This is a genomic window from Kitasatospora sp. NPDC085464 (genome assembly GCF_044541955.1).
GTDB lineage: Bacteria > Actinomycetota > Actinomycetes > Streptomycetales > Streptomycetaceae > Kitasatospora.
In genome coordinates this window covers 1-54,377 of sequence record NZ_JBITTM010000060.1, presented here as the reverse complement: position 1 = coordinate 54,377, position 54,377 = coordinate 1, and the positions used below count along the sequence as shown (strand labels likewise).

General features: G+C 73.6%; 39 protein-coding genes and 2 pseudogenes. 17 read left to right on the top strand and 24 right to left on the bottom strand.

The annotated features are described in order from the left end of the window. Positions 1–64: 64 nt before the first annotated feature. The 16 genes from ACIGG8_RS36905 to ACIGG8_RS36830 all read right to left on the bottom strand — a co-directional run bounded on the left by ACIGG8_RS36905 (position 65) and on the right by ACIGG8_RS36830 (position 30,333). Positions 65–1,093 carry a hypothetical protein gene (locus ACIGG8_RS36905; RefSeq protein WP_396552981.1) on the bottom strand — a complete coding sequence of 343 codons (1,029 nt, stop codon included), beginning with the start codon at positions 1,091–1,093 and terminating at the stop codon, positions 65–67. Positions 1,094–1,096: 3 nt separating this feature from the next. Continuing rightward, positions 1,097–1,402, bottom strand: coding sequence for a DUF1490 family protein (locus ACIGG8_RS36900; protein ID WP_396552980.1), 306 nt, complete (start codon positions 1,400–1,402; stop codon positions 1,097–1,099). 15 nt (positions 1,403–1,417) lie between these two features. Then, a complete protein-coding gene (locus ACIGG8_RS36895; protein ID WP_396552979.1) occupies positions 1,418–2,317 on the bottom strand; it encodes a metal ABC transporter permease in 900 nt (299 codons plus the stop codon). Next, on the bottom strand, positions 2,314–3,228 hold the full coding sequence (locus ACIGG8_RS36890) for a metal ABC transporter permease (protein WP_396552978.1): 915 nt from the start codon (positions 3,226–3,228) through the stop codon (positions 2,314–2,316). Before ACIGG8_RS36890 ends, ACIGG8_RS36895 begins: the two co-directional genes overlap by 4 nt. Beyond that, positions 3,215–4,051 (bottom strand): metal ABC transporter ATP-binding protein, encoded by an 837-nt coding sequence (locus ACIGG8_RS36885; protein WP_396552977.1) that lies wholly within the window; start codon positions 4,049–4,051, stop codon positions 3,215–3,217. Before ACIGG8_RS36885 ends, ACIGG8_RS36890 begins: the two co-directional genes overlap by 14 nt. Positions 4,052–4,136: 85 nt before the next feature. Next, positions 4,137–5,099: a metal ABC transporter solute-binding protein, Zn/Mn family gene (locus ACIGG8_RS36880; RefSeq protein WP_396552976.1), complete on the bottom strand. Its 963-nt coding sequence runs from the start codon at positions 5,097–5,099 to the stop codon at positions 4,137–4,139. A 249-nt stretch (positions 5,100–5,348) separates the two neighbouring features. Beyond that, the gene (locus ACIGG8_RS36875; protein WP_396552975.1) at positions 5,349–7,142 is read right to left on the bottom strand and encodes an ABC transporter ATP-binding protein; all 1,794 of its coding nucleotides are present in this window, start codon (positions 7,140–7,142) and stop codon (positions 5,349–5,351) included. Next, entirely contained in the window at positions 7,139–8,977 is a 1,839-nt protein-coding gene (locus tag ACIGG8_RS36870; protein ID WP_396552974.1) for an ABC transporter ATP-binding protein, read from the bottom strand. The genes ACIGG8_RS36875 and ACIGG8_RS36870 overlap by 4 nt, the downstream gene beginning before the upstream one ends. After that, positions 8,970–10,577 (bottom strand): (2,3-dihydroxybenzoyl)adenylate synthase, encoded by a 1,608-nt coding sequence (locus ACIGG8_RS36865; protein WP_396552973.1) that lies wholly within the window; start codon positions 10,575–10,577, stop codon positions 8,970–8,972. The genes ACIGG8_RS36870 and ACIGG8_RS36865 overlap by 8 nt, the downstream gene beginning before the upstream one ends. Positions 10,578–10,603: 26 nt before the next feature. Further along, on the bottom strand, positions 10,604–11,899 hold the full coding sequence (locus tag ACIGG8_RS36860) for a salicylate synthase (RefSeq protein ID WP_396552972.1): 1,296 nt from the start codon (positions 11,897–11,899) through the stop codon (positions 10,604–10,606). Between the two features lie 11 nt (positions 11,900–11,910). Next, positions 11,911–17,274 carry an amino acid adenylation domain-containing protein gene (locus ACIGG8_RS36855; RefSeq protein WP_396552971.1) on the bottom strand — a complete coding sequence of 1,788 codons (5,364 nt, stop codon included), beginning with the start codon at positions 17,272–17,274 and terminating at the stop codon, positions 11,911–11,913. Beyond that, positions 17,271–18,626: an FAD-binding oxidoreductase gene (locus tag ACIGG8_RS36850; RefSeq protein ID WP_396552970.1), complete on the bottom strand. Its 1,356-nt coding sequence runs from the start codon at positions 18,624–18,626 to the stop codon at positions 17,271–17,273. Before ACIGG8_RS36850 ends, ACIGG8_RS36855 begins: the two co-directional genes overlap by 4 nt. Further along, positions 18,617–19,336 (bottom strand): VOC family protein, encoded by a 720-nt coding sequence (locus ACIGG8_RS36845; protein ID WP_396552969.1) that lies wholly within the window; start codon positions 19,334–19,336, stop codon positions 18,617–18,619. Before ACIGG8_RS36845 ends, ACIGG8_RS36850 begins: the two co-directional genes overlap by 10 nt. Further along, the gene (locus ACIGG8_RS36840; protein WP_396552968.1) at positions 19,333–21,591 is read right to left on the bottom strand and encodes a Gfo/Idh/MocA family oxidoreductase; all 2,259 of its coding nucleotides are present in this window, start codon (positions 21,589–21,591) and stop codon (positions 19,333–19,335) included. The genes ACIGG8_RS36845 and ACIGG8_RS36840 overlap by 4 nt, the downstream gene beginning before the upstream one ends. Next, positions 21,588–22,673, bottom strand: a complete 1,086-nt coding sequence (locus ACIGG8_RS36835; RefSeq protein WP_396552967.1) for a saccharopine dehydrogenase NADP-binding domain-containing protein — start codon at positions 22,671–22,673, stop codon at positions 21,588–21,590. Before ACIGG8_RS36835 ends, ACIGG8_RS36840 begins: the two co-directional genes overlap by 4 nt. 61 nt (positions 22,674–22,734) lie before the next feature. Next, positions 22,735–30,333, bottom strand: a complete 7,599-nt coding sequence (locus tag ACIGG8_RS36830; RefSeq protein ID WP_396552966.1) for an amino acid adenylation domain-containing protein — start codon at positions 30,331–30,333, stop codon at positions 22,735–22,737. A 198-nt stretch (positions 30,334–30,531) separates the two neighbouring features. Here ACIGG8_RS36830 and ACIGG8_RS36825 point away from each other — a divergent pair, with 198 nt between their 5' ends. Then, a complete protein-coding gene (locus ACIGG8_RS36825; protein WP_396552965.1) occupies positions 30,532–32,055 on the top strand; it encodes a DHA2 family efflux MFS transporter permease subunit in 1,524 nt (507 codons plus the stop codon). Positions 32,056–32,147: 92 nt separating this feature from the next. Here the strand turns inward: ACIGG8_RS36825 and ACIGG8_RS36820 are convergent, their stop codons facing one another. From ACIGG8_RS36820 to ACIGG8_RS36800, 5 genes are all read right to left on the bottom strand, one after another. Continuing rightward, positions 32,148–32,885, bottom strand: coding sequence for a thioesterase II family protein (locus tag ACIGG8_RS36820; protein ID WP_396552964.1), 738 nt, complete (start codon positions 32,883–32,885; stop codon positions 32,148–32,150). Between the two features lie 11 nt (positions 32,886–32,896). Continuing rightward, positions 32,897–35,341, bottom strand: coding sequence for an ATP-binding cassette domain-containing protein (locus ACIGG8_RS36815; RefSeq protein ID WP_396552963.1), 2,445 nt, complete (start codon positions 35,339–35,341; stop codon positions 32,897–32,899). Beyond that, positions 35,338–36,282 carry an ABC transporter permease gene (locus ACIGG8_RS36810; RefSeq protein WP_396552962.1) on the bottom strand — a complete coding sequence of 315 codons (945 nt, stop codon included), beginning with the start codon at positions 36,280–36,282 and terminating at the stop codon, positions 35,338–35,340. Before ACIGG8_RS36810 ends, ACIGG8_RS36815 begins: the two co-directional genes overlap by 4 nt. After that, the gene (locus ACIGG8_RS36805) at positions 36,279–37,874 is read right to left on the bottom strand and encodes an ABC transporter substrate-binding protein (protein WP_396552961.1); all 1,596 of its coding nucleotides are present in this window, start codon (positions 37,872–37,874) and stop codon (positions 36,279–36,281) included. The genes ACIGG8_RS36810 and ACIGG8_RS36805 overlap by 4 nt, the downstream gene beginning before the upstream one ends. Before the next feature lie 433 nt (positions 37,875–38,307). Further along, positions 38,308–39,048, bottom strand: coding sequence for a YcnI family protein (locus ACIGG8_RS36800; RefSeq protein ID WP_396552960.1), 741 nt, complete (start codon positions 39,046–39,048; stop codon positions 38,308–38,310). 711 nt (positions 39,049–39,759) lie between these two features. Here ACIGG8_RS36800 and ACIGG8_RS36795 point away from each other — a divergent pair. The 7 genes from ACIGG8_RS36795 to ACIGG8_RS36765 all read left to right on the top strand — a co-directional run bounded on the left by ACIGG8_RS36795 (position 39,760) and on the right by ACIGG8_RS36765 (position 42,660). Then, a complete protein-coding gene (locus ACIGG8_RS36795) occupies positions 39,760–39,996 on the top strand; it encodes a hypothetical protein (protein WP_396552959.1) in 237 nt (78 codons plus the stop codon). 302 nt (positions 39,997–40,298) lie between these two features. Continuing rightward, entirely contained in the window at positions 40,299–40,535 is a 237-nt protein-coding gene (rpmB, locus tag ACIGG8_RS36790) for a 50S ribosomal protein L28 (protein WP_396552958.1), read from the top strand. Continuing rightward, a complete protein-coding gene (gene rpsN, locus ACIGG8_RS36785) occupies positions 40,535–40,840 on the top strand; it encodes a 30S ribosomal protein S14 (protein ID WP_396552957.1) in 306 nt (101 codons plus the stop codon). The genes rpmB and rpsN overlap by 1 nt, the downstream gene beginning before the upstream one ends. Continuing rightward, positions 40,837–42,009 (top strand): CobW family GTP-binding protein, encoded by a 1,173-nt coding sequence (locus ACIGG8_RS36780; protein WP_396552956.1) that lies wholly within the window; start codon positions 40,837–40,839, stop codon positions 42,007–42,009. Before rpsN ends, ACIGG8_RS36780 begins: the two co-directional genes overlap by 4 nt. Positions 42,010–42,025: 16 nt before the next feature. Further along, positions 42,026–42,268, top strand: a complete 243-nt coding sequence (gene rpsR / locus ACIGG8_RS36775) for a 30S ribosomal protein S18 (RefSeq protein WP_396552955.1) — start codon at positions 42,026–42,028, stop codon at positions 42,266–42,268. Between the two features lie 9 nt (positions 42,269–42,277). Next, complete coding sequence (gene rpmF, locus ACIGG8_RS36770; RefSeq protein WP_396552954.1) at positions 42,278–42,442, top strand: 50S ribosomal protein L32; 165 nt, start codon at positions 42,278–42,280, stop codon at positions 42,440–42,442. A 77-nt stretch (positions 42,443–42,519) separates the two neighbouring features. After that, positions 42,520–42,660 (top strand): hypothetical protein, encoded by a 141-nt coding sequence (locus ACIGG8_RS36765; RefSeq protein ID WP_396552953.1) that lies wholly within the window; start codon positions 42,520–42,522, stop codon positions 42,658–42,660. A 98-nt stretch (positions 42,661–42,758) separates the two neighbouring features. Here the strand turns inward: ACIGG8_RS36765 and ACIGG8_RS36760 are convergent. Next, positions 42,759–42,950, bottom strand: a pseudogene (locus ACIGG8_RS36760) (hypothetical protein); the annotation flags it as partial. Positions 42,951–43,052: 102 nt separating this feature from the next. Beyond that, positions 43,053–44,777 (bottom strand): methyltransferase, encoded by a 1,725-nt coding sequence (locus tag ACIGG8_RS36755; RefSeq protein ID WP_396552952.1) that lies wholly within the window; start codon positions 44,775–44,777, stop codon positions 43,053–43,055. A gap of 341 nt (positions 44,778–45,118) precedes the next feature. Between ACIGG8_RS36755 and ACIGG8_RS36750 the strand changes: the two genes are divergently transcribed. From ACIGG8_RS36750 to ACIGG8_RS36710, 9 genes and pseudogenes are all read left to right on the top strand, one after another. Continuing rightward, complete coding sequence (locus tag ACIGG8_RS36750) at positions 45,119–46,054, top strand: metal ABC transporter solute-binding protein, Zn/Mn family (RefSeq protein ID WP_396552951.1); 936 nt, start codon at positions 45,119–45,121, stop codon at positions 46,052–46,054. Then, the gene (locus ACIGG8_RS36745; RefSeq protein WP_396552950.1) at positions 46,051–46,887 is read left to right on the top strand and encodes a metal ABC transporter ATP-binding protein; all 837 of its coding nucleotides are present in this window, start codon (positions 46,051–46,053) and stop codon (positions 46,885–46,887) included. Before ACIGG8_RS36750 ends, ACIGG8_RS36745 begins: the two co-directional genes overlap by 4 nt. Then, a complete protein-coding gene (locus tag ACIGG8_RS36740; protein WP_396552949.1) occupies positions 46,878–47,789 on the top strand; it encodes a metal ABC transporter permease in 912 nt (303 codons plus the stop codon). The genes ACIGG8_RS36745 and ACIGG8_RS36740 overlap by 10 nt, the downstream gene beginning before the upstream one ends. Next, entirely contained in the window at positions 47,786–48,616 is an 831-nt protein-coding gene (locus ACIGG8_RS36735; protein ID WP_396552948.1) for a metal ABC transporter permease, read from the top strand. The genes ACIGG8_RS36740 and ACIGG8_RS36735 overlap by 4 nt, the downstream gene beginning before the upstream one ends. Positions 48,617–48,639: 23 nt before the next feature. After that, the gene (locus ACIGG8_RS36730; RefSeq protein WP_396552947.1) at positions 48,640–49,074 is read left to right on the top strand and encodes a Fur family transcriptional regulator; all 435 of its coding nucleotides are present in this window, start codon (positions 48,640–48,642) and stop codon (positions 49,072–49,074) included. A gap of 625 nt (positions 49,075–49,699) precedes the next feature. Beyond that, positions 49,700–50,113: a carboxymuconolactone decarboxylase family protein gene (locus ACIGG8_RS36725; RefSeq protein ID WP_396552946.1), complete on the top strand. Its 414-nt coding sequence runs from the start codon at positions 49,700–49,702 to the stop codon at positions 50,111–50,113. Then, a complete protein-coding gene (locus ACIGG8_RS36720; RefSeq protein WP_396552945.1) occupies positions 50,113–50,322 on the top strand; it encodes a hypothetical protein in 210 nt (69 codons plus the stop codon). Before ACIGG8_RS36725 ends, ACIGG8_RS36720 begins: the two co-directional genes overlap by 1 nt. Positions 50,323–50,501: 179 nt before the next feature. Continuing rightward, positions 50,502–50,960: pseudogene (locus ACIGG8_RS36715) on the top strand (transposase); the annotation flags it as partial. Between the two features lie 66 nt (positions 50,961–51,026). After that, positions 51,027–51,170 carry a hypothetical protein gene (locus ACIGG8_RS36710; protein ID WP_396552944.1) on the top strand — a complete coding sequence of 48 codons (144 nt, stop codon included), beginning with the start codon at positions 51,027–51,029 and terminating at the stop codon, positions 51,168–51,170. 240 nt (positions 51,171–51,410) lie between these two features. Here ACIGG8_RS36710 and ACIGG8_RS36705 read toward each other — a convergent pair whose 3' ends face one another. Next, positions 51,411–53,615, bottom strand: coding sequence for an RICIN domain-containing protein (locus ACIGG8_RS36705; protein ID WP_396552943.1), 2,205 nt, complete (start codon positions 53,613–53,615; stop codon positions 51,411–51,413). Positions 53,616–54,377: the final 762 nt, after the last annotated feature.

The window sequence follows — 54,377 nt, the reverse complement described above, 5'->3', positions numbered from 1 at the left end:
TACTTGCGGGGTGCTGGCACTGCTCGTGGTTCTCCTTACGCCTGGATCGTAACAAACCCAGACATCAGGGACTCCATGAAAGCCGGAGCAGCTCAAAGGAGATCGGGACGAAGCGGCGGGTGAAGCGGGTGGCGACGGTCTGGATCGGGGCGCGGTCGGCCTGGGCCTCCTCGACGCGGCTGATGATCCGGCCGACGGTGGTGTCCCGTCCCACCGAGGTGGCCCGTACGGTCACCGACCCGGAGGTGGCGATGGTGCCTGCGTAGACGTCGGAGCCCTCGCGGACGTAGACCGGTAGCGCCTCGCCGGTGATGGCTGCCTGGTCGATGAGTGCCTCGCCGGTGAGTACGGTGCCGTCGACCGGGATCCTGTGGTGCTCGTAGACGGCCACGACGTCGCCGACGGCGACCTGCTCCAGCGCGACCTCGACCTCGACGCCCTCCTCGCGGACCAACCAGACCCGCTCCTCGCCGATCGCGAGCAGGTCCTCGATCGCCCGGCGGGTGCGGCGCAGGGTAAGGGTCTGCAGGAACTCGCCGATGTTGAGCAGCCAGAGCACGGTGAGGGCGACCACGTTCTCCCGCAGCAGCAGGGAGATCACGGTGGCGGCGGTGACCAGTGAGTCCGTCCCGGGGCTGCGACGGCCGAGCAGGGTGCGCAGCGCGCCCCGGAAGAACGGCAGGCCGGTGAAGACCGTCACCGCTCCCAGGAAGCCCGTGGCCCGGCCGGTCACCAGCGGTGGGCGGCGCAGCAGCAGGCGGCGCAACGCCGCGAAGACCAGGACCGCCCCGCCGACGGCCAGCCGGGCGACCTCGCCGGTGGTGGAGTCGGGAATCGAGCGGCTGGGCAAGGCCGGTGCGGATGGGGGCGGCGGCTCTTCCAGGCGGGCGACCAGGCGCTCCATGCCGATGTGGTCGGGTCCCAGCCAGATCACCACGCTGCCGGTGCGCGGGAAGACCCGCAGAGCCCGGAACCCGTCCAGGCCGGCCAGCCGGTCGTCGACGAGCCCCGCGCAGCCGGGCCGGGCCCGCAGCCAGGGCACGGTCAGGCGAACCCGGCCCGCGGCGACGGACCGTACGATCACCCCGGACATGGCTCAGTGCCCGTGATCGTGGGCGTGCGCCTCGGCCGCCGAGGGCGGCGGGGCCTCCTCGCCCAGCGAGGAGCGGGCCTCGGCGAGCACGTCGCCGGCCTTGAGCCGGGCCTCCTCGGCGGCGCCGGAGAGCCACCGGGCTGCCACGATGCCGCCGGCGATGCCGTTGACCAGCAGTCTGCGGGCCGCGGGTTTCGCCGCTGGTGCGGCCTGTGCCGCTCCGCGCAGGACCAGCCCGCCGACGACGCCCGAGACGGTGTAGTGGAGCAGACGGCCGGCTGCGGTGCCGGCGATGGCGGCGGGGTGCATGGAAACCCCCTTCGCTCAGGGCTCCCGAGGGGCCTGGCGAGCACGTCTCTCCTCCCAGTGTGCGCGCTCGGGGCGGAGCCGGATGATCTTGTGACGGTGGCCGGGCCGTACGGCGAAGGCGGTCGCGTAGACGGCGGTGGCAGTGGCCAGGACGGCGAAGCTCGGAGGCACGCCCGGGACGGCGTACGAAAGGGCGAGGCCGGCCCACATCTCGGCGACCGCGAGGCCGCAGGACAGCGCCAGGGCACCGTACGGGCCACTGGTGAGCCGCTGGGCCGCGCCCGCCGGTGCGGCGAGCAGGCCGAGCAGCAGCAGAGCGCCGACCGCCTGGGTCGCCTCGGCGGCGGCCGCGCCCACCAGGGCGAGGAAGGCGAAGCCGAGCAGGCGGACGGGCACGCCGCGGGCCGCCGCGACCGCCTCGTCGAGCGAGGCGAACAGCAGGGGGCGGGCGATGGCGAGCAGGAGCAGGCAGATGCCTGCCGCGATCAGGGCGGCCGCGCCGGCCTGCCCTGCGGAGAGGCCGAAGATCGACCCGAAGAGCACGCTCACCCCGGCGTTGCCGTGTGTGCTGCGCGACGTGGTGTAGAGGGTGAGGAAGAAGACGCCGAGGCCCAGGACCCAGGAGAAGACACTGCCGATGACGACGTCGTCGGCCCGCCCGGTCCGGCCGAGCGCGCCGAGGAGCAGCGCGCCCGCGATGGTCGCGCCGAACAGGCCGAGCCGCAGGTCGTAGCCGAGGGCGAGCGCGGCCAGCGCCCCGGTGAAGGCGACATGGCTGAGCGCGTCGGCGGTGAACACCTGGGCGCGCAGCACCAGGAAGTAGCCGACCAGCCCGCAGGCCGCGGCGATCGCCGTCCCGGCCAGCAGGGCGTTCACCAGGAACGGCTGGGAGAAGGGGTCGGCGAGCCCGGTCATGGGGTGCCGACCGCCGGCTGCGCGGCCGGGGCCGCGCGCGAGTGCCGCCGCAGGGCGAGGACGGCGGCGCGGCCCGCCCGCGCCAGCACGTATCCGCCGAAGGCGAAGGTGGTGAGGAAGAACCCGATCGGGTAGGGCGAGTAGAAGGCGACGAGCAGCGCCAGCCAGGTCACCACGACGGCGAGCAGCACGGCCAGGGCGAGGCCGATCCCGGGGTGGGCGGTGAGCGCCTGCGCGGTCGCGGCCGGCATCACCAGCAACGCGAACACCAGCAGCGTGCCGGTGATCTGGCTGGTCGCCGCCGTTGCCGTCGCGAGCAGCAGCAGGAACAGCACCGACAGCCGGCGGACCCGTACGCCCCGCCCGGCGGCGACGTCCGGGTCGACGGACGCGAAGAGCAGGCGGCGACCGACCGCTGCGAGTGCGACGAGGACGACCAGCGCGACCACGACCAGCACGGTGACCTGGGTCGCCGTGATCCCCAGGAAACTGCCGAAGAGCAGGGCGTTCACCCCGCCCAGAGACCCCCGGTACAGCGCCACGAAGAGGTAGCCGCACGCCAGCAGGAAGGCTTGGACCGTGCCGGTCAGCGCCGACTCCTCTGCGCCGGCGAAACCGCTCCGGCGCGGGACGGCGGCGATGACCAGAGCCGCGGTGAGGCAGAACGCGAAGTACCCGGCGAGCGCCGAGACACCCAACAGCGTCGCCCCGGCCGCTCCGGGGAAGCCCACCAGCGCCAACGTGTGTCCGACGAAGCTCTGCCGCCGCAACACCATGAACCAGCCCAGCGCAGCGGCCAGCACCGCCACGACGGTGCCCGCCCAGAAGGCGTTGACCATGAACGGGTACGACCAGATCCGCGCCAGATCGGCGAAAACGTTCCAAGACCAGCCCGACTCAGCCGCGGCCATGGCCGGACTCCCCGGATCCGTGCCGATCCGCGTGCACGGCCGGCGCCTCGGGCTGTCCGACCACCACCAGCCGCCCGTCCGAGGTCCGCAGCACCTCGATCGGCGTCCCGTACAGGCGAGTCAGCGTCTCGGAGGTGATCACCTCCCTGGGGCGACCGGCAACCGCGCCGCCCGGCGCGAGATACACCAACTGGTCCAGATAGCCGAGGATCGGGTTGACGTCATGGGCCACCAGCACGACGCTCACGCCCCCCTCCCGGCACACCCGGCCGATCAGCGCCGCCACCGACGCCTGGTTGGGCAGGTCCAGGCTGTCCAACGGCTCGTCCAGCAGGAGCAGTTCGGGGTCGCGCACCAGGGCCTGGGCGATCAGCAGTCGCTGCTGCTCACCGCCCGAGCACTCGCCGATCGGGCGCCGGGCGTACTCGGACGCACCGACCAGCTCGATCACCTCGGCCAGCCGAGCCCGTTGCTCGCGTCGCCGGGCGCTCAGCCGGCCCGGTACCGGTAGTGGTGCGCCCCAGCGATCGCCGTCCAGGCCGAGGCGGACGACGTCGATCCCGCGCACCCGAAGCGAGGTGTCGAAGCTGCGCCGCTGCGGCAGGTAACCGATCCGGCGGTTGGCGTGTCCCGGCGGCCGGCCCAGCACCCGGACCTCTCCCGCGCCGGCCGGTACCAGCCCGAGGAGCACCTTCACCAGGGTGGATTTGCCCACCCCGTTCGGCCCGAGCACCGCGACGAACTGCCCGGCGGCGACGGTCAGATCGACGCCAGACCAGAGCGTCCGCCCGCCCATCCGCGCGGCCGCCTCTTGCAGCGACACCACGGGATCGGACCGCGCGGCGGCGGGGGCCGACGGGACGGTCTGGCGGACCGCCTCCCGGAACCGCGCCACCGGGTTCACCGCGTTACCTCCCGGTCGCTGTGGCCAGCGCCTGCTCCAGCGACCGGAGCTGGCCGACCTGCCAGTCCTGGAAGGACGCGCCGGGTGGATCCGGGGTCTCGGTGACCGTGGTGACCGGGATGCCCTGCGCCTCGGCGGCCTTCACCTGTGCCTGGACGTCGGGAGTGGAGTTCTGGCGGTTGTAGACGTAGACCTTGATCTGCCGGCCGCCGATCTGCTGGTCGACGGTGGCCTTGTCCTGGGCAGTCGGGTCGGTGCCCTCGCTGACGGCGTCGAGGAAGGACTCGGGCGTCAGCAGCTTCAGCTTCAGATCCTCGGCCAGCGGGGTCACGATCGATTCGGATGCGCCGATCGGAGTGTCGGCGTACCTGGTCCGGATGTCGGAGATCAGTTGGTTGTACCGGCCGAGTGCCTGCGACTCGAAGGCGGTCTTCTGCCGGTCGAAGTACGCGGCGTCGGCCGGGTCGATCCGCTTGTAGTCGGCGGTGATCTGCTCGATGACCCGGTGGACGTCGGAGGGGGAGTACCAGCGGTGCGGGTTGCCGCCCTCCTTGACGCCGACCAGCTCGCCGACGGTCAGCATGGTACGGCCGGACACCGGGTTGGCGGCGAGGAGCTTGGTCGCCCACGCGTCGTAGCCGACCCCGTTGACGACCACGTACCGGGCGCCGGCGACCGTGCGTGCGTCGCCGGCGGTCGGCTCGTAGTCGTGCGGGTCGGCGTCCGGGTTGCTGATGATGTTCGTGACCTTCACGTGTTCACCACCGAGCTGGCCGGCGATGCTGCCCCAGAAGTTCTCCGCAGCCACCACCTGGATCGCCCCCACGCCCGGCGCGGCCGGAGAGGAACCGCCTCCGCCGGAGGAGCCGGAGCAGGCCGCGACCAGGGCGAGTGCGCCCGCGGCCGCACTGCGCAGAGCCAGCCGTAACCGCCGGCGTGCCGGCGGGCGCGGCGCGGAAGCAGCCATGGTGCCTGCGCCTCTCTCGCACTGGGGACCTTGGGCTCCTTCCACGGTAATGGAGATCATGTCCAGCGGCTCGGTGGCCGGTCGCTCTGTGCGTGCGGCCGTGGCGGCCGGCCAGCGCGGGGTGGTTCCCCGGCCGGCGTCCCGAGGGGACCGTTGGCCGGCCTGGGTGTCGCCGGGTTGATCAGGCCGTTCCCCGACTGCGGCGGAGCGTGCCGAACACCGGAAGCGGGCCGGAACGCCGCATTCGGATCACGGTCGGACCGACTCGTTCGGGCGCTGGACGGCTCCTTGGGCGGATGACGCCGGCAGCTGCCAGCGGCGGGCGGTCTGCTGGGCCGCCCACATCCGGGCGTAGCGGCCGTCGGGTTCGGCGAGCAGTTCGGTGTGGGTGCCGCGCTGGGTGACCCGGCCCTCTTCGACGACCGCGATCTGGTCCGCGCCGACCACCGTGGACAGCCGGTGGGCGATCACCACCACCGTCCGGCCGGCCACCAGGCGTTCCACCGCCTGTTGGACCACCAGTTCCGACTCGCTGTCGAGGGCGGCCGTGGGCTCGTCGAGCAGGACCACGGGCGCGTCCTTGAGGATCGCCCGGGCGATCGAGATGCGCTGGCGCTCGCCGCCGGACAGGGCCGAGCCGATCTCGCCGACCCTGGTCCCGTACCGCTGCGGCAGCCGGTCCACGAACTCGTGCACGTTGGCGGCGCGGGCCGCCGCCTCGATCTCCTCGTCGGTGGCGTCCGGCCTCGCCATGGCGATGTTGGCCCGGATGGTGTCGTCGAAGAGGTAGACGTCCTGGAAGACCACGGCGATGTGGCGCAGTAGTTCGTCGGGTTCGAGGGTCCGCAGGTCCGTCCCTCCGAGCCGGACGGTGCCGTGCTGCGGGTCGGCGTAGCGGGCCATGAGCCGGGTGACGGTGGTCTTGCCCGAGCCGGACGGCCCGACAAGCGCGGTCAGGCTGCGTTCGGGCACGGTGAGGTCGAACTCCCGCAGGGTGGGGCGCTCCTGCCCGTCGTAGCCGAAGGTGACCTGCTCGAACCGGAGCTCGAAGCCCTTGGGTTCGGTGCCGCCGGGTTCGACCGGCAGGGACGGCAGTCGGAGGACCTCGTCCACCCGGGCCAGCGCGGCCTCGGACATCTCGAACAGCTTGGTCATCACGGCCGCCATGCTCAGCGGCTCCGCGAACCGCGCGGCGGTGACCACCACGGCGACCAACAGCCCGGGTGAGAGCCGGGCGTCCAGGACCAGCGCGGCGCCGACCGCGACCAGCGCCACCAGGGCCAGCCGGACCAGGAGTTGGGCCGCGGCGAGGGGCACGGCGGCCGAGCGGTTCGCGGCCGACTGGGCGTGGTGCTGGTGGGCGAGCACCTCCTTCAGCCGGGGCGAGCCGGCGCCGGACTGCCCGGTGGCCCGGAACACCGGCTGGCCCTGCACGTACTCGACGATCCGGCTCGCCGTCCGCGCGTCGGCCTCGTCCACCGCGTGGAAGCCGGCGTTGGACGATCGCTGCACCCGGCGGACCAGCGGCAGTGCCGCGCCCACCGCCGCCGCGAGCACCAGTCCGAGCCGCCAGTCCAGCAGGACGACCACCAGGCCGAGCACCGCCGGGACGGTCACCAGCTGGACGAACAGGGTGGACAGCGTGGACACGGCGGTGGCCGCGGCGGTCGCGTTGGCGCCGACCACCGAGGTCAGGTCGCCGGCCGCCCGGCGGGCCAGCTCCTGCTGCGGGATCGCCCGTAGCCGCTCGCCCAGTCGCAGTCTGGTGGCCTCGGTGACCAGGTGCCAGTAGCCGTAGGTGAAGCCCAGCTCCCGGACCCGCAGCGCCCCTTCGAGCACCACCAGGACGGCCAGCACCCCCGTCCAGAGCCAGGCCCGGCCGGTGTCCACCGGCTCGTGGGTGAGCTCGGCGAGCAGCGGTACGAAGCTCGCGTACGCCGCCGCCTGGACCAGGCTCGCCGCGACCGAGATCCGCAGGGTGCGGCGGAACTGCGGCGCGTACGGGCCGGCCGCGGTGAGCATCAGGCGCAGGATCCGGCTCATCGGACGGCCTCCTTTCCGGTGGTGTCCTGGGCGCCGGTGGCGTCCTGGGCGTTCGAACCGTGGCCGGACAGCCCCCAGCCGGCCGCCCGGTCGTGGCGGGCCCAGAGCCGGGCGTAGCGGCCGTCGGCGGCGAGCAGGTCGGCGTGCCGGCCGCGTTCGACGATCCGTCCGCGGTCGAGCACGGCGATCTGGTCGGCGTCGGCGATGGTGCCGAGCCGGTGGGCGATGACCAGGACGGTCCGGCCGCGGGTGAGCCGGGCCACCGCCTCCTGGATGGCGGCCTCGCTCTCCGGGTCGGCGAAGGCGGTGGCCTCGTCGAGGACGACGACCGGCGCGTCGGAGAGGATCGCGCGGGCGATGGTGATCCGCTGGCGCTGCCCGCCGGAGAGCCGGGAGCCGCGTTCCCCGACCTGGGAGCGGTAGCCGTCCGGCAGTTCTTCGACGATGAAGTCGTGGGCGGCGGCGGCCAGGGCCGCGGCGCGGACCTCGGCGTCGGTGGCCTGCGGCCGGGCGAGGCGGATGTTCTCCTCGACGGTTCCGGCGACCAGGAAGGGCTCCTGGAACACCAGGGCGACGTGCCTCAGCAGCAGGTCCCCGGCGATGTCGCGGACGTCCACCCCGCCGACGCGCACCGAGCCTGCCTCGACGTCGAAGAAGCGCGGGATCAGCCGGGCCACCGTCGACTTGCCGGAACCGGACGGGCCGACCAGCGCGCACACCGTACCGGCCGGGATGTCCAGGTCGACGCCGTCCAGGACGGGCTCGGTCCGGTCGGCGCCCGGGTAGCGGAAGGTGACGCCCTCCAGGGTGACCGCGGAGCCCTCCGGCACGCGCGGATGAGCCGGGGCGGGCAGGGGCTCGGCGGCCAGCAGCTCGGCGACCCGCACCGCGCCCGCCTTGGCGTCGTTGAGGTGGTTGGCCAGGTGCATCAGCGGCGCCACCGCCTCGACCGGCATCGCCCCGGTCATCAGGGCGAGCAGCAGCTCGGTGGTGGAGATCCAGCCGGCCGCGCGCATCGGCACCGAGGCGGCGGCCACCACCAGCAGCGTCGGCAGCGGCACCACGAACAGCTGGTTGACCACGCCGGAGGCCCGCGAGGTGGCGATCCACGCGGCCACCGCCGTGGTGAACTCCCGTACCGAGGCGGTGAACCGGCCGACCGACGAGCGGCCGTCGTCGAAGGTGGTCCGCACCACCGGCATGCCCTGGACGAACTCCACCACGGCCGCGTTGACCCGCTCGTTGGCGGCGTTGTACCGGGCCCGCTGCTCGGCGTGGTCCCGGGTCAGCAGCGACATGCAGACGATCGCCACCGGGACCACCACCAGCACCGCGAGCAGCAGTCGCCACTGGACGACGCCGAGGGCGAGCAGCGCGGCCAGCGGCTGGGCGATCCCGGAGCCGACGAACGGCAGGGCATCGGCCACCGCGTTGTGCAGGGCCTTGACGTCGTCCTGGACGATCTTCTTGATCCGCCCGGAGCCCAGCCGCTGCACCTCGCCGAGCGGCATCCGGGCCAGCGCGTCGGCCAGTCGGCGGCGCAGCGCGACCTCGAAGTCGTAGCTGGCCTCGTGCGCCAGATGGTCGGCCAGCCGGCGGGCGGCGAAGGACAGCACCAGCGCCGCGAGCGCACCGACGGTCCAGCCGACCGGGAAGGACGGATCGGCGTTGAACAGCCCGCCCGTGGCGTAGGCGGCGCAGACGAAGCCCGCGACCGCCCCGGCCCCGGCCATGACGCCGAGCAGGGCGGCCGACCGCAGCCGGGCGCGGATGCCCGGCTCGGTGGCCACCAGGGCGGACAGCGTGCGCAGTCCGCCTTCCGTGTGCTCAGCCATGGTCCGACTCCCGTATCAGGGCGGCGAGTTCGCGCCGGTTCACCTTGCCGAGGGCGGTCCGGGGGAAGGCGTCCAGCACGACCAGGCGGTCCGGAAGTTTGAACGCGGCGAGGCCGCGGCCGGTGAGGTGGGCGTTCAGCTCGGCACGGGTGGGTGCGGCGCCCTGGGCGATCACGCAGGCGCAGCTGCGCTCACCGAGCACGTCGTCCGGCACCCCGACCAGCGCCGCGTCGTGCACGGCCGGGTGGGCGACCAGCAGGTTCTCCACCTCCTCCACCGGGACCTTGTCGCCGCCCCGGTTGATCACGTCCTTGATCCGGCCCTCGACGATCAGGTGGCCGCTGGGCAGTCGGCGCACCAGGTCGCCGCTGCGGTAGAAGCCGTCCGGGGTGAACGCGGCGCGGTTGGCCTCAGGCGCGCGGTAGTAGCCGCGGATCGTGTACGGGCCGCGCACCAGCAGCTCGCCGGTCTCGCCCGGAGCCACTTCGCGGTCGTCCGGACCGACGATCCGCAGCTCGTCGTGCTCGGCCAGCGGGCGGCCCTGGGTCTCCAGCAGCAACTCCTCGAAATCGTCCGCGCGGGTGTAGTTGAGCAGGCCCTCGGCCATCCCGAACACCTGCTGGAGGGCACACCCGAGTACCGGGCCGACCCGCCGGGCGGCCTCGGCCTTGAGCCGGGCCCCGCCGACCTGGAGCAGTTCCAGGCTGCCGAGGTCCGCAGGCGTCCACTCGGCGGCCTCCAGCCAGAGCAGGGCGAGCGGCGGCACCAGCGCGGTGGCGGTGACCCGCTCCCGCTCGATCAGCGGGAAGGCGTCGTCGGGGCTTGGGGTCGGGGTGAGCACCACCGTGCCGCCCACGCTCAGCGTGCCCAGCAGGCCCGGGCAGGCCAGCGGGAAGTTGTGCGCGACCGGCAGCGCGGCCAGGTAGCGGGTGGAGGCGTCGAAGCCGCACACCTCGGCGCCGGCCGTGGCGTTGTAGACGTAGTCGTCGTGCGTGCGCGGGATGAGCTTGGGCGCGCCGGTGGTTCCGCCGGACAGCAGCAGCAGCGCCACGTCCGACGGGTCCGGCCCGGCCAGCGGCAGCGGGTCGGCGGTCACCTCGGCCAGCGCCGTGAACTCCTGCGCCTCGCCGGCCACCAGCACCTCGCGCAGCTGTGGCGCCTCGGCCAGCAGGGTGCGGGCGAGCGCCCGGTGGTCGTGGCCGAGGTGGACGTCCGGGATCACGTACGCCCGCGCCCCTGACAGCTGGGCCAGGTGGACGAGTTCGGTCTCGCGGTGCGCGGGCAGGGCGAGCACCGGGACCGCGCCGAGCCGGAACAGCGCGAACAGCAGGGGTACGAACTCCGCGATGTTCGGCAGTTGGACCAGCACCCGGTCACCGGCGGTGAACCCGCGTCGGTGCAGTCCGGCGGCCAGCCGGTCGGCGAGGTCGTCGACCTCGCGGTAGGTCCAGCGGTGGCCGCCGTCCACCACGGCGGTGTGCTCGGGCGTGGCGAGCGCCTGTTCGCGCAGCAGCGAGCCGAGGGTGCGGCCCCGCCAGTAGCCGAGTTCGCGGTAGCGGTCCGCGAACTCCGTCGGCCAGGCGGTGAATCCGTCGAGCATGTGGCCCTTCCAGGGGGATCGGTGGGTCAGTGGTCGGCGGGCACGACGTACGGGGCGACGGCGGCGAGCTTCTCGCAGGTCTCCTCGTACTCCCGGGCCGGCCGCGAGCCGGCGACGACGCCCGCGCCGGCGCGCAGCCAGGCCCGGCCGTCGCGCTGGTAGACGGCGCGCAGCACGAGCGCGGCGTCGAGCGAGCCGTCGGCGTCGGCCATCAGCACCGTTCCGGCGTACAGGCCGCGCGGCTGGTCCTCCAGTTCGGCGATCAGCCGGTAGGCGGCGGCCTTGGGGATGCCGGAGGCGGTGACGGGCGGGAACACCGCGCCGAGCGCGTCCCAGCCGGTGCGGCCCTCGGCCAGGGTGGTGGCGACGCGGGAGGCCAGGTGCTGGACGCTGCCGCGCCGCTTGACCGTCATGAACTCGGTGACGTGGGTGGACCCGGGCCGGCCGACGGAGGTGAGCTCCTCGACCGCGAGGCGGACCGAGGCGGCGTGTTCGTAGACCTCCTTCGGGTCGGTCAGCAGCTCGGCGCGCAGCGCCTCGTCGGTGCCGGGGTCGCCGGTGAGCGCCCGGGTGCCGGCCAGCGGCTGGGTGGAGACGCGGCCCGACGTGTCCGTCTCGACCACCGTCTCGGGGCTGAACCCGGCGGCCTGCCAGCCGCCGAGGTCCAGCAGGAAGGACCGGGCCGGGGTGTTGTGGCGGCGGCCGGTCAGGTAGGTGGCGCACAGGTCGACCCGGAACGGGACGGGCACCGGGCGGGACACGATGGCCTTCTCCAGCCGGCCGCGCCCTATCTCGGCGACCGTGTGGGAGACCCCGCAGTGGTATGTCGTGGGGTCGGCGCGTATGTCGACCGGGACCGGCTGGTGCCCGGGCCGGGCGCCGGGTTCGGCGACCAGCTTGAGCGCGGCGTCCAGCTCGCCCGGGTCCACCGCCCGGACCAGCACCCGGTCCGCCGTGATCTCGAACTCCAGCCGGGGGACGACGAGATGGGCGAGCACCTGGTCGTCGGCCGGCAGGTCCGGGGCAGCCAGCTCGAAGCAGGCCCAGCCGTAGGCGCGCCAGTCGGCGACCGGTGTGCGTTCCAGGGCCTCGGCGACCTGCCGCCACGGGGTGCCGGACCACTCCAGGGCCTCGCCGTCACCGGTGCGCACGTGCCGGGCGTCGACCCTGACCTCGGCCAGCGCGTCGCCGGCGACGCGCCAGCGCCCGCCGCGCTCGTACACGACGTACTCGCCGAGCATCCCCGAACCGGTCAGCTGGGCGACGACCGCGAGCGGGTCGAACGGCCCCTGGACGGTTGACTCCTGGTACTGCTGGATCAAGACGGTGCTCCTCACGGGGTGGTGCGCAGCGGGGCGGCGATCAGGTCGGCGACGGCGCGGGCGTTCTGCTCCTCGATGCAGCTGAAGTGGTTGCCCTCGATGTCGGTGACGGTCAGCTCGCCGAGGACCACGTCCTGCCAGAAGGCGAGCGTGGTCTCGTCCATGCCGGGGGCGAAACCGGAGGAGCCGCGCGGGCGCAGGAAGCGCACGTCACCGGCGTACGGGGGAGGGGTGAACCGGGCCGAGCGGAAGCTCTGGGCGAACACCCGGAACATGCCCTCGGCCATCTCGGCGGGCAGCTCCTGGCCGGTCTCGGCGGAGGCGGCGCGGGCGTAGCGGGCGAAGCGCTCGCTGCGGGTGTGCGCGGTGAGCAGGCGGAAGTACGCGGCGGCGGCGTCGAGTTCGGGATCGCCTCCGACGTCGAGCAGGGAGCCCTCCGGCACCTTGCCGCCGTGGCGCTCGATCACCTGCATGAAGGCCTTCAGGACGGCGTCGGGGTCGACCGGGCCGAAGCCGGCCTGCGGCAGCGCGATGTGCAGGTTGGGCAGGAACAGCAGCTCGATCATCAGGTCGTCGTCGACGTCGAAGACCACCGGGTGGCTGCTGGCCAGGACCAGGTCCTCGACCACGATGCCGCGCTCGTCCAGCCGGCGCGCCACCTCGGTGGCGTAGAGGCCGCCGAGGCAGTAGCCGACCAGCTGGACCCGGGTGTGGCCCTCGGCGATCAGCCGTTCGGCGTAGTCGTCGGCGGCCCGTTCGATCACCTCGGCCGGGTCGATCGCCAGGTACCGCTCGGTGTCGTCGATCACGATGCCGAGCACCGGCCCGAGGTTCTGGGCGACCAGTTCCTTGGCGAGCGGCCGGTAACAGTCCATGGTGCCCAGACCCGCGTGGAACAGGACACGCAGCGGGCCGTCGCCGCCGGTGCCGAACGGCACCAGCAGGGCGTTGCCCGACTCGCCGCGCCGGCCGACGAGTTCGGGTTCGGCGCCGTCGCGCCCGCCGGTGTCGCGCCCGCGCAGGAAGCGGGCGAGCGCCTCGACGGTCGGCTGGTTGAGCAGCCGGCGCAGCAGGGTGTCGAAGGGGAGGTCGGCGGCCTGCGGCAGCACCTCGCGGAGCCGACCGGCCATCCGCGCCATGATCAGCGAGTCGGCGCCGCGCTCGTAGAAGCTCTCGCTGCGGCCGATCCGGGCTACGGCGAGCGTGGATGCCCACAACTCGGCCAGCCTCGCCTCCAGTTCGTCGGCGGGCGCGTCGCCGGTGGCGGTCGGTTCGGCGGTACCGGCCGCCGGGCGCCAGGTGCGCAGGGTCTTCCGGTCGACCTTGGCGTTGCCGGTGAGCGGGAGGGCGTCGGCCACCTGGAGGTGCGAGGGCACCATGTGGGCCGGGAGCCGCTCGGAGAGGTGCTCGCGCAGCCCGGCCTCGGTCACCGGGGTGCGGTCGGTCTTCAGCCGCGCGGCGAACAGGTGGACGGCCTGCGGGGTGAGGGCGTGACCGTCCTCGGGCAGGGTCAGTACCCGCTCGGCGCCGGTGGCCTCGATGAGCCGCAGCCACTGGTCGCGGTCGAGGTAGGAGGGGCCGCCGTCGCGCAGTTCGTCGGCCGGCGGAGTCATCAGGAAGGCCTGCGAGGCGAGGATCCAGGGGTGCTCCCTGGTGGGCTCGGTGAGCACCAGCCGGCCTCCGGGGGCGACGAGTTCGGCGAGCCTGGCGAGCGCGGCAGGGATGTCCCGGGCGTTCTCCAGCACGCCGGCGGCCAGGACCACGTCGAAGGAGTTCGGGGCGAGGCCCTGCGCGCGGTGGTCCCGGTCGACGTCGAAGACGCCGAAGCGCACTCCGGTGTGCTCGCCGAACCGGGCCCGGGCCTCGGGCAGGAAGAACGGCGCCACGTCGGTGAACAGGTAGTCGACCGCGGTGCCGGCCAGTGCCTCCAGGACCGACTCGGTGGTGCCGCCGGTGCCGGCGCCGGCCTCCAGGACGCGCAGCGGCCGGCCGGCCCCGGCGGTTTCGGCGGCGATCCGCTGGAACAGGGTGGCCACCGCCCGGTTGAGGTAGCGGGCCATCGCGTTCTCCCGGTACAGCGCCCGGGTGGTGGCGAACCCGCCCTCGGGGTAGAGGAGTTCGAGCGGGTCCTGACGGCCGGCCAGCAGCTCGGTCAGGTGCTCGGCGTTGCGGCGCAGGTAGGCGGGGAACTCCGGGGTGCCCAGCTCGGCCGTCCAGGCCCGCTCGGCGCGTTCCCAGCGGGCGGCGGCCGTTGCCGCGTCGACCGGGCCGAGGTCGGTGCCGGCGAGGATCGACTCCCAGCGGCGCGCCAGCCAGCGGTGCCGCTCGGCGACGTCCTCGCCGGCCTGGGCCAGGGCGAGCGCCATCGAGGTCAGTACCGCGTGGTCGAGCCGTTCGACGGCGTCCGCGACGGTGGCCGGGTCGAGCCCGGGGACAGCCGCGTCGGCCTCGACCGAGGCCGACGCCAGCAGCGCGCTGTCGTCGGGCGTCTGCGCCCCGGTGCGAGCGGGTTCGACGATGCCGAGCAGGCCCTCGCCGTCCAGGACCACCCCGGCCGCGGCGACCGCCGGGTGGGCGAGCAGCGCGGCCTCGATCTCGCCGAGCTCGATCCGGTGCCCGCGCAGTTTGACCTGGGTGTCCTCGCGTCCCAGGAACTCGATCTCGCCGCCGGGCAGGTAGCGTCCGAAGTCGCCGGTGCGGTAAAGGCGTTGGCCGTCCATCGGATGGGTGAGGAAGTGGCGCGCGGTGGTGTCCGGGTCGCCGAGGTAGCCCTGGGCGAGGCCGTCGCCGGTGATGTACAGCTCGCCGGCCGTCCAGACCGGGCGGTCCCGCAGGGCCGCGTCGAGCACCCGGAAGCCCTGGTTGGCCAGCGGGCGTCCGTACGGGATGCTGCGCCAGCCGGGTTCGAGGCCGCGGTACCGGTGGGTGATGGACCAGATGGCGGCCTCGGTGGCGCCGCCGAGGGCGACCGCCTCCAGACCGGGCAGGCGGGTGGTGATCTCGTCGGGGAGGGTGAGCGGCACCCAGTCGCCGGAGAGCAGGGCGAGGCGCAGCGACGGCAGCGCCATGGTGGGCGCGGAGTCCAGGTAGGAGGCGAGCATCTGCATCATCGCGGGCACCGAGTCCCAGACGGTGACGCCGTGGTCGGCGACCAGGTCGGCCCAGTGCGAGGGGTCGGTGCGGCGCTCGTGGTCCGGCAGGACGAGCGCCCCGCCGACCGAGAGCGGGCCGAACACGTCGTAGACCGACAGGTCGAAGCCGAGGTTGGCCAGGCCGAGCACGCGGTCCTCGGCGGTGACCGCGTAGCGGCGGTTGACGTCCGCGACGGTGTTGGCCGCGGCGCGGTGGCTGACCACGACGCCCTTCGGCCGACCGGTCGACCCGGAGGTGTAGATCACGTAGGCGGGGCCGTCCGGGTCGCCACCGTCCGGCAGCGGCGGCTCCACGGGCGTGAGACCGTCCACCGCGATGGCACCGGGCGCGACCTCCGTCCAGGACTGGGTGAGCACGTGCCGCACGCCCGCGTCCGCCAGGATCGCCTCCCGGCGCAGCGCCGGCTGCACGGTGTCCACGGGCAGGTAGACCGCCTCGGCGAGGAGGGTGCCGAGCACGGCCGCGACCTGTTCGACGCCCTTGTCCATGACGATCGCCACCCGCTCGCCCGGCGTGCAGCCGGCCGCGCGCAGCGCCTCGGCCACCGCCGCGGCCCGGCCGGCGAGCTCGCCGTAGCTCACGGTGCCGTGCGGGCCGATCACGGCGGGCCGGTCCGGAGTGCGGGCGGCCTGGGCGAACACCGGGTGGTGCAGCGGGGCGTCCGGCAGCGGCGCGGCGGTGTCGTTGACCGCCCGCCGCTGCTCGGCCTGCCAGGCGGGCAGGGGGACGACGTCTTCGGCGTCCCAGGGTCGGTCATCGGCCGCGAGCTCGCGCAGCAGCGCCTCGAAGGCGTCGAACATGTCGTCCGCCAGGCCGTCGGGGAAGATCCCCTCGCGGATGTCCCAGTTGACCTGGAGGCCCTCGGCGTCGTCCATGGCCTGGCAGTCGATGAACACCTGCGGGGTCTGCGTGATGCCGAAGCCGTCCAGGCGGCCCTCGGCGCGACGCTCGGTGGCGTCCTCACCGAGGCCGATCGCGCTGGTGAAGACCACCGGCATCAGGGCGGCCTCGCGCCCGCGCCGGCGGGCGAGTTCGCGCAGCACCTCGACACCGGAGCAGAGCCGGTGGTCGAGGTCCTCGAAGAGCCGGCCGCCGAGCGCCCGGGCCCGCTCGGCGAAGGACGCGCCCTGCGCCCAGTCGACGGCGAGCAGGCTGACCGAGGTGAAGTCGCCCACCACCTGGCCGACCTGCGGGTGCAGCGGCAGCCGGTTGAGCACGGTGAGGTTGAGGGTGAACTCCGTTGTGCGGCTCCACCGTTCGAGTACGGCGGCGTACCCGGCGAGCACCACCGACGACGGGGTGAGGCCGTGCCGCCGGGCGCGCTCGCGCAGCGCGTCCCAGGCGGCGGTGTCCAGCTTGAGGAAGCGGCGGCGGAACCGGCCGGGGGTCTCCCGGTCGAGCACCGGCAGGTCGGGGGCGGGCGGAAGCCCGTCGATCCGCTCCCACCAGTAGGCGCGATCGCGCTCGTGCCGGGGCGACTCGCGCAGTGCCCGCTCGGCCAGCAGGTAGTCGCGGAACTCCAGCTCCAGCGCGGGGAGGTCGACGTCCGGTCGGGCGTGCAGGGTCTCGAACTCGGCGAGCAGCAGCCAGATGCTGGCCCAGTCGGCGATCAGGAAGTCCATCGACAGGTGGAGGACGGCCCGCTCGTCGGTCCGGGTGACCCGGAGGTCGAACAGCGGCCACTGGTCGGTCCGGTACACCCGGTGGCCGAAGTCCTCGCGGACCGCGTCGAGTTCGGTCTGGAGCAGGTCCTGCCCGGCACCCCGCAGGTCGGTGGCGGGCACGGTCAGGTGCGGGACCTCGGGCAGCACCCGCTGGTAGCCGTCGGCCTCGACCACGGCGCGCAGCATGCCGTGCCGCCGGACCAGTCGGTTCCACGCCCGCTCGGTGCGCTGCGGGTCGAGATCGGGGTAGTTGACCTCCAGGTAGACGTGGCAGGCGACCTTCCCGTGGCCGAAGGCGTCGCCCCGGCCGAGCAGGTAGGCGGCCTGCACGTCGGTGAGCGGGAAGGGCACGGCGCGGGACTGCGGATCGGGGACGATCGCGGGCCCGGCGTGCTCCTCGGCCAGGCGCGCGAGGACGGCCTCCTTGCCCGCCCTGAGCCGGGCGAGCAGGTCCGGGGTGAGGGCGCCCTTGGGCGCCCGGTACCGGAGTTGGCCCGCGTCCTCCCACAACTGCACTCCGGTGCGGCGGAGTTCGGCGATCAGCTCGGTGACGTTCATGCGTGCGTGGCCTCTTCGGGTCGCGGACGGATGTTGGCGTTGAACCGGAACACGTTGTCCGGGTCCCAGGCGGTCTTGAGCCGGACCAGGCGCTCGTAGGCCTCGGGCCCGTAGGCGGCGCGGACCCACTCCGGCTCGGGGTCGGGCAGCAGGTTGACGTACGGGCCCCGGGTGACCGGCTGGAGGGCGCGCCAGCCGTCCCGGGCCGGGCGCAGGTGGGCGGGGCTGTCCGGGTCGCCGTACCACTGGGCGCAGATCTCGGCGAACCAGGCGGCGTCCCGGTGGGTGAAGGCGGTCGGCCCGGCGGGGGCGCCGGCGATGGCGCCGCCGAGCGCGCCGAGCACCACCGAGAAGTTCGGCCCACCGGTCGCCCAGCGGGCGAGCAGGTCGTCGATGGTGGCGTCGGACAGTTCCGGCAGCAGCTCGCCGCGGTTGTAGACCTGCTGGCGGGTGACGTCGGGCGGGGACGGCAGCAGCCGCTGGTAGGCGGTGTACGCCATCGGGCGGATGCCGTCCGCGACCGGTGCGGGGTCGCCGTGGCGCAGCGGGCCGAGCACCTCGTCCGTGCGGTCCGGATCGCCGAACCAGGTCGGGATCAGCACCATCGAGCGTTCGAAGTGCAGCCGCTCGGGGACGAACGGCAGCGGGGGAGCGGTCCAGAGCAGCATGATCAGCGAGGCCTCGTCGGGGGCCTCGGCCAGCCAGTCCCGGGCGGTGCGCAGCACGGCCGGGGCGTGCGCGGCCGGGTGGACCAGCGGACCGGCCGTCACACCGGCCACCGGGTGCAGCCGGAAGCCGAACCGCACCACGACGCCGAAGTTGCCGCCGGCGCCGCGCAGGCCCCAGAAGAGTTCCGGGTGCTCGTTCGCACTCGCCCTGAGCTGTCGCCCGCCGGCCGTGACCAGGTCGAAGAACACGGCGTTGTCGCTGGTCAGCCCGTACTGGCGGGAGAGGTCGCCGATGCCGCCGTTCAGGGTGTGGCCGGCGATGCCGACGTCGGGGTTGCGCGGGCCGGGCAGGGCGAGGCCGTGGCGCTGGGTAGCGGCGTCGAACTCGCCCCAGGTGACGCCGGGTTCGGCGACGGCCAGGCGGTTCTCCGGATCGACCTCGATCCCCTTCATGCCGCCGAGGTCGATGACCATCCCGCCGTCGCAGGTGCCCCAGCCGGCGACGTTGGCGCCGCCGCCGCGCACCGCGACCGGCAGGCCGTGGCGGCGGGCGTGCTCCAGCGCCGTCCGGACGTCCGTCGGGTCGGCACAGCGGGCTATCGCGGCCGGGCGCCGGTCGGCGCGGGCGTTGCGCACCCGGCGGGCCTGGTCGTAGCCGGGGTCGGTGGGGGTGATCAGTTGCATGCGGGGCTCCGCTCGAAGACCGCGCCGTGGACGTCGGCGGGGTGGATCTCGTGTTCCAGGCCGGTGAGCCGGACCGCCCGGACGCCGGTGCGGTCGGCCGGTTCGGCGGCCAGCCGGCGGTCCGTCCCGGCCAGCGTGTCGAAGGCCTCGCGGTCCTGCCGCGCCACGCCGAAGCGCACCCGGGCCACGCCGAGCGCGCCGTTGGGGTGGCTGACGGCGGCCGGCCGCTGCGGCGGGTCGTACTGGGAGACGACGAACGGGAGCCGGGCCGGGGCCGGGGTGAGGAACTGGTACCGCACCCGGGAGCCGTCCGGCGTGCTGCGGCGTCCCTTCATCACCCGCGAGCCGGGGATCCCGGTCTCGCGCAACGCCCTTTGTGCGCCGGTCAGTTCGGTGTCGTCGGTCTCCAGTGCCACGTCCCGCCAGCCTTCGCCGCCGGCCGCCCAGCGGGCCAGCCGCCGGCCGGCCGGGGCGCCGTTGACGAGCCCGAACGGCAGGCTCAGCAGGCCGAACCGCTCCGGCAGTTCGAAGAGTTCGATGAACGGGCCGGACTCGAACCAGATCAGGGCGTTGTGGGCCTTGTCCGGTGCGCTTCCCCAGGTCACGGTGAACCCGGCGGCGGTGAAGTCCGCGACGGCGGACCGGATGTCGTGCACCTTGCAGAGGATGTGACTGCACCTCAGGTCGAGACTGCGTGTCATGGTGCTCATTTCCGTGCTGCTCTTCGATCGGCTGGGGTGTGTTCGGCTGCGGTACGGCCGCCGGCGGTCCGGGCGGTGAACAGTCGCTGCCCGAGCGGGGCCAGCGGGTGGCTCTCGGAGGGGAGCGTGCGGACCTCGGGGATCCCGGCGCCGGCCAGGACGCCGAGCCACTGCTCACGGGAGAGGAAGGTGGTGCCGGAGGCCAGCCGGGCGTCCTGGGCGGCCGTCATCATGAACGCCTGCGAGGAGAGGATCTCCAGATGCTCCCTGGTCGGCTCGGTGATCAGCAACCAGCCGCCGGGGACGAGGAGTTCGGCCAGCGCGCGGACGGTGGCGTCGGTGTCCCGGGCGTTGTTCAGCACCCCGGCCGCGATCACCACGTCGAAGGAGCCGGGGGCGAGGCCCTGCTCGTCCGGTGCCCGGTCGATGTCGTACGTTCCGTAGCGCAGCCACGGCAGCCGGGCGAACCGCTGCCGGGCCGGGTCGAGGAAGAACCGGGACACGTCGGTGAACAGGTAGTCCACCCGGGCCTCCGGTTCGCCGGCGAGCGCCGTCACCACCGCCTCGGTGGTGGCCCCCGTTCCGGCGCCGACCTCCAGCACCCGCAGCGGCTCGCCGCCGCCCGCGGCGGCGAGCCGGCGGACCGCGGTGGCGACGGCGGTGTTGAGGTAGCGGGCGGTCACGGTGTCGCGGTACACGGCGTCCGCGAGCTCGGTCCGCCCCTCGGGGAAGAGCAGCAGCGTCGCCTGCTGCTCGCCCGTCAGCAGCGCGGGCAGCCGCTCGGCGTTCAGCCGCAGGTAGTCGACGAACTCGGCGCCGCCCAGTCCGTCCTTCCACAGCCCGGCGGCCCGGTCCCAGGCCCGGGCGGTGGAGACCGTGTCGGCGGTGCGGACCCCGGTGTAGCGCTTGCCGTCCCGAGTGAGCCACTCGCGTTCGGTCAGCACGGTCAGCCAGCGTCCGACGAGGACGTGGTGGGCGGGTGCGACCCCGGCTAGCAGCTCCTCGACGGTGTGTCCGGTCCCGGCGGGCAGCAGCAGCCCGCGGTCCTGGAAGGACAGCAGCATCGCGGCGAGTACCGCCTCGTCGAGCCGGCGGACGAACTCCTCCGTCTGACCGTGTGCGATGTGCCGGGCCTGCGGTTCGGCGGCCTCGGCGGCGGCCCGGACCACGTCGTCCAGCGTCGGCGCCCCGGCGGCCCCCGTCGGCCACAGCTCGGTCACCGGGAGCGGCTCGTGGTGCTGCCCGGGCCGGAGCACGGGGTAGCCGAGCCGGGCCGTGACGTCCTGCCACATCCGGGCCAGCGTCAGGTGGTACTGCTCGGGCCGCTCCGCGCCGGGCTCGCCGAGCACCGCCGCCCGCAGGCCGAGCAGGTCCGCCCCGATCGCGCCGGGCCAGTCCGCGCCGAGCGCGTCCCGGTAGCGCGGTGGCTCGGCCGGGCCGAGGACGGCCGTGGTGCGTTCGGCCAGGTGGCCGGTGCCCGACCCGTCGAAGTCGAACCGCTCCTTCACCGCGTCCGGGATGTGCAGCCGCGGGCTCCACAGCACCGGGCCGTGCGGGTCGGTCAGGGTGAGGCTGCCCGCTGCCGTGCCCAGGGTCACCCGGTGCAGCAGGTGCACGTGGTTGTCGGGGTCCGCCGGGTCCACCTCGTTCTGCACCCGCAGGGTGGCCGGGATCCCGCCGACCGTCCCGCTGAGCAGCCCGAACGGGCCGGTGGCCGGCAGCGCCTCCAGGTTCCACGGGCGCAGCGTGCCCAGCGCGTTCCCGAGGATGTGCACCAGCGGGAACGCGACCTGCACCGAGCAGGCAGCGTCCAGGTACAGCGCCGACCGCCGGTCCAGCAGCCGCCGGGCCGCCGCGGTGAACCGCCGCACGGCAGGCAGCCGGGCGTACAGGTCGCCCAGCCGGTACGTCACGCCCCGGCGGCGGGCCTCGCGCAGGCAGGCGGCCAGGTCGTCATGGTGCACCGGCTGCTCCTGGAGGACGTGGACGCCCCGGCCGAGCAGCTTCAGCGCCAACTCCGTGCCGGCGCCGCCCATCACGCCCGAGCGCACCACCACGCAGGCCAGGTCGACGTCGCCCGGCAGCGTGTCCGGATCGGTGTACAGCGGCACCCCGTACCGGCGCGCGCACTCCACCGACCGCTCACCGCCGCGCGCCAGCACCCCGGCGATCTCGAACTCCTCCGGCAGCCCGGCGAGGGCGGCCAGGTAGAACTGGCCGAACGTCGTCCCGCACACCACCACCCGCAGCCGACGGCCCTTCACAGCGCTCCCTCCTCTTCCACGGCGAGCTCGGCGAGGGCCGCGTCGGCCACCGTCAGCACGACCCCCGGCACCTTCCGCAGCCGCCCGACGGCCGCGACCGGGTCGAGTACCGCGTCCGCGAAGTGCACCCCGGCCGGCACCTCGCCGTGCAGGACCGCCAGGGCGGCCACCGCCGTCGCCGCGCCGGTCAGTTCGGCGATCCCCGGCGCCCGCAGCACCGCCGTCCGGCTGACCGGGCGGCCGTCGGCGACCCCGTCCAGCTGGGCCAGCAGCACGGCGTACGGGCTGCGTCCGGCGAGGTCCAGCGCCGTCGCCCGGCACAGCGCCGCGACGGCGTCCGCCCGGTTCAGCGTGCGGGCCGCGTCGAGGGCGGCGGCGAGGTGCTCGCCGTCCAGCGCAGTGAACCACCGGCCGTGGTCGAGCCCGAGGGCGCGGGCCACCCGCTCGCCCTCGCCGTCCAGGTACGGCAGGACGGTGACCGGGCGCGGCAGGTACGGCAGGCGCTGCCCGGTGGCCCGGGCCAGCGCACCCGGGCGGCGGGCGCCGTCGGTCCAGGCGGCCAGCGGCTCGCTGTCGGTGCCGAGGACGCCGTGCAGGTAGTCCTCGGCACCGGTCGCCGTGAACGCGTCCAGGACGGCCGCACCGGCGGTGAGCCGGTGCGTCTCGGCGAAGTCCTGCCGGGCCAGCCAGCGCGGCAGCAGCCCGGACAGGCCGGGCAGCGCGCCGGCCGCGAACACGGCTGCGCCGTCGGCCGCTTGGAGGGTGTCGAGGCCGTCGGCAGTCCCGGCGTCCACGTGGTGCGCACCCGCCGTGAGGACCGCCCGGGCCACCGGGACGGCGGTGCGGTGCGACGGCCCCGCGCAGTGCACGACCAGCTCGCACCCCTCGACGAAGGCGGCCAGCGCGCTCTCGTCCTCGACGTCCACCCGGGCGGCCTCCGCCTCCGGGCCGAGGCCGGCGGCCAGCCGGGCGGCGCGCGCCTCGTCCCGCCCACCTATCCGCAGCGGCCCGGCTCCCCAGGCCGCCAGCAACCGGGCGGCCTGGGCCCCGACGGCGCCGTAGCCGCCGATGATGCCGATCACAGAGCTTTCTCCCTCAGGTCGTTGAGCAGGGCGACGTGCGTTCGAGGGCCGACCACGCCGGTCACAGCGCCCCTTCTTCCACGTCCGCCAGCTGGGCGAGCTCGTCGGCCACCACGGCGGCGACCTGGGCGAGGCTCGGGCCGGCGAAGATGCGGCGCAGCGGCAGTTCGACGGCGAAACGTTGCTGCACCCGGGTGATGAAGCGGGTGGCGAGCAGGCTGTCGCCGCCCAGCTCGAAGAATCCGCGCCGTCGGCCGACCTCCGGGATCCCCAGCAACTCCCGCCACATCGCGGCGAGCTCGCACTCCAGTTCGCCCTCCGGCGGCTCGTCGGCGCCGAGCTCGTCCCCGGCGCTGGCCAGCACCGCCGCCACCGCCTTGCGGTCGACCTTGCCGTTGGTACTCAGCGGCAGCCAGGGCAGCACCTCGATCCGCTCGGGCACCATGTGGCCCGGCAGCAGGCCCCCGACGTGCTCGCGCAGCGCCGCCGGGTCGGGAGCCGCCACGCTGTGCGGGCGTTCGGCCCACAGCAGGTCCGTGAACGACCCGCCCACCGGCCGGTGACCGGCCCCGCTCAGCCCGGCGCGCGCGAACAGTTCCGCCCAGCGGTCTCCAGGGAGCATCGGCGAGCCGGCCAGGCGTCGGGCCCGGTCGAAGCCGTCGTACCCGCGGTCGAGCAGACCCGCCGTCAGCAACGCCACCGGCGTCAGCGCGGCGCGCTCCACCGCGAGCAGCCGTCCGCCCGGCCGCGCCAGCAGAGCGGCCATCGCCGGGCCCTGCCCGGGCTCCGGGTAGCGGTGCAGCACGTTGCCGGCCAGCACCACGTCGAAGCCGTACCGCAGGTCATCCGGGACCGTCGAGCCGGGCAGCAGACGGCAGGCGGTGTCGTGCGGCAGGGCCTCCAGCCGCCTGGTCGCCGTGGCGACCAGGCCGGGGGCGCTGTCCAGCAGGGTGTAGCGCACCTGGCCGGGGCCGACCAGCCCGAGCAGCCGCTCGGCGGTCCGGCCGTCCCGCCCGGCCAGCTCGACCACCTCGACCGGTCGACCCAACTCATCCGAGATGTCCGCGAGTCGGGAAGCGAGCTCGGCGAGCGCGAGGGCCGTCCCGGGGTCGTGGTCGGCCAGGGCGGCCGGGGCGAGGACGTCGTCGTCCAGCAGCGCCGCCGGGTCGAGCCGGCCCGCCAGGATCTCCCGGTAGTCGCCGAGCCGTTCCAGCAGCCGCCGGTGTGCCCGCGCGATCAGCGCGCCGTACTCGTCCGCCCCGGCCCCGGGGGCCTCGCGGAGCAGCGCGGCCGCCAGCTCGGGGCCCGCCAGATAGCGGCCCTCGTCCTCGGCCAGCACCTTCCGGTCGACCAGCAGCGCCAGCCAGAGCCGCAGCACCGCATGGTGCTCGTCCACCGCGTCCAGGCGCGTCACCAGGTCCTCGAACCGCCAGGCCGTTCCCTCCCCGAGGGCGTCCGGGCCGAGCAGCCGGGCCAGCACCGCGCTCGCGGTGTCCGCCTCCAGCTCCCACGCGCCCGCCCGGGCCACGGCGACGTCGGCCGGCACTCCGGCACCACCGGACGCCCCGGAGCCGTCGACAGCCGCCGGGACGGGCACCACGCCCGCCACCAGCCTGCGGCCGGTCCCCTCGCCGACCACCGCGGCGACCGCCTGGCCCACCCCCGGCCCCGAGCGCAGTGCGGCCTCGATCTCGCCCAGCTCGATCCGGTGGCCGCGCAGCTTGACCTGCTGGTCGGCCCGGCCGAGGAACTCCAGCGTGCCGTCCGCCCAGTACCGTCCGAGGTCCCCGGTGCGGTACCAGCGCTCGCCCGCGTGGGCCACGAAGCGCTGCGCCGTCAGCTCGACGGCCCCCCGGTAACCGCGCGCCACGCCCGCGCCGCCGATCCACAGCTCGCCCGGCACGCCGTCCGGGCAGTCCCGGCCGAGCGCGTCCACCACCCGGAAGCGCTGGCCGCGCAGCGGGCGGCCGTACGGTACGGAGCGCCAGGCCGGGTCCACCCCGGCCACCTCGAAGCAGTTGGACCAGATCGCCGCCTCGGTCGCGCCGCCGAGCGCCACGAACCGGCACCGCGGCCGCAGCACGGCCAGCCGGCCGGGCAGGTCCAGCCCGACCCAGTCGCCGGAGACCAGCGCCAGCCGCAGCGGCTCCGGTGTGTCGGCGGCCTCGGCCACCGTCAGGAGCATGTCGAGCAGGGCCGGCACGGTGTTCCACACCGTCACCCCGTGCCGGCGCACCAGGTACAGCCAGCGCCGGGCGTCCCGGCGGTCCTCCTCGCCGATCAGCACGACCGCCCCGCCCGTCGACAGCGGGCCGAAGACGTCGTACACCGAGAGGTCGAAGTCCAGCGCGGACACCGCGAGTGTCCGGTCCTGCCCGCCGACGCCGAACCGCTCGTTGACGTCCGTGACGGTGTTCGCCGCCGCCCGGTGGGTGATCTCCACGCCCTTCGGCTCACCCGTGGAGCCCGAGGTGAAGATCACGTACGCCAGGTCGTCCGGGGAGGCCTGTGCCAAGGCCGCGGGTATCGCCGCCTCGGCCTGCCGCAGCACCTCCTCGGTCACCGCCAGCCGTGCCCCGGCCGCACCGAGGATCCGCTCGCGCCGCGCCGCCGGCTGGTCCACCCCGACCGGCAGGTACGTCGCGCCGGCGGCCAGCACACCCAGCACCGCCACCAGCTGCTCCGGGCCCTTCGGCAGCGTCACCGCCACCGGCTCGCCGGGCCCGGCCCCCTGGTCGCGCAGGACCGCGGCCACCCGCAGGGCCCGCTGCGCCAGCTCGCCGTACGTCATCGACTCGTCCTCGCCCCACACCAGCGCGGTGCGCTCGGGCTGCTCGGCGGCCCGGCGGAAGAACTCCGCGTGCAGCAGCCGGTCCTCGGCCCCCTCGCCGGTCGCGTTGACGGCCGCCCGGGTGCGCCGCTGCGCCTCGGGCAGCAGGTCGGGTGCCGCGCCCTGCCAGTCCGCGCCGGTCTCGCCGAGCCAGTCGACCAGCCGCCGGTAGGCGGCGAACATCTCGTCCACCAGCCCGGCCGGGAACAGTTCCTCGACCACGTCCCAGGCCAGCCGCACGCCGCCGTCGGCGGTCTCGGTGACCTGGTGGTCCAGCCAGACCTGCGGGGTCTGCGAGACGCCCCAGACCGGCTCGGTGAACGGTCCCTCGGCCGGCTCGCCGCCGACTCCGAGCGCGCTGGTGAACACCACCGGCATGGTGGTCTCCGGATCGCCGGTGAAGCGGGCGAGCTCGCGCAGCACCTGGACCGCCGACAGCTCCCGGTGGTCCAGCCCGCGCCACAGCTCCCGCTGCACCCGCCGGGCCGCCGCCAGCCAGCTCTCGCCGGGCTCGGGGCGGGAGGGCACCAGCACCAGCGAGGTGAAGTCGCCCAGCACCAGACCGATGTCCGGGTGCACGTCGCGGCGGTCGAACAGGGTGAGGTTGACGGTGAGGTCCGGGCGCGCGCTCCAGCGCCCCAGCACCTCGGTGAAGGCGGCCAGGAGCACCGCCGACGGGGTCAGCCCGTGTTCGCGCGCCCGCTCGACCACCGGCCGCCACCGCTCGCCGGGGACCCGGGCCTCCCGGCGGGTGAAGCGCGGCCGGCCGATCTCCGCCGGGTCCACCGCGAGCGGCAGTTGGGGCCCGGGCGGCAACCCGGGCAGCTGCTCCGCCCAGTACGCCCGGGCGGCGGCCAGCTCCTGCGGCGCGGGCGTGGCGCCGAGCACGTAGTCGCGGAACGAGACGTCCACCGGCGGGAGTTCGGCGTCCGGGTGCTCGTAGAGGGCGCCGAGCTCGCCGTAGAAGCGCAGGATGCTCAGTGCGTCCAGCACGATGTTGTCCATGCCGATGCCGAGCCGGGTGCGCCCGCCCGCGCGGACCGCGCGGATCGCGAACAACGGCCAGCAGCCGGGGTCGAACACCTGGTGCGAGGCGGCCTCGCGCAGCTCGGTGAAGGCGGCCTCCGGGTCGTCGCCGGCCTCGGTGACCGGGATGGTGAACCGGGGCACCTCGGCGAGGGTCCGCTGCTCGCCGCGCTCGTCGACGACCGCGCGCAGCATCTCGTGCCGGGCGACCAGCCGGTTGACGGCCTCCTCCAGGCGGGCCGGGTCGAGGTCCGGTACGTCGTACTCGCGGTAGTAGTGGCAGCCGGTGCCGCCGAGCGTGAAGCCCTCGCCGCGGCCCAGCCAGTACGCGCGCTGGACGTCGGTCAGCGGGAACGGCTCGTGCCGCCGTGCCGGGTCGGCCGCGAGTGCCGTGTTCTCCGGTTCGGCCTTCAGCGGCTGGAGCGTCGCCGCGAAGTCGGCCAGCACCGGGCGGGCGAACAGTTCGGACAGCCGGACGCCCGCGAAACCGGCCGCCCGCAGCCGCCCGATCAGCCGGGTGGCGAGCAGCGAGTCGCCGCCGAGCGCGAAGAAGTCGTGTTCGCGGCCGACCGCGTCGACGCCGAGCACCTCGGCCCAGGCGGCCGCCGCCCGCTGCTCGGTCTCGCCGGCCGGTGGGGTCACCGGCGTACGGCCGGGCAGCTCGGCGGTGGCCAGCACGCGGCGCAGCAGCCCGCGGTCGATCTTGCCGTTGGCGGTCAGTGGCAGCCCCGGAAGCACGGCGATCCGCTCGGGGACCATCGGGGCCGGAAGCACGCGCTGGAGGTGTTCACGCAGGGCAGCCGGGGTTCCGCCGTCGCGAAGCGCGCCGACGGTGGCCAGCGCCGACCAGTCGGCGGGCGGCTGCGCCCGGTCGTCGGTCACGGCCGCGGCGAGCCGGCCGTCCGCGCAGACCACCGCGACGCCCTGGCCCACGCCCGGGAAGGCGGTCAACGCGGCCTCGATCTCGCCGAGTTCGATCCGGTGGCCGCGCACCTTGACCTGGTGGTCGGCCCGGCCGAGGAACTCCAGGGTGCCGTCCGGCCGATAGCGGGCACAGTCGCCGGTGCGGTACCAGCGCACGCCGTCCAGTTCGGTGAAGCGGTCGGCGGTGCGGTCCGGGTCGCCCCGGTAGCCGCGGGCGACGCCGGCGCCGCCGATCCACAGCTCACCGGGGACGTGGTCGGGGCGGTCCCGGCCGAGCGGGTCGACCACCCGGCAGGCGACGTTCTCCAGCGGCGTGCCGTACGGGATGGACGCCCAGTCGGCGGGGACCTCGTGGACCTCGCACCAGGTGGAGTGGATGGCGGTCTCGGTGGTGCCGCCGAGCGCGGCGAACCGGCACTGCGGGGCGACGGCCGCGAGCCGTGCCGGCAGGTCGAGCGGCACCCGGTCGCCGCCGAGCAGGACGGCCTTGAGACCGGTCGGCGGCCGGTCCGCCGAGGTGACCAGCATGTCCAGCAGCGCGGGCACGCAGTTGACCACCGTGGCGCTGTGGCGGATCGCCAGGTCGACCCAGGCGGTGGCGTCCCGGCGGTCCGGCTCCTCGACGCAGACCACCGAGCCGCCGGCCGACAGCGGGCCGAAGACGTCGTACACCGAGAGGTCGAAGTCCAGGGCCGACAGGGCCAGGGTGCGGTCCGAAGCGCCGATCTTCAGACGGGAGTTGAGGTCCTCGATGGTGTTCATCGCGGCGGCGTGGGTGAGTTCGACGCCCTTGGGCTCGCCGGTCGAGCCGGAGGTGTAGATGACGTATGCGAGGTCGTCGTCACCGCCGGGTACAGGGGCGGGCAGGGGAGCCGTGCCGGCCGGGACGGTGACGTCGTCGACCACCAGGCGGATGCCCGCGGAGCGGTGGATGCGCTCGCGACGGGCGGCGGGCTGGTCGACGCCGAGCGGCAGGTAGGCGGCGCCGGTGGCCAGCACGGCGAGGACGGCGAGGATCTGGTCGGGGCCCTTGGGCAGGGTGACGGCCACCAGTTCGCCCGGCCCGGCCCCGCGGGCGCGCAGGTGGCCTGCCAGCGCCAGTGCCCGGTGGGCGAGCCCGCCGTAGTCGAGGGCGCCGTCGGTGCCCCACAGCAGGGCGGGGGCCTGCGGGTGGGTGGCCGCGTGGGCGAAGAAGCCGTCGTGCAGCCGGGTGCCGGTGCGGGGTGCCGCCGTGTCGTTCGCCCCGGCGCGGACGGCGAGTTGAGCGTCCGGCAGGAGCGCGGGGACGGCGGCGGACCAGGCGGCCCGGTCGGCGAGCAGCCGGTCGAGCAGGCCGCTGTAGGCAGCGAACATCGCCTCCAGGACGCCGGGGGCGAAGGCGTCCTCGCGGGCGTCCCAGTTGACCAGCAGGCCGCCGCCGATCTCGGTGACCTGGGCGTCCAGCCAGACCTGCGGCCCCTGCGAGATGATCCAGGACGCCTCGCCGAAGGCCTCCCGCACGGCGGGCGCGAACAGCTCGCCGAGGCCGAGCGCGCTGGTGTAGACGACCGGCGCGAGCACCTGCTCGCCGTGCAGCCGGGACAGGTCGCGCAGTACCTCGACGCCGGAGTGCCCGGCGTGTGCGGCGTCCGCGTGGAAGCGCCGCTGCAGGCGCACCGCCCGCTCGGCGAAGGTGCCCGGCGTGGAGCCGTCCCAGGCGAGGAGCACGGACGAGGTGAAGTCGCCGACCAGTTCGCCGACTTCGGGGTGCAGCGGGGCGCGGTCGAAGAGCGGGAGGTTGAGCAGGAAGTCCGGTTCGGCGCTGAACGCGGTCAGCGTCTCGGCGAACACGGCGGCCAGGGCCATGGCCGGGGTCAGGCCGTGCCGTCTGGCGTGCGCTTCGAAGCGTCCCAACTCGGCGGCGTCCAGCAGGCGGTGGCGGCGCAGCACGGTGGTCGCGGCGGCGCCGTGCGCGTTCTGGGCGAGCGGCAGCAGGGGCGCGGCGGGCAGTTCGGGCAGGCGGGCGCGCCAGTGGGCGCGGTCGGCCTCGCGGGCGGCCGGGTCGATGGCCGCGGCCCGGTCGGCGAGGTAGCGCGGGAAGCTGTAGCCGAGGGCGGGGAGTTCCTGGTCCGGGGCGCTGTACGCGCGGGCGAGGTCGGCGAGCAGGACACGCAGGCTGAGCGCGTCGGCGGCGACCATGTCGAGGTTGAGGTGGAGTCTGGTCCCGCCCGGGCGGACGCCGTCCGGCAGCAGGGTGAGCTGGACGTCCAGGACCTCGCCGGCGGCGATGTCCAGGGTGCGGTGGGAGAGACATCGGCGCAGCTCCGCGAGTTCCGCCCCGGCCTCGGCCGTGCTCCGTTCCCGCAGGTCGTGCACCCGTAGCCCGGGCCAGGCGGCCTGCGGTGCGATCCGCTGGCGGCCGTCGTCGAGGACGTGCACCCGGAGCATGCCGTGGCGGGCGAGCACGGACCGGACCGCGGCCTCCAGCCGCTCCGGGTCCACTCCGGCGCCGTCGAACTCGTGGTAGAAGTGGGCGGCCACGCCGCCGAGTTGCTGCCCATCGGCCCGTCCGACCCAGTACGCGTGCTGCATCAGCGCGAGGTCGAAGGGGGCGTCCTCGTCGACGACGGCGCGCTCCGCCGCCGTCGCGGCGTCGGCGGGGGTGCGGTGCCCGTCGACCAGGGCCCGCCAGGCGGCGAGGGTGGGCTGGGCGGCGAGCTCGGCGAAGCCCACGTCGACGCCGGCCCGGTTGAGGTTCCCGGCCAGTCGCATCATCGTCAGCGAGTCGAGTCCCAGCTCGATCAGGTTGGCGTCGTCGGCGATGGACTCGGCGGTCAGGTCGAGCAGTTCGCCGACCGCCTGGGGCAGATTGACGGCGGCCGCCGCGCGGTCATGCGACACGTGGAGGTCCTTCCTCGGGCATGGGGCGAATCACGAAGGCGTGGTGTGTTCATCATTAATAGCATTGAAAACCATTTCCATCTAGTGCTAGCGTCCCCGCTGTCTCCAGCAGGTAGCGAGGAAGGGGCGGGAATGGACCACGCAGCGTCAGAAACGGTTGCGGGAAGGCGGGAAGAGGCAGAGGAGGTGTCGTCCGACGTGCGCTCGACGCGTACCTGGACCACCGCCGTCACCTCGCTCGCGGCAGCGATGATGACCCTCGACATCACCGTCGTGAACGTCGCGATGCCCCGGATCGGCGCGGACCTCGACGCCTCGCTCGATGCCCTCCAATGGATCGTCAACGCCTACACACTGACCTTCGCCGCCCTCCTGCTCACCGCCGGCTCGGTGTCCGACCGCATCGGCCGCCGGAAGGTCTTCCTCGTCGGCGTCGCCGTCTTCACCGTCGCCTCCGCCGCCTGCGCGCTCGCCCCCGACGCCGGCGTGCTGATCGCCTCCCGGGCCGTCCAGGGCGCCGGCGGCGCCATGGTCCTCGGTACCTCGCTCGCCCTCATCGCCGGCGCCCATGAGGGCGCCCCCGCCCGGGCCCGCACCAGCGCGATCGGCCTCTACACCGCCGGCGCGGCCGTCTCCGCAGCACTCGGCCCCCTGGTCGGCGGCGCGATCACCGAGTGGCTGAGCTGGCCCTTCCTGTTCGCCGTCAACGTCCCCGTCGGCCTGCTGATCCTCTACGGCGCCGTTCGCAAGGTCCCGGAGAGCGTCGACCCCGCCGCGTCCGGCCGGGTCGACCGGGCGGGCGCGGTCCTCGCCGTCCTCGCCCTCTTCGCGCTCAACTACGGCCTCCTGACCGGCTCCGAGCACGGCTGGTCACGGGCGGACGTGGTCGGCTCGCTCGCCGCCGGGGCCGTGCTGACGGCGGCCTTCGCCCTCGTCCAGTGGCGGCTCGGTGAGCACGCCATGCTCGACCTGCGGCTGTTCGCCGTCCCCACGTTCAGCGGTGCTGTGCTGCTCAGCTTCGCCGCCCGGATCTTCAGCTTCGGCCTGCTGCCGTTCCTCACCCTCTGGCTCGGCGGCATGCTCGGCCTCTCCCCGTTCCGGATCGGCCTGGTGCTGCTCGCCCAGTCCGTCGCGCTGCTGGTCGCCGCACCCGTCGGCATGCTGCTCGCCAAGAAGGTTCCGGTCTCGGTGGTCCTGGCGCTCGGTATGGTGCTGGTCGCCGCCGGGATGTCCACCGCCGTCGGCATCGGCCCGGCGGACGGCTGGACCGCTGTGCTGCCGATGCTGATCCTGCTCGGCGCGGGTGCCGGCCTGGCCCTCCCGCACCTGCTCGACCTCGCCGTCGGCGTCGTTCCCGCCGACCGCGCCGGGACCGCCTCCGGCGCGGCCAACAGCTTCTTCCCGCTCGGCACGGCCTGCGGCGTCGCGCTCTTCGGCGTCATCCTGTCCCACCGGGTCGACTCCGCGCTCTCCCCGTCCGCGCTCGCCGCCCTCGGCGTCCCGGCCTCCGACGCGGGCCACGTCCACGAGCTGGTCACCGCTGGGCAGTTCGACGCGATGGCCGCCCCATATCCGGCCCCCGCCCGTGACCAGGTCCTCGCGCTCGCCCACTCCGCCTACACCTCGGCCCTGTCCTCCATCTTCCTGATCGCCGCGATCGCCGCCCTGGTCGCCGCCGGTGCCAGCCTGCTCCTGGTTCGCCCGCGCGACGCCGCCGCGTAGCAGCCGACGCCTAGCCGCGGACGCCTGTGCCCGGCCGCCCCCGTGAGGGCGGTCGGGCACAGGCACGTGTCCTGCCAGGGCAGGTCCGCAGCTCAGTTCCGAAGCCGCTCCACGACGGCCGCCACGACGGCCGCGGGCCCCTCGGAGAGGTAGAAGTGGCCGCCGGGGAAGCCCAGCAGGTCGAAGCCGGCGGCCGTCCAGGACTTCCAGCCCTCCGCCTCCTCGACGGTGAGCTCCTCGTCCTCGGTGCCGACCAGGGCGGTGACGGAGCAGGGGAGGAGCCCCTCGGGGCGGGCGGGGTACGTCTCGATCAGGCGGTAGTCGCCGCGGACAGCCGGAAGGACCAGGGCGCGTACTTCGGGGATCGCCAGTAGCCCGGCGTCGGTGCCGCCGAGGCGGGCGAGTTCGGCGCAGAGTGCGTCGTCGTCCTGGAGATGGACGGTGCCGCCACGGTGGAACTGCGGCGCCTCGCGGGCGGAGGCGAAGAGGTGGACGGGCGGACGGTGGCCCTGGCGCAGCAGGTGCAGGACCAGTTCGTGGCCGACGGTCGCGCCCATGCTGTGCCCGAACACCGCCCACGGCCGGTCCAGCAGCGGCCCGACGGCCGCGGCGAGGCCGGCCACCAGCGTGGGCAGGTCGGCGGGCAGGGGTTCGTCGAGCCGGTCCTCGCGACCGGGCAGGCGGACCGTCAGCAGCTCGACGTCGGCCGGCAGGAGCGGGGCCCAGGAGCGGTAGAGGCCGGCCGAGCCGCCGGCGTGCGGGAGACAGAACAGCCGGACCGCGGCGGCTGGTCGCGGCTGCGGGCGGCGCAGCCAGCGGGTGGTGGTCATGGACAGGGTCCTCAGGAGTCGGAGACGAGAGCGGGCAGACCGGAGGCGGCGGCCAGCAGAGCGGCGGTGACCGGGTCGGCCGGGGCGGCGAGTACCCGCTCGACCGTCCCCGCCTCCCGGATCGCCCCCTCGGCCAGCACCGCGAGGTGGCCGCCCAGCCGTGCGGGCACGGTCAGGTCGTGGGTGACGACGACCAGCGCGACGCCCAGCTCCCGCCGCAGCTCGTCGAGCAGGGCGAGCACGGTGGCGGCGGTCGGCGGGTCGAGGGCGCTGGTCGCCTCGTCGCAGAGCAGCACGTCCGGCCCGGCCGCCAGGGCACGGGCCAGCGCGACCCGCTGGCGCTGCCCGCCGGAGAGTCCGGACGGGAGCCGCTCGGCGTGCTCGGGCGCCAGGCCGACCCGGTCCAGCAGGCGGTGCACTTCGGCCCGGACCCCCGCCGCGTCCAGCTCGGGCCGGTACAGCCGCAGCGGGCGGGCGACGGCCGCGCCGACCCGGTGGCGGGGGTTGAGCGAGTCCTGCGGGTCCTGCGGGACGAGCTGGAGGCGGCGCAGCTGCGCCCGCGCCCGGGCCCGAACCCCGGGCGCGACCGGCTCGCCGCCGAGCCGCAGGGTGCCGGTCCAGTCGGCGTGCAGCCCGGTGAGGCAGCGCAGCAGGGTGGTCTTGCCGCCGCCGGACGGGCCGACCACGCTCAGGCAGCCGCCGGGGGCGAGCGCGAGGTCGATGCCGTCGAGGACGGTGGTGCCGCCACGCCGGGCGACCAGGCCCGTCACCTCCAGGACGGGAGCACCGGAGGCGGCCACCGCCTTGGGCAGCGCGGTGACCCGGACCGCCTCGACCAGCCGCCGTCCCGCCGCGCTCGCGGGCCGTGCCAGCACCTCACCGGCCGGGCCGCGTTCGACCACCCGCCCGCCGTCCAGGACCGCGACCTCGTCGGCGACCTCGGCCACCTGCGCGAGGTCGTGGGCCACCAGCAGCACGGCCGGTCCGCCGTCGGCCCGGAGCCGCCGTACGTCGGCGAGCAGGGCGCTCGCGGTGGCCGGGTCGAGGGCGCTGGTCGGCTCGTCGAGCACCAGCAGGTCCGGTCGGTGGGCGAGCGCGGCAGCCAGCGCCACCCGTTGCCGCTGGCCGCCGGAGAGCTGGTGCGGAAGCCGCCGCAGGAAGGCCGGGTCGTCCGGTAGCCGGGCCGACCGCAGGGCGGCGCGCACCCGTTCGGACCGCTCGGCCTTCGGCACCGCCCGGGCCCGCAGGAACTCGCCGATCTGCCCGGCGACCCGCAGCGTGGGCGCCAGGGAGGTGCGCGGATCCTGCGGGACGTACCCGGAGTGCCGGCTGCGCAGGCGGCGCAGCGTCCGCTCGGGCAGGCCGAGGACGGGCTCGCCGGCGAGGTGGACCGAGCCGCCGGCGACGACCAGCCCCGGGCGGATCTCGCCGAGGGCGGCGAGCGCGAGGGTGGTCTTGCCGCTGCCGGAGGCGCCGACCAGGGCCAGGATGCGGCCCGGCGCGAGGTCCAGGTCGACGCTGTCCAGGACGACGGCGCCGGCCGGCGTCCGTACGGTCAACTCCCGGACCGCGAGCACCGACCCGTGGTCGGATGCCGCAACTGTCCTACTCACGGGGCGACTTCGCCGAGCAGCGGCCGGAAAGGCGCTGTCCACCAGCAGGTTGGCGCTCAGCAGCAGCACCAGGATGCCGACCGCCGGGACGGCGACCGCGAGCGGCTGGAGGGCGAGCCCGTCGCGGTTCTCCAGGATCATCAACCCCCAGTCCGCCGCCGGAGGCTGTGCCCCGTACCCGAGGAACGAGGCGGTGGAGACGATGAACACCGCCCCGACGAACCGCACCCCCGCGTCCGCGGCCAGCACCGGCGCCGCGTTGGGCAGCACCTCCCGTGCGAGGACGTACCAGGTGCGCTCGCCGCGCGCCGACGCGGCTTCCACGTAGTCGTGTTGCAGTGCCTGCAGCGCGGTCGCCCGGACCACCCGGATGATCTCGGGGAACAGGACGACGGCCGCGGAGGCCCCCACCCCGAGGGCACCCCGCCCGGTGGCCACCACGGTGACGCTGAGCAGCAGGAATCCGGGCAGGCTGAGCAGGACGTCCGTCGCCCGCAGGATCCAGGCGTCCACCCGCCCGCCGCGCAGAGCGGCCGTCATGCCGACCGCACCGCCGGCCAGGTAGGCGACGGCGAGCGCGCCCAGCGACAGCATGACCAGGGAGCGTCCGCCGTCGAGGAAGCGGCTGAGGACGTCCGCGCCGAGATGGTCGGTGCCCAGCGGGGCGGCGCCGCCGGCCGGCCCGTACGGCAGGTCAAGCACCTCGCCGGGGCCGTGCGGGGCGAGGGCCGGGCCGGCCAGGGCGAGCAGTACGGCGGCGGCCAGGACGGCCCCGGAGAGTGCCGTCCGCAGCCGCCGCCGCTTCGCTGGAGCCGGGTTGACCGGGTTGACTTGGGGGGTCAATTCGTTCTCCTGGCAGCCGGGTTGAGCAGGGTGGCGAGGGCGTCCGCCAGCAGGTTGAGGGCGACGGTCAGCGTGGCGACCAGCAGTGCGATGCCGAGCACCACCGGAGTGTCGCGGGAGGCGGTGGCGTTGACCAGGGCCGCGGCCAGCCCGGGGTAGCCGAACAGGCTCTCGGCGACCAGCGTGCCGCCGAGCAGGTAGGCGAGGTAGCGGGCGAGCACCGGAACGGCGGGAACGACGGCGGCCGGCAGGATCCAGCGCACCACCACCCGGTGCTCCGGCACCCCGCCGAGCCGGGCGGCGAGCACTGCGTCCGAGCCGGCCGCCTCCACCACCCCGGAGCGGACCAGCCGGACGTTCTGCGCCAGGCTGACCGAGAGCAGGGTGAGCACCGGCAGGACGAGCAACTCCGGCTGGGAGAAGGGACTTTCGCCGGCCGTCGGGACCGAGACGGCGGGCAGCCAGCCGAGGCCCACCGCGAACAGCAGCACCAGCAGCGTGCCGATGACGAACTCCGGCAGGCTGACCAGGGTGAGCGTGCCGATCGAGAGCACCCGGTCGGTGAGCCGCCCGGCCCGCAGCCCCGCCCACAGCCCGAGCGCGATCGCCAGCGGCACGAGCAGCAGCGCGGTCACCGCGCCGAGCAGCAGCGAGTTGCCCGCCCGCTCGGCGACCAGCCGGGAGACCGACACCCCGTTGGCGTAGGAGGTGCCGAGGTCGCCGTGGAGGGCGTGCCAGAGCCAGTGCAGGTAGCGGGCCCAGGACGGCTGGTCGAGGCCGAGCTGGTGCCGGAGCGCGGCGACCTGCTCGGGCCCGGCCCGGCCGGCCAGCCGGGCGGAGGCCGCGTCCCCGGGGGCGAGCGCGGTGGCGGTGAACACCAGGACCGACGCCGCCAGCAGGGTCACGGCCGCCGCGCCGAGCCGGCGCAACCAGCGGATCACGAGGAGAGGAACGCGTCGCGCAGGCACGGGTAGTCGAAGGACCCGAGCGCCTTGACGCCCTGAACGGTCGGCTTCGCCGCCGCGACCGGGGGGATCCGCGCGAAGACGGCGTCGCCGCCCTGCTCGTAGAGGTGGTGCTGGACGTCCTGCACGGCCTTGGTCCGCCTGGCGTCGTCGCCGACGGCCGCGTGCATCGCCGTCAGCAGCCCGTCCAGGGTGGGGCCGGCGGGCCCGGTGAACGGGTAGGACGCTTTGGAGCCGTAGAAGAACGACAGCTGCAGCGGCAGCGGCATCGCGTGGTAGAGGTTGGTCTGCAGCGGGGTGCTGAGCAGTGCCTTGAAGTCGGTGTAGTAGTCGGCGGCCGGGATCTTGTCGACGCTCACCGCGAGCCAGGCGGCCCGCGCCTGCTGGACGAAGGCGGTGGCGCTCTCCAGGGTGCCGTACTCGTAGTCGCTGGTGCGCACGGACAGTTTGACGTCCGAGAGCCCGGCGTCGGTGAGCGCCTTCTTCGCCTTCTCGGGGTCGTACGCCCGGCGCGGCAACGAGCTGTCGTACCAGGACTGGTGACGGCCCAGCGCGTCGTCGGCGACCTCGCCGTAGCCGAGGGTGACGGTGCGGACCATCGCCTCCCGGTCGATCGCGTAGCGCACCGCCTGGAGCACGGCGGGCTTGTCGAACGGCTGGAGGCCGAGGTTCATGGTGAGCGCGAGGTCGCTCCACAGCTCCTGCGGCGCGGTGACCACCCGCAGGTCGGGGTTCCTGGCCTCGGCGCGGGCGGCGGTGAGGGTGATCCCGCCGACGTAGTCGAACTGGCCGGCCTTGAGCCCGTTGATCCGGGCACCCGCGTCGGCGACCGACGACAGCTCGATCTCGTCCAGATAGGGTCCGCCGCCGAGCGCCGCGCCCCAGTAGTCGGTGCGCGCGGTGAGCAGGCTGCTCGCGCCTCGGGTCCAGCTCCTGAGGACGAACGGGCCGGAGCCGACGGCGTGCTCGAAGTCGGTGGTGCCGTTCGGGATGACGAAGACGGACTGGGCGAGCGCGAGGTCGAAGAAGCCGTCGGGGGACTTGAGGGCCAGCTCGACGGTGCGCGGGTCGCGCACCGCGCTGGCGGCCGGGTCGAGCCCGGCCAGCAGGCCGGCCTGGGTGGTCGGGTTGCCGGCCAGGGTGCGCAGGCTGAACAGCACGTCCTCGGCGGTGAGTCTGCGGCCGTCGCTGAAGGTGACGCCGTCGCGGACGCGGACGGTCCACCTGGTGGCGTCGGCGTTGGGCTCGACGGACTCGGCGAGGCGCCACACCGGCTTGCTGTCGTCGATCTCGCCGAGGGTGTCCCAGATGAGCCGGGCCCGGACGTAGTCGACGGCGCTGTTGGTGGCCTGGAGCACGTTGGTGGATTCGGCGGCGGAGCCCGCGAACGCGGCGCGCAGCCGTCCGCCCTTGTGTGGGGCCATGGACGGTCCGCTGCTCGTGGCGAGCTGCGGGGCCTTGCCGTCGCCGCTCCCGCAGGCGGCCAGCAGGCCGCCGGCCAGCAGGGTTCCGAGTCCGGCTCCGGCGCCGCGCAGCAGGGCGCGGCGGTCTATCTGATGAAACGTCACGTCGTCCTCACTCCAGGCATGTCGGTGCACGCGATCCTAGAGTAAAACGATAATGCTTTTCAATAAGAATCGGGCTGAAACGCGGCCTACTTCGACCAGCGGAAGACGACGTTCACCACCCGGACCCTGGCCAGGTACACCCAGCTGCAAGCCGACATCAAGGCCAAGCACGCCGGTACCCCGATCGGGGCCTCGGAGTCGATCGCTACCCCGCTCGCCGACAGCGTCGGCCTCACGATGCTCACCCCCCGATCACCGACGACTTCGGCTGCGGCGCACCGCGCCGACCAGCACGCCGACGGCGATGAATCCGGCGAGGGTGATGCCGAGGACGGGCAGTGCCCAGCCGAGGGCGAGCGGGAGCCCGGGCATGGCGGCTCGTGACCAGGTGGTGTGCCCGGGTGGGTGCCGGTGGCACCCACCCGGGTTTCGGTCAGGCCCGGTCGGTACGGCGGCGCAAGCCCAGGACGCCGAGCGCGGCACCGGCAAGGCCGACCACGATGCCCGCGATGCCGATGATGCGGGCGGTGGAGTCGTCCGAGGAGGCCGAGTTGCCCGCGGGCGGGGCGGCCTGGGCGCCGCTCGGCGCGGGGGAGGCGGTCATGTGGTGGCCGTCGGTGTCGGCGGCGGCCTTGGTGAGGGTCAGCACCGGGGCGGGGTGCTGCGGCTCGGGCTGCCCCTCCTTGCTGTCCTCGATCCACCGGACGACGTTGCCGTCGTCGTAGGTCTGCAGGGCCTTGAAGACCACCTTGTCGGTGTCGGTGGGCAGCGGGCCGAGGGAGACCCTGAACTCCTGGAACTGGCCGGGGGCGATCTTCGTGCCCGCGTCGGCGGTCCAGGTGATCTTGGAGACCGCCTCGGTGATCTCGTCGCCGTCGTCGGTCTTGATCGGCGTGGCCAGCTTGGTCTTCTCCGTCGCGGCGGTCCAGCCGGGCAGCGGCTGGGTCGCCACGGAAGCGACCGGGTGGTCGGCCGGCAGCGACACTTCGAGCTTGATGGTGGAGGCGGTGTCGCTCTCGTCGGGCACGCGGAAGGCCACCGCGGTGTAGTCGCCCTGGGTCGCAGTGCCCGGCTGCACGGTCACGTGCGCGAACGCCGGCACGGCCGAGGCCGCGATGACGGATGCGGCCAGCACGGCGGAGGCCGCGAGGCGACGGGAAAGGGTCGAACGCATGGGTTGGAGTCTCCGTCCGGGAGATCGGCACGGCGCGCCGCCCGGGCAGCCCTGCGGCTGCCGGGGTACGCGTCGTGCGGGGGGTTGGGTGTACGGCGGCGAGCCGCGATCGACGGGCCCGCCGTGAACGCGCAGCACACACCGACGGCGAGGACGCGGTCCTCGTCGGGCGGCTACACGCACACCCTCCCCGGCGGGCCCCGACGGACCAGGCTGTGACGGAGAAGTACCGGCCGGTGGGGCGTGGCGCCGGACAACGGCGCGCGAACGACCCGTGCGGCCCGAGGAACCTGGGCCGTCCCACTGCCGCAGAGCCGAGCCACGGCCTCGGCGAAACGTCCGCGCCAGCGACGGGCCGCCGCGCGCATGGCACGTGCCACATCCAGCAGCCGCCACAACGCGGCCTCGACACGGTGCAGCAACCACCCCGTGGCAGCGGCTGCGGCGGCGTGCGCCGCCAGCATGCCGGACGACAGTCCGAGCAGGCCCGCATGGTGGCTCGCCGCATGAACGGCACCGACCGCCGTCGCACCGTGCTGGGCGTGCAGGTGAACCGCCGGGCTGTGAGACCCCCCGTGTCCCTGGTGCGCCACCGGAAGGGCGGCGCCGGAACCCGGCCGGCGAACGTCCCCGGCCCCGGTCGGTGTCATCGGGGCATGACCGGCTCGGAAGAGCAGGTGCAGGACGAGCTGCGCCGATGTGACGGCGGCGGTGATCGCCGGCATCGAGCGCCGCCGTCCCGCACCTGCCGCAGCGGTCAGCGCCACCAGCAGCCAGCCGGTCAGCACCCATCCCGGCGCCACCTGGCCCCCTGCCGCGCTGTGCGCCGCCGAGGCCAGCGCCACACTCGCCGTGGCGAACGCGACCGCCCGTACCCACCGCACATCGGATGCGGCGGTACGGGACGTGGCGGTGCGGGCGGAAGTGGACATGGCCGCCCCATCATGACAGGCCGCCGTCCCCGGCCACCCTTGCCCCCGAGAGGGGGTACGGCGGAAGCATCGCTCTGCGGTGTGCTCACGACTACGGGTCGTGGCTCACGTGTCCGTCTCGCCGAGCCCGGAGCGCACCAGTGCACCCGAGGGCGCTCGCCGCTGCCCGGTCGGCCGGATCCGCTCCGGGGCGTACGGGCCGACCGAAATGAAATCCATTTTCATTTAAGCTAGTGTGAGCCGCGCTCCCGGGATCGTCGCGCCGACCTCGGGGGCATGGCCGCCTGTCCGCCGCACGATCCGCAACGGAGTCGTCCCATGTCCGCCCACTGTCAACTGACCGGCCGCAAGCCGGGGTTCGGTAACGCGATCTCGCACTCGCACCGGCGCACGCGTCGCCGCTTCGATCCCAACATCCAGCGCAAGCGCTACTGGCTGCCCAGTGAGGGCCGTTACGTGCGCCTCACGCTCAGCGCCAAGGGTCTGAAGACCGTCGACGTCATCGGCATCGAGGCCGCCGTCACCCGCATCCGAGCCCGAGGGGAGAAGGTCTGATGGCCAAGCAGAGCAAGATCGCCAAGAACGAGCAGCGCCGCCGGATCGTCGCCCGGTACGCCGAGCGCCGGGCCGAGCTCAAGCGCGTCATCGCCCACCCCGCCAGCACCCCGGAGGAACGCGCCGCCGCCCAGCGCGAACTCGCCCGCCAGCCGCGCGACGCAAGCGCCACCCGCGTCCGCAACCGCGACACCGTGGACGGACGCCCGCGCGGCTACCAACGTGCCTTCGGCCTCTCCCGCATCAACCTGCGCACCATGGCCCACGCCGGACAGCTGCCCGGTGTGCGGAAGTCGAGCTGGTGAGCGCCGTGCCCGAACACCTCAGGCTCCCGGTCGTGGTGGTGGCCGGACTGCACCGTGCCGAACGCCGCCGCGCCGTCCAGGAGTTGCTGGACGGCGGCGTCAGTGCCGTCGTCCTCCACCACGACCTGCGCGACGCCTCGCGCCGCACCGTCCACCGCGAACTACGCGACACCAACGGCGTGTACGACACCGCCGAGCTGCCACTGACCAACGACTGCGCCTGCTGCGCCCTGCGCGAGGACCTGCTGCCCGAGTTGGCCGGAATCGCGGAGGCCGGGCAGCACGGGCTGGCAGTCGTGGAACTGTGGGGCGGCAGCGATCCGCACCCCGTGGTCGAGGTGATCGCGGGCGGGGAGGTGGACGGTCGGCCGATGGAGGAGTTCATCGAGCTCGCGGGTGTGGTGGTGGCCGTCGACCCGGACCGGCTGCTCGGCGAACTCTCGGTCTCCGACGAGCTGGCCGAGCACGGCGAGCACACCTCCCCGGACGACACCCGCACCCGCGCCGAGGCGCTGGCGCACCAGATCGAGTACGCCACCACCCTCGCGGTCGCCCGCGGTGGCGCGGCGGGACTCGCGATGCTGCGCCAACTGCACCCGACCGCCCGGCGGGTGCTGCTCGGCACCGGCGAACTGCTACGCGCCGCGCTCGGCGGCTTCGACGTGGCCGCCGCCCGCGACCGGGTGAACCCGGCCATCGCGCTGCTGCCGCAGGCGGCGGACGAGGGGGGTGTGGCCACCGTGGTGTGGGAGCGGCGCCGTCCGCTGCACCCGGGCCGGTTCCACGAGGCGCTGGAGCTCCTCGTGCCGGCAGCCCAGCGCAGCCGGGGCCGGTTCTGGCTGGCCAACCGCCCCGAGCTGATGCTCGCCTGGGACGCCGCCGGGGCCAACCTCGCCGTCGAGGAGTGCGGCCCGTGGCTCGCCTCGCTGCCGGACGCCGCCTGGGAGCTGTACCCGCCCGCGCGGCGGGCGGCCGCGGCGCTCGACTGGGACCCGGCCCACGGCGACCGCATCCAGCAACTCGTCTTCATTGCCGAGGGGTTGGACGCGGAAGGGATCACCGAGCTGCTCGACTCCTGCCTGCTCACCGACGCCGAACTGATGGCAGGCGAGCCCGGCTGGAAATCCCTGCCCGACGCCTTCGAGGACCTGCTCGACCCCGTCTCCTGACAGAAAGGAAACCGCGATGGCCAAGCGCCCCGCCGGCGGCCGCCCCGCCAAGCCCCGCCCGAATCCCCTGATCGAGGCCGGGATCACCTACATCGACTACAAGGACACCAATCTGCTGCGGAAGTTCGTCTCCGACCGGGGCAAGATCCGCAGCCGCCGCGTCACCCGCCTCACCGTCCAGCAGCAGCGGGCCATGGCCACGGCGATCAAGAACGCCCGCGAGATGGCCCTCCTTCCCTACACCTCCACTACCCGTTAGGAGCCGGACATGGCCGTACCCAAGCGGAAGACGTCACGCAGCAACACCCGGCACCGCCGTGCCCAGTGGAAGGCGAGCGCACCCCAGCTGGTGCCGATCACCGTCGAGGGGCGCGAGCACCTCGTCCCGCGCAACCTGGTCAAGGCGTACGAACGCGGACTCCTCGCGCCCTGAGCCGCTCCGCCTCGGTGTGGTGCCGGAAGCGGAGGACCCGTCAGCCGCAGCCCGACCTGCTCGCCTTCGCCGAGGATGTGGCTGGTGCCGACTGCTCCTTTCTCTCCTGGGCGGTCACCAGCTACGGCCACGACGACCTCGCCGAGCTGCCGGACGGCTTGCCGATGCCGATGCCGATGTCGACGCTGAACGCGTGCCGGCGTTCGGTCTCACCCTGAAGGGTTCGGGCCTGACCGGGACGAACAGCTCGTACCTTGGAGGCCAGGCCGACGGCAAGGGGGCCGCAGCTGCGCTGCGGCCCCCTTGTGGTGCGGCGTCAGGAGACGTTGAGCGCGGTGTCGTCGATCACGAAGCTGGTCTGGAGTGAGCTGTCCTCGGTGCCGGTGAACTTGACGGTGACGGTCTGGCCGGCGAAGGAGGTGAGGTCGTAGCTGCGCAGGGTGTAGCTGTCGGCCTTGTCGAGGTTGGAGAAGGTGGCCAGGGTGGTGGAGCCGACCTGGACGGTCAGCGTCCTCCGGCCGCACTGTGAGAATCCGGTTGGGGATTCGCGCGCGGGCGGACGGGTAGGCGGGCGGACGGGTAGGTGGGCGGCCGGGTAGGTGGGCGGAGGTCAGGTGACTCGGGCGGCGAAGAGCTGATGGCCGAGGAGCGTCAGTGGGTGGTCCTCGCCGGGCAGCGTCAGGACCGTGCCGACGCCCGCGCCGGCCAGCGCCTCGCGCCAACCGGTGGCCGATGGCGGAGTACCCCCTGGGGTCAGCCTGGCGTCCTCGGCGATGCCAAGCGGTAGCAGGGCGCGTGAGATCAGGAACTCGTGGTGTTCGCGGGTCGGCTCGGTGAGCAGCAGCCAGCCGCCGGGGGCGAGCAGGCCGGTGAGGCGGCGGGCGGCCGCATCGGGATCCCGGGCGCCGGCGAGCGTGTTGGCGGCGATCACCACGTCGAACGAGTGCGGGCGAAAGCCCTGCCCACCAGGGTCGCTGTGGACGTCGAAGTGCTTGAACCGCACGCGGGCGTGCTTGCCTCCCCGGGCGCGGGCCGCGCCGAGGAGAAGTTCGGAGCTCTCCGTGCAGAGATAGTCGACTGCCGGGCCGGGCCGGCCCTCCGCCGCGAGGACCCGGGCGATCGCCTCGGTGGTCACGCCGGTGCCGGCCCCCATCTCCAGCACCCGCAGCGCCCCGGGTGCCGTCCGCGCTACGGCGATCTGCCGTACCGCCGTGCTCAGGGCGGTGGTGAGGTAGCGGCCGGTGGCCGTGTTCGCCTCAAGGGCGTGGGTGATTCGGATGCTGCCCTTGGGGAACAGCAGCGAGGCGGCGTCGAGTTCGCCCGCGAGCAGCGCGGGCAGGCGTTCCGCGCTGCGTCGGAGGTAGTCCATGACGACGGCCGAGCCCAGCTGCCCGTTCCACGCTTCGGAGGCCAGCCTCCACTCATGCAGGGCGGCGGCTGTCTCGACCGGCTGGACGGCTCGAAAGCTCTCGCCGTCACTGAACGTCAGGCCCCCTTCCGTCAGCACCTCCAGCCAGCGCTCGACAAGCCGACGGTGTGCGGGAACGACGCGGGCCGCGGCGAGTATCTCGGAGAGCGGGTGGCTGAGCGTCGGGTCGGTCAGGACCCGCCCGGTCCGCAGGGCCAGCAGCATCGAAGCCAGTACTGCGTTGTCGAGGTGCTCGGTGAACCGCCGGACCTGCTCGCCGGTGACGCCTATGACGTGCTTCCATGCCTCGGCAGCCGCCGCGCCGATCACCTCTCGCAGGGTGTCGTCGGCGGCCTCGGCGCAGCTGCTCGGCTCGCGGACGTGCGCCGGCACGGTGCCGAGCGCCTCCACGGCGGCGTAGACGTCGTCCTGGCGCGGTTCCGGGCCGATGTGGATCACCCGGCGCAGTTCGGCCAGGTCGTACGAGTGCGGGCCGGACAGTCGGCTGATCCGCCACAACAGCTGTGACGGCAGGCTCAGATGGGTGGTGCGGCGGCGGGCCAGGTCGGCGAGAACGCCGGCCGGGAGCTGCTCCGGGTCCCCGCAGACGACCGTGCCGCCGGCGTACAGGGTGGCGAGCGCGAGATCGGCTCCGAGTTCGGACGCCGGATACAGCACGGTGTGCCGGATCGGCGGCGGGCCGAGAATCCCGGCCCAGTGACGCAGCCGCTGCTCGAACGGGTCGGTCTCCCAGGCCGGGATCGCCAGGTGGCCGGCCAGCCGGGCGGCCACCGCCGCCGGCAGGCCGCCCTCGGGCACGGCGCCCGCCAGCAGCTCGCTGCCGCTGATGGAACGGCCGTCGGCCACCATCACCGGCCGGTCACCGGTGGCGCGGAGCGCTTGGACGAGCGGGGAACGGGAAGCCACGAGGGTTACTCCGGGGTCGGCACGGCACAGCGGGGGCAACTGAACCACGAAAACCCATTGGCGACAATGGTTGTCATGTCTTCTAAGCGGGGGCTCAGGGAGTGGCCGGCGGAGCGTGTCCCGGTACGGATCTCTCGGCGTCGCGGTGGCGGCCGGTGCGCGTGCCGAACGCGTCGGGGCGTTCCTCGGTCGACTCCCTGTTCACGAGGTCGGAGCCTGGCGTAGCGCAGATCAAGATTCGGCAATGATTTTCATATCGTCCCAAGTTTGGCTGGTGATGAAAACCGTTTCCATCTACTCTGTGGCCCGTACCGACACCCCTCGTGAGGAGCACCTTCGCCATGCACGCCGTCAGATTCGCCACCGCCGCCGCCACCGTCGCGGCGCTGGCCGCCGCCAGCGCCTGCTCGACCACCCCCGCCAAGACCGCGGCCTCGTCCGACGGCAGCGGTGCCGGCAAGGTCGTCCAGGTGGCCGCGGCCGAGAACTTCTGGGGCTCCATCGCCACCCAACTCGGCGGCGAGCACGCCAAGGTGACGAACATCATCAGCAACCCCGACGCCGACCCGCACGACTACGAGCCCACAGCCGCGGACGGCCGTACCGTCGCCGGGGCCCAGTACGTCATCACCAACGGCATCGGATACGACGCCTGGTCCGACAAGCTGCTCGGCGCCAACCCCGCCCCCGGTCGTGCCGCGCTCAAGGTCGGCGACCTGGTCGGCCTCAAGGAGGGCGGCAACCCGCACCAGTGGTACTCCCCGGCCACCGTCCACAAGGTCGTCGACCAGATCACCGCCGACTACAAGAAGCTCGACCCCGCCGACGCCGGCTACTTCGACGCCCAGAAGGCCGCCTTCCTGGGCAAGTCCCTCACCCCGTACGACCAGCTGATCTCCCAGATCAAGGCCACCTACGCCGGCACCCCGATCGGTGCCTCCGAGTCGATCGTCACCCCGCTCGCCGAGGGCCTCGACCTCAAGCTGCTCACCCCCGAGAGCTTCCTCGACGCCACCAGCGAGGGCGCCGACCCGACCGCCGCCGACAAGGCCACCATCGACCAGCAGATCAAGACCAAGCAGATCAAGATCTACGTCTACAACAGCCAGAACGACACCCCGGACATCAAGGCCCAGGTCGAGGCCGCCAAGGCCCAGGGCATACCCGTCGCCACCGTCACCGAGACCCCGGACCCGGCCGACGCGAGCTTCCAGGACTGGCAGATCGCCGAACTCCAGGGCATCGCCACCGCGTTGAAGCAGGCGACCGGCAAGTGACCACCATACCGATCGAGCGAACCGTGGCACCCCCGGTCGGGCCGCCCGTACTGGAACTGCGCGGCGCGGCCGTGCACATGGGCGGGCGTACGCTCTGGTCGGGCGTCGATCTCAGCGTCGGGGCCGGGGAGTTCACCGCCATCCTCGGCCCCAACGGGGTCGGCAAGTCCACCATGGTCAAGCTCCTGCTCGGAGCCGTACCCGCCGCGGCCGGCACGGTCCACGTCCCCGGGCGGACGGACATCGGCTACCTGCCCCAGCGCCGCAGCTTCGACGCGAGCGTGCGCATCCGCGGCATCGACGTGGTACGCCTCGGCCTGGACGGCCACCGCTGGGGCATCCCAGTACCCGGCTTCAACCGCGCCCGCCGCCGCGTCGAACGCCAACGCATCGACGAAGTCATCGAGTTGGTGGGAGCCGCCGGCTACGCCCACCGACCCATCGGCCACTGCTCCGGCGGCGAGCAGCAGCGCCTGCTGCTCGCCCAGGCGCTGGTCACCCGCCCCCGGCTGCTCCTCCTCGACGAGCCGCTCGACAGCCTCGACCTGCCCAACCAGAGCGCCATCGCCGCACTGCTGGGCCGGATCTGCCGCGAGGACGGCGTCGCCGTCACCATGGTCGCCCACGACGTCAACCCGATCCTCCACCACCTCGACCAGGTCGTGTACCTCGCCGAAGGCCGGGCCGTCTCCGGCCCGCCCGACGAGGTGATCACCTCCGAGACCCTCACCCGCCTGTACGGCGCCCAGGTCGAGGTGCTGCGCACCGCCGGCGGGCGGCTGGTCGTCGTCGGAGTGCCCGAGGACTGCCGGAGCTGTGGCCCATGCTGCTAGCCGACACCACCCAACCGGCCTTCTCCTGGAACCTGATCGCGGACCTCCAGCAGATGTGGGCCTACCCCTTCATGATCAACGCCTTCCGTGCCGGGGCCGTCGTCGCCGTGGTCGCCGCCGCCGTCGGCTGGTTCATGGTGCTGCGGCGCCAGACCTTCGCCGGGCACACCCTGTCGGTCGTCGCCTTCCCCGGCGCCGCCCTCGCCACCCTGCTCGGACTGTCCACCGCCCTCGGCTACCTCGGCTCCTGTCTGGTCGCCGCGGTGGTGATCGCCGTCCTGCGCGACAGCGGTCGGGCCGGTGTCGCCGAGGAGTCCGCCGCCACCGGCACGGTCCAGGCCTTCGCGCTGGCCTGCGGCTTCCTCTTCGTCACCCTGTACAAGGGACTGCTCGGCGGCCCTCAGGCCCTGCTGTTCGGCACGTTCCTCGGCATCACCACGGGCCAGGTCACCCTGCTCGCGGCGGTCGGCGCAGCCGTCCTCGCCGTGCTCGCGCTGATCGGCCGCCCCCTGCTGTTCGCCTCCCTCGACCCGCAGGTCGCCGTCGCGCGCGGAGTGCCCGTACGGCTGCTCGGCGCGGGATTCCTGGTGCTGCTGGGCGCCGCGGCGGCCGAGGCGAGCCAGATCACCGGCAGCCTGCTGGTCTTCGCGCTGCTGGTGATGCCCGCCGCCACCGCGCAGGTACTCACCGCCCGGCCCGTCCTCGGCCTGGTCCTGGGCGTGCTGCTCGGCCTCGCCGCCTGCTGGCTCGGCCTGATCGCCGCCTACTACCAGCCCTACCCGCTGGGCTTCTTCGTCACCACCTTCGCCTTCTGCGGGTACCTCCTCGCCCACCTCGCCCGCGCCGTGAGCACCGCCCTCGGCCGGGCCCGAACCCCCCTGCCCACCGGAGCGCCGGCATGATCACCGCCTTCCACCAGGCCTTCTTCCAGCACGCCCTGCTGGCCGGCACCGCGATCGCCCTCGCCTCCGGACTGGTCGGCTACTTCCTCGTCCTGCGTGCCCAGACCTTCACCGGCGACACCCTCAGCCACGTCGCCTTCACCGGCGCGATGGCCGCCCTCGCCGGCGGGTACGACCTGCGGCTCGGGCTGTTCGCCGCGACCGTCGGCGTCGCCCTGCTGCTCGGCCTCCTCGGCCGGCGGGGACGGCCCGACGACGTCGTCATCGGCACCCTCTTCTCCTGGATCCTCGGCCTCGGCACCTTCTTCCTCACCCTCTACACCACCCACCGCTCCACCACCCGGGGCAACGCCGGCATCAGCGTCCTCTTCGGCTCCATCTACGGCCTGAACGGCACTCAGACCACCACCGCCGTCCTGGTCGCGGTCGCGGTCAGCACAGCTTCCCTGCTGATCGCCCGCCCCCTGCTCTTCGCCACCCTCGACGAGGCCGTCGCCACCGCGCGCGGCGTCAAGGCAGGCGCGCTCGGCCTCGGCTTCCTCGCCCTGGTCGGAGCCTGCGCCGCCGAGGCCACCCAGGCAGTCGGCTCCCTGCTGCTCCTGGGCCTGCTCGCCGCGCCCGCCGGTACCGCCCTCCGCCTGACCGACCGGCCGTACCGGGCCCTGGCCCTCTCCGCGGCACTCGCCGTCCTGGAGATGTGGGCCGGACTGACACTCAGCGCGGCCGTACCCCGACTGCCGCCCAGCTTCGCCATCATGGCCGTCGCCGCAGCCTGCTACGCCGGCACCCTCGTGATCCGTCCGGCCGTCCGCCGGGCGGCGGCATGACCGGCACCACGGAAGGGGGCGTGATGCCGAGGACGCGCCGGGCACCGGTGCCCCCGTGGAAGGAGACCCCGCAGCGGGCACTTGTCCGACAGGCCCTCGCCGCCTGCCCGGGCTTCGTCAGCGCCCAGCTCCTGCACATCAGGATGGTCTCGGCGGGGGCCGCGGTCGGCCTGTCCACCGTCTATCGGACCCTGGCCGTCCTCGCCGCCGCCGGGCTCGCGGACGTCATCCGCGACGACTCCGGCGAGCGCCTGTACCGCCACCGTCCCGGCACCGACCACCGGCACTACCTCATCTGCCGCCGCTGCGGCCACAGCCTCGTGGTGGAGTCCGACCCGGTCGAGCACTGGGCACAGAGGATCGCTGCCCAGTCCGGCTTCACCGACGTCCACCACACAGTCGAACTCGTCGGCATCTGCGCCGCTTGTACCGGCGAGCCGAACGACGGTGAAACGTGACGGGTGACCACGGCGTCACCCAGTCCAACCCGTGTCGTGTTGCGCAGATGCGTCGGCCAATGGCACGGATCCGGAAGGTACGCGAGCGTGGTTGCCCCCTGCGGGATGACCCGGCCGGTGTCGGCGGCGACCGTCGGGCGTCGTGAGACCTCACGTACGGTGGCAGGCTGGAGCTGGTACGGCGGAGGCTTCCGCACGGTCGGTTCGCCTGCGGCTCGAACCGATCTGTCCTGCGTCTTCCGGGCGGAACGTGGTCAACCGCCCCCAGCCGGCTGCTGTCACCGCAGCCGAACCACGACACGAACTCCTCCGCCACGGTCCCTGGTGCATGGCGACCGAGCGGTGCCGGCCTCGACAGATGCGTCCCCGGACGCGGGTGCCAAGGGGCATCCTCGGGAGTCGGGAGCATCGCGCTCGGCGACCTGGCGCTCCTTTCGAGCGGTGGTCAACGACCATCGCGGCTGACATCCTGGAAAGGAGGGCACGCCGTCGTCCGCGACTGTCGGGAACGACGGGAAGAGGGCGCATCTTCCTGGTGAATACGCGGCATGCGGGCGGCAGGGTCCGGCCTCCGGCAGCCTGCGGTCCGCGTCGGCTGGGCTGGACTGGGCATGCGAAGCCCGGGATGGAGGACATCGCCATGGCCACCGCGATCAACCGCGGCGAGATCGAGGCCGACATCAAGGAGACGCTGGGCCTCGTCCCACACTTCTTCAGCAAGATCCCCACCGAGCTGCTCGGCCCGGAGTGGGAGATCTTCAAGCGGATCGAGCTCGGGGAGACGCTGATCCCGAACAAGTACAAGGAACTGATAGGCGTCGGGCTGCACGCCGAGACGAAGTGCAAGTACTGCAGCCTGTTCCACACCGAGGCCGCGAAGCTCTTCGGAGCAACGGACGAGGAGATTCAGGAGGCCGTCCACTACGCCAAGGCCAGCCTCGGCTGGAGCGCCTACATCAACGGCATGCAGGAGGACTACGACCAGTTCGCCGCCGAGCTGGCCCAGGTCACCGACTACGTCCGGTCCAAGGCGGCGTAATGCAGCTGGAACGGGTGCGGCCCACGGTGCTGCGCGCCACCTTCCACGCGTACGAGCTGGCCGCCCTGACCGCCGCCGCCCGTTACGTGGTCGAGGCCGCACCCCCCGACATACCCGCCGAGTCGCTCCAGCAGTTGGAACAACTGCTCGCCGCGTACGACGACCAGGTCCGGAACCTGCCGAATCCCGCGCCACAAGGAGGCGCGTGACCGTTGCGCACCACCGGCAACCCCGTCGGTGGTCGTCCCGGCGCTCGCGGGAGCGACCACCGACCAATCGGGTGGGGTGGACTGCGCGTCGCCACCCCGACACGCACGAGATCGGTGAGGGGCGTTCCGGGGATGATCAATAGGGGTCACTGACACGCCGACATCTTGATTCTTTACGGCTGCACCTGCTGCGGAACTCTTTCCGCTACACCTCCAAGCGGGACTGGGCGGAGGTCGCCCGCGACCTCAAGCCCGTCCACACCGCGCCGAACGAGGCCGCGGCCCCGGAGCGGTTCGCCGAGTTCGCCGCCGCCTGGGAAGCGTCCTACCCGGCCGTCGTGCGACTGTGGGAGCGGGCCTGGTCCGAGATGGTCCCCTTCCTGGCGTTCGACGCCGAGATCCGAAAGATCATCTGCACGACCAACGCCATCGAGAGCCTCAACTCCCGCTACCGCAGGGCCGCCGGCGCCTGCGGCCGCTTCCCCAACGATCAGGCCGCCCTCAAACGGCTCTACCTGGCCACCCTCGCGCTCGACCCTACCGGCCGCGGCCGCCAGCGCTGGAGCAACCGCTGGATGGCCGCCCTCAACGCCTTCGACATCACGTTCGACGGACGCCTGTCAGCCGGACGGGCGTAGGTCACCCGGCCCACGCCCGACAGCAAGATCAACACCTAGTCCAACCGGGTGTCGTACACCTAGATCGTGATAGTCCCCTGGCTCACGGCCGAGACGCCTCATGAGGCCACGGACGACACGGTGGAGCCCATCGAGGGCGAGCTGAACGACCTGCTCGGCGATGAGGACCGCGTCGGGGACGACGGCGAGTCGTACGAGTGGAGCCGATGAGCGACGGCTGGCCCCGGCTGCGCCGAGGGGACGGGCGCGGGCGGGGCCAGCCGTGCGGGCAGCTCAGTGGGCGGACTCCGGGGCCTTGGCGGTCCAGCCGTCCGGCAGCCGGTCGAGGGCCGTTCGCCCGCTGGGAGTTTGAAGTAGCACTTCGCACTGCGCTGGTGTTCAGGGGCTGCAGCCCCTGAACACCAGCGCGGCCGCCGCCGGGCTCACGCTGGTCGGGTCCTGTTGCGGGAGTCAGCAGTTGTCGGGCGGCACTTTCGAACTGTTGAGGACGACAGCGGTGCTGTTGACTCCGTCGGTACCGTCTACGGCAGGGACGGTGCTCTGCCCGGGTTCGGTCCAGGTGAAGTTGCTTTCGGTTTGGTTGAAGGTCCAGGTGCCGGTGACTTCCTTGACGACGAAGCCTTTTCCCAGCCAGCCGTACTCTCCTGGCGGAATTTTGATGTGGCCGTCGACCGTCGTGGTCGTGCTGCCGTTCCACGCGTGGTCGTAGTGTGCCTCGATGGCCGCGCTGACCGGGCCCAGTTCACCTCCTACGGTGAGGGAACCGCCGGCAGTGTTCTCCCAGCCGGTGCTGTCGGCGACGCTGATCTCCACCTCCTGCTCGGCCTTGGTGGCGTTGTAGGTCAAGGTGCCGTTGACGCAGGAGTGGTAGTCGACGTAGGCGTTCTCATCGCCGGTCCAGGTGAAGCCGCAGTTGTTGTTCTGGGCGCACAAGGCCAGGGCGTATCGCGTCGCGAGCTCGCTCAGGCCCGGCGCGGTGCCGGTGCCGGAGATGCTCAGCCGCCACTGGTCGGCAGCCGCTGAGGTATTGCATTGATCGGTTTCGCTGGGGAGCTCGCCCCTGTCGTTGCCCGTGCTGTCCAGGCTGAGGAATTCCGTGAGGCATCTGCCGTTGTCCACGTTCCGGATCAGGTACGCCCCCGGTGTGATGGAGGGTTGGATGTACCAGCGCTGTTGGGTCCGGGTGTTGCACTTCACTTGGAGAGTGCGGTCCCAACCGACGGAAGGAGGAAGGTATTGATCCGGGACGAAATCGAGGCACCGGTTGGTGGCCCTGTTCTTGAGTTGGAAGAACCCGCTCTTGTCCCGGATCATTGACCACCGCTGCCGGGGGGTGGTGACGCCGTTCTTCACGGGGGTGGCACCGACCCCCGAGGTGGGGTCGGTGGTGTCCTCGGGCGCCAGGGCGTGGCCTGTTGCCACGTTCACCACGCTCAGACAGGCCGTCGTGCCGGTGCCCGCGCACGGAGTGGGGCCGTAGCCGAGGCTCTCCCAGTCGGCCCATTTGTCGCTGGGGGGCGGGTTGGACTCTTCCTGCGCGCTGTGCGCCAGACCGCCGTTTGCCTGTACGGCGACGGCTTCCAGACGGCCGTCCCGGTTGGCCGCAACGGACCAGCTGTGGGTCGTCGCGCCGCCAAGACTGCTTGGTGTGCTCCACGAGTCGACACTGCTGGGCTGGGTCTGCATCGTGTGCAGAAGGCTGTTGTCGGACTGGCGCGCGAAGACCTCCAGACGTCCGTCAGCGTTGGCGGCCACGTTGAGGTCGGTAACGGTGGCCACACCACCGAGAGGGGTGCCCTGGCCCGTCAATTGCGTCCAGGAGCTTCCCCACTGCTGCTGGCCGGCCTTGTTCTGCGCGACGTAGTAAACGTTGCCTTTCGTGTCCCGGACGAAGACCTGCAGCCGCCCGTCCTGGTTGCGCGCCACGGCAGGGTAGCTCTGGACACCGCCGCTCAGGGTCGGAAGAGCCTTCCAGGGGCTCCAGTTCTTCGTGTTCGCCTTGTTCTGGACGCGGGTCCAGAAGTTCCCGTCGTTGCCCCAGTCGAACACCTGCAGCTGCCCGCTGCTGTTCATCGCGACAGCCGGCCGGGCGACCATCTTGACGCCGGTGGGGGCGCCCATAGAAGTCCAGGAGTCCCAGTTCTCCCCGTACACGCTGCCGGCCGCCGTCTGGACCATCGACATCAGGGTGCCGTCCGCGCCCGCTCCGAAGACCTGGAGGCGCCCGTCCTGGTTCGCCGCGACCGCGACCCCAATCGCATTGGCAAGGCTGCCACCATGCGTCACCCACGTCGTGCTCCAGGTGCTGTCGCCGGTGGTTGTGGACGCCATCGTGGAGACGATGCCGCCATGGGTGGTGAAGACCTCCAGACGTCCGTCCGCGTTCGTCGCCACCACCGGGTCGGTGTCCGCGGCACCACCCAACGCGCTCCAGTCACTCCAGTCGGCGCCGGGTTCCCTCTGGCCGGTATGCCAGACGGTGCCGGGGGTGGCGCGGGCGAACGCTTCCAGTTCGCCGCTCTTGTTCAGCGCCACCAGACGGGTGGCCGGCGGCACCTCAGCGACGGCTGTCGCGGGCGGAGGCGTGTCAGCCCAGGCCGGCGCCTGCAGGCAGGTGACCGCGGCCAGGACAGCGCCGAGCAGGGGGATGAGCACACCTACGGGCATGCGAAGACGTCCTGCCATGCAGCTTCCCTCCCGGAAACAGGCAGCCTCGTGCGGGAGCAGGTCCTCCCGGACGTAGGCGATGGAATCTGCCTCTCTGACACGGTAGGAACCATCCGCCCGGGGCCGTATCACCCGAACGGGCGAGGGCCGCTCGCACGCCAAGCACATGCGCGGCAGGCGCACGCCCCGCTCGCGAACGGCGGTCGAACGCCATGCCGTAGCCGCGTGCGAATGTCGACTCACCGTTCGGTGATGCGATCGCCACTCGCAACACGCTGACTTGACAGGCCGAAGAACGATGACCGCGCGGCGGCGCCTCATCTGGTCGCGCGTCGCCGAGCAGCCGACGCCCTTGTCCACCTGGTGACCCGCGACGACACTGGACACCGCAGCGCTTCCCGGGTGAAGGCCCCGCCGCAGCCTCGAAGACCGGAACCTTTGCATAGGGGACAGCTCGCAGCGACGCGCTGCTTGTGGCGAAGCAGCCTGGCTCCATTCTCAGCCGCTCCATCAGGACAGGCCAAGGCCAACTCCAGGTGACAGGCCAACATCGTCGTGGTGTCACTGCGGGCGGGCTTGCGCGCGCGAGGCGTCGGCGCACGCGCGTAACAGACTCCGATGTCACCCCCCGAAGGACTTCCAAGCTCGACCACTAAGTCGGGTAGCCGGGTCACGTTGCCGTGACCCGGCCCCCTCAGAACCGGACGTGCCAGTCATCCCGGCATCCGGCTCAAGCAAGCCACGAGGGCT

Coding starts and splice junctions, on each gene's coding strand:
- ACIGG8_RS36905 (WP_396552981.1), bottom strand. CDS start 1,093: ATGTCCGGGGTGATCGTACGGTCCGTCGCCGCGGGCCGGGTTCGCCTG.
- ACIGG8_RS36900 (WP_396552980.1), bottom strand. CDS start 1,402: ATGCACCCCGCCGCCATCGCCGGCACCGCAGCCGGCCGTCTGCTCCAC.
- ACIGG8_RS36895 (WP_396552979.1), bottom strand. CDS start 2,317: ATGACCGGGCTCGCCGACCCCTTCTCCCAGCCGTTCCTGGTGAACGCC.
- ACIGG8_RS36890 (WP_396552978.1), bottom strand. CDS start 3,228: ATGGCCGCGGCTGAGTCGGGCTGGTCTTGGAACGTTTTCGCCGATCTG.
- ACIGG8_RS36880 (WP_396552976.1), bottom strand. CDS start 5,099: ATGGCTGCTTCCGCGCCGCGCCCGCCGGCACGCCGGCGGTTACGGCTG.
- ACIGG8_RS36875 (WP_396552975.1), bottom strand. CDS start 7,142: ATGAGCCGGATCCTGCGCCTGATGCTCACCGCGGCCGGCCCGTACGCG.
- ACIGG8_RS36870 (WP_396552974.1), bottom strand. CDS start 8,977: ATGGCTGAGCACACGGAAGGCGGACTGCGCACGCTGTCCGCCCTGGTG.
- ACIGG8_RS36865 (WP_396552973.1), bottom strand. CDS start 10,577: ATGCTCGACGGATTCACCGCCTGGCCGACGGAGTTCGCGGACCGCTAC.
- ACIGG8_RS36855 (WP_396552971.1), bottom strand. CDS start 17,274: ATGAACGTCACCGAGCTGATCGCCGAACTCCGCCGCACCGGAGTGCAG.
- ACIGG8_RS36850 (WP_396552970.1), bottom strand. CDS start 18,626: ATGCAACTGATCACCCCCACCGACCCCGGCTACGACCAGGCCCGCCGG.
- ACIGG8_RS36845 (WP_396552969.1), bottom strand. CDS start 19,336: ATGAGCACCATGACACGCAGTCTCGACCTGAGGTGCAGTCACATCCTC.
- ACIGG8_RS36820 (WP_396552964.1), bottom strand. CDS start 32,885: ATGACCACCACCCGCTGGCTGCGCCGCCCGCAGCCGCGACCAGCCGCC.
- ACIGG8_RS36800 (WP_396552960.1), bottom strand. CDS start 39,048: ATGCGTTCGACCCTTTCCCGTCGCCTCGCGGCCTCCGCCGTGCTGGCC.
- rpmB (WP_396552958.1), top strand. CDS start 40,299: ATGTCCGCCCACTGTCAACTGACCGGCCGCAAGCCGGGGTTCGGTAAC.
- rpsN (WP_396552957.1), top strand. CDS start 40,535: ATGGCCAAGCAGAGCAAGATCGCCAAGAACGAGCAGCGCCGCCGGATC.
- rpsR (WP_396552955.1), top strand. CDS start 42,026: ATGGCCAAGCGCCCCGCCGGCGGCCGCCCCGCCAAGCCCCGCCCGAAT.
- rpmF (WP_396552954.1), top strand. CDS start 42,278: ATGGCCGTACCCAAGCGGAAGACGTCACGCAGCAACACCCGGCACCGC.
- ACIGG8_RS36750 (WP_396552951.1), top strand. CDS start 45,119: ATGCACGCCGTCAGATTCGCCACCGCCGCCGCCACCGTCGCGGCGCTG.
- ACIGG8_RS36740 (WP_396552949.1), top strand. CDS start 46,878: ATGCTGCTAGCCGACACCACCCAACCGGCCTTCTCCTGGAACCTGATC.
- ACIGG8_RS36735 (WP_396552948.1), top strand. CDS start 47,786: ATGATCACCGCCTTCCACCAGGCCTTCTTCCAGCACGCCCTGCTGGCC.
- ACIGG8_RS36730 (WP_396552947.1), top strand. CDS start 48,640: ATGCCGAGGACGCGCCGGGCACCGGTGCCCCCGTGGAAGGAGACCCCG.
- ACIGG8_RS36725 (WP_396552946.1), top strand. CDS start 49,700: ATGGAGGACATCGCCATGGCCACCGCGATCAACCGCGGCGAGATCGAG.
- ACIGG8_RS36720 (WP_396552945.1), top strand. CDS start 50,113: ATGCAGCTGGAACGGGTGCGGCCCACGGTGCTGCGCGCCACCTTCCAC.